The sequence below is a fragment of the Arthrobacter sp. PvP023 genome (assembly GCF_017832975.1).
GTDB lineage: Bacteria > Actinomycetota > Actinomycetes > Actinomycetales > Micrococcaceae > Arthrobacter.
In genome coordinates this window covers 3,084,420-3,142,090 of the sequence record NZ_JAFIBI010000001.1, presented here as the reverse complement: position 1 = coordinate 3,142,090, position 57,671 = coordinate 3,084,420, and the positions used below count along the sequence as shown (strand labels likewise).

General features: G+C 63.9%; 51 protein-coding genes and 1 tRNA gene (2 of these 52 cut by a window edge). 35 read left to right on the top strand and 17 right to left on the bottom strand.

Annotated elements, in window-relative coordinates:
• From ribD to hisF, 8 genes are all read left to right on the top strand, one after another.
• Positions 1–340, top strand: the final stretch of a protein-coding gene (ribD, locus tag JOE31_RS14435) for a bifunctional diaminohydroxyphosphoribosylaminopyrimidine deaminase/5-amino-6-(5-phosphoribosylamino)uracil reductase RibD (RefSeq protein ID WP_209748461.1). Its footprint begins 821 nt before the window's first position; the window shows 340 of its 1,161 coding nt (coding positions 822–1,161); its start codon lies beyond the left edge, outside the window; its stop codon occupies positions 338–340.
• Entirely contained in the window at positions 340–1,008 is a 669-nt protein-coding gene (locus JOE31_RS14430; protein ID WP_209745815.1) for a riboflavin synthase, read from the top strand. The genes ribD and JOE31_RS14430 overlap by 1 nt, the downstream gene beginning before the upstream one ends.
• A 71-nt stretch (positions 1,009–1,079) precedes the next feature.
• Entirely contained in the window at positions 1,080–1,760 is a 681-nt protein-coding gene (gene ribB / locus JOE31_RS14425; protein ID WP_209748460.1) for a 3,4-dihydroxy-2-butanone-4-phosphate synthase, read from the top strand.
• Positions 1,757–2,470: a GTP cyclohydrolase II gene (gene ribA / locus JOE31_RS14420; protein WP_209745812.1), complete on the top strand. Its 714-nt coding sequence runs from the start codon at positions 1,757–1,759 to the stop codon at positions 2,468–2,470. Before ribB ends, ribA begins: the two co-directional genes overlap by 4 nt.
• Before the next feature lie 48 nt (positions 2,471–2,518).
• A complete protein-coding gene (gene ribH, locus JOE31_RS14415; protein WP_209745809.1) occupies positions 2,519–3,004 on the top strand; it encodes a 6,7-dimethyl-8-ribityllumazine synthase in 486 nt (161 codons plus the stop codon).
• A 112-nt stretch (positions 3,005–3,116) separates the two neighbouring features.
• The gene (locus JOE31_RS14410; RefSeq protein ID WP_028270786.1) at positions 3,117–3,380 is read left to right on the top strand and encodes a phosphoribosyl-ATP diphosphatase; all 264 of its coding nucleotides are present in this window, start codon (positions 3,117–3,119) and stop codon (positions 3,378–3,380) included.
• Between the two features lie 58 nt (positions 3,381–3,438).
• Positions 3,439–4,299: an ATP phosphoribosyltransferase gene (gene hisG, locus JOE31_RS14405; RefSeq protein WP_011691540.1), complete on the top strand. Its 861-nt coding sequence runs from the start codon at positions 3,439–3,441 to the stop codon at positions 4,297–4,299.
• 75 nt (positions 4,300–4,374) lie between these two features.
• Complete coding sequence (gene hisF, locus JOE31_RS14400) at positions 4,375–5,151, top strand: imidazole glycerol phosphate synthase subunit HisF (RefSeq protein ID WP_209745806.1); 777 nt, start codon at positions 4,375–4,377, stop codon at positions 5,149–5,151.
• 85 nt (positions 5,152–5,236) lie between these two features.
• Here the strand turns inward: hisF and JOE31_RS14395 are convergent, their stop codons facing one another.
• Positions 5,237–5,881, bottom strand: a complete 645-nt coding sequence (locus JOE31_RS14395) for a TIGR03085 family metal-binding protein (RefSeq protein ID WP_209748458.1) — start codon at positions 5,879–5,881, stop codon at positions 5,237–5,239.
• A gap of 101 nt (positions 5,882–5,982) precedes the next feature.
• Here JOE31_RS14395 and hisI point away from each other — a divergent pair, with 101 nt between their 5' ends.
• The 11 genes from hisI (at position 5,983) to pyk (ending at position 21,244) form a co-directional block, all read left to right on the top strand.
• The gene (hisI, locus tag JOE31_RS14390) at positions 5,983–6,378 is read left to right on the top strand and encodes a phosphoribosyl-AMP cyclohydrolase (RefSeq protein ID WP_209745803.1); all 396 of its coding nucleotides are present in this window, start codon (positions 5,983–5,985) and stop codon (positions 6,376–6,378) included.
• Between the two features lie 75 nt (positions 6,379–6,453).
• Positions 6,454–8,040, top strand: coding sequence for an anthranilate synthase component I (locus JOE31_RS14385; protein ID WP_209745800.1), 1,587 nt, complete (start codon positions 6,454–6,456; stop codon positions 8,038–8,040).
• The gene (locus JOE31_RS14380; RefSeq protein WP_374100846.1) at positions 8,040–8,678 is read left to right on the top strand and encodes a Trp biosynthesis-associated membrane protein; all 639 of its coding nucleotides are present in this window, start codon (positions 8,040–8,042) and stop codon (positions 8,676–8,678) included. The genes JOE31_RS14385 and JOE31_RS14380 overlap by 1 nt, the downstream gene beginning before the upstream one ends.
• Positions 8,679–8,766: 88 nt before the next feature.
• Complete coding sequence (locus JOE31_RS14375; RefSeq protein WP_011691546.1) at positions 8,767–9,054, top strand: HGxxPAAW family protein; 288 nt, start codon at positions 8,767–8,769, stop codon at positions 9,052–9,054.
• Between the two features lie 2 nt (positions 9,055–9,056).
• The gene (gene trpC / locus JOE31_RS14370) at positions 9,057–9,875 is read left to right on the top strand and encodes an indole-3-glycerol phosphate synthase TrpC (RefSeq protein ID WP_209745795.1); all 819 of its coding nucleotides are present in this window, start codon (positions 9,057–9,059) and stop codon (positions 9,873–9,875) included.
• Positions 9,876–9,959: 84 nt separating this feature from the next.
• A complete protein-coding gene (trpB, locus tag JOE31_RS14365) occupies positions 9,960–11,291 on the top strand; it encodes a tryptophan synthase subunit beta (RefSeq protein WP_209745791.1) in 1,332 nt (443 codons plus the stop codon).
• Positions 11,288–12,106 carry a tryptophan synthase subunit alpha gene (gene trpA, locus JOE31_RS14360; protein WP_209745787.1) on the top strand — a complete coding sequence of 273 codons (819 nt, stop codon included), beginning with the start codon at positions 11,288–11,290 and terminating at the stop codon, positions 12,104–12,106. The genes trpB and trpA overlap by 4 nt, the downstream gene beginning before the upstream one ends.
• A 3-nt stretch (positions 12,107–12,109) precedes the next feature.
• The gene (gene lgt / locus JOE31_RS14355) at positions 12,110–13,336 is read left to right on the top strand and encodes a prolipoprotein diacylglyceryl transferase (RefSeq protein ID WP_209745784.1); all 1,227 of its coding nucleotides are present in this window, start codon (positions 12,110–12,112) and stop codon (positions 13,334–13,336) included.
• Positions 13,337–13,599: 263 nt separating this feature from the next.
• A complete protein-coding gene (gene gltB, locus JOE31_RS14350) occupies positions 13,600–18,216 on the top strand; it encodes a glutamate synthase large subunit (RefSeq protein WP_209745781.1) in 4,617 nt (1,538 codons plus the stop codon).
• Positions 18,209–19,666 carry a glutamate synthase subunit beta gene (locus tag JOE31_RS14345; protein WP_209745778.1) on the top strand — a complete coding sequence of 486 codons (1,458 nt, stop codon included), beginning with the start codon at positions 18,209–18,211 and terminating at the stop codon, positions 19,664–19,666. The genes gltB and JOE31_RS14345 overlap by 8 nt, the downstream gene beginning before the upstream one ends.
• 87 nt (positions 19,667–19,753) lie before the next feature.
• Complete coding sequence (pyk, locus tag JOE31_RS14340; RefSeq protein ID WP_209745775.1) at positions 19,754–21,244, top strand: pyruvate kinase; 1,491 nt, start codon at positions 19,754–19,756, stop codon at positions 21,242–21,244.
• 160 nt (positions 21,245–21,404) lie between these two features.
• Here the strand turns inward: pyk and JOE31_RS14335 are convergent, their stop codons facing one another.
• Complete coding sequence (locus JOE31_RS14335; protein ID WP_011691554.1) at positions 21,405–22,010, bottom strand: ANTAR domain-containing response regulator; 606 nt, start codon at positions 22,008–22,010, stop codon at positions 21,405–21,407.
• 206 nt (positions 22,011–22,216) lie between these two features.
• On the opposite strand from JOE31_RS14335, the gene JOE31_RS14330 reads away from it, so the two are divergent.
• Positions 22,217–22,298, top strand: a tRNA-Leu gene (locus JOE31_RS14330).
• Between the two features lie 753 nt (positions 22,299–23,051).
• Here the strand turns inward: JOE31_RS14330 and JOE31_RS14325 are convergent.
• Positions 23,052–23,546, bottom strand: coding sequence for a hypothetical protein (locus JOE31_RS14325; RefSeq protein ID WP_209745772.1), 495 nt, complete (start codon positions 23,544–23,546; stop codon positions 23,052–23,054).
• 506 nt (positions 23,547–24,052) lie between these two features.
• Here JOE31_RS14325 and JOE31_RS21860 point away from each other — a divergent pair.
• The 5 genes from JOE31_RS21860 to JOE31_RS14300 all read left to right on the top strand — a co-directional run bounded on the left by JOE31_RS21860 (position 24,053) and on the right by JOE31_RS14300 (position 28,203).
• On the top strand, positions 24,053–24,607 hold the full coding sequence (locus JOE31_RS21860) for a hypothetical protein (protein WP_209745770.1): 555 nt from the start codon (positions 24,053–24,055) through the stop codon (positions 24,605–24,607).
• Positions 24,608–24,701: 94 nt separating this feature from the next.
• The gene (locus tag JOE31_RS14315; RefSeq protein ID WP_245199708.1) at positions 24,702–26,006 is read left to right on the top strand and encodes an IS256 family transposase; all 1,305 of its coding nucleotides are present in this window, start codon (positions 24,702–24,704) and stop codon (positions 26,004–26,006) included.
• 248 nt (positions 26,007–26,254) lie between these two features.
• The gene (locus JOE31_RS14310; protein ID WP_209745766.1) at positions 26,255–27,112 is read left to right on the top strand and encodes an aldo/keto reductase; all 858 of its coding nucleotides are present in this window, start codon (positions 26,255–26,257) and stop codon (positions 27,110–27,112) included.
• A gap of 140 nt (positions 27,113–27,252) precedes the next feature.
• On the top strand, positions 27,253–27,834 hold the full coding sequence (locus JOE31_RS14305; protein WP_245199204.1) for a flavodoxin: 582 nt from the start codon (positions 27,253–27,255) through the stop codon (positions 27,832–27,834).
• A gap of 48 nt (positions 27,835–27,882) precedes the next feature.
• Positions 27,883–28,203, top strand: coding sequence for a carboxymuconolactone decarboxylase family protein (locus JOE31_RS14300; protein WP_209745762.1), 321 nt, complete (start codon positions 27,883–27,885; stop codon positions 28,201–28,203).
• 508 nt (positions 28,204–28,711) lie between these two features.
• Here JOE31_RS14300 and JOE31_RS21855 read toward each other — a convergent pair.
• Together JOE31_RS21855 and JOE31_RS14290 are read right to left on the bottom strand one after the other, a co-directional pair.
• Positions 28,712–30,529, bottom strand: coding sequence for an AAA family ATPase (locus JOE31_RS21855; protein ID WP_307864427.1), 1,818 nt, complete (start codon positions 30,527–30,529; stop codon positions 28,712–28,714).
• A 65-nt stretch (positions 30,530–30,594) separates the two neighbouring features.
• Positions 30,595–31,380: an ROK family protein gene (locus JOE31_RS14290; RefSeq protein ID WP_245199203.1), complete on the bottom strand. Its 786-nt coding sequence runs from the start codon at positions 31,378–31,380 to the stop codon at positions 30,595–30,597.
• Positions 31,381–31,817: 437 nt separating this feature from the next.
• On the opposite strand from JOE31_RS14290, the gene JOE31_RS14285 reads away from it, so the two are divergent.
• The gene (locus JOE31_RS14285; RefSeq protein ID WP_209745755.1) at positions 31,818–33,116 is read left to right on the top strand and encodes a DUF1479 domain-containing protein; all 1,299 of its coding nucleotides are present in this window, start codon (positions 31,818–31,820) and stop codon (positions 33,114–33,116) included.
• Between the two features lie 77 nt (positions 33,117–33,193).
• Here JOE31_RS14285 and JOE31_RS14280 read toward each other — a convergent pair whose 3' ends face one another.
• From JOE31_RS14280 to JOE31_RS14235, 10 genes are all read right to left on the bottom strand, one after another.
• The gene (locus JOE31_RS14280) at positions 33,194–33,754 is read right to left on the bottom strand and encodes a heme-degrading domain-containing protein (protein ID WP_209745752.1); all 561 of its coding nucleotides are present in this window, start codon (positions 33,752–33,754) and stop codon (positions 33,194–33,196) included.
• Positions 33,755–33,792: 38 nt separating this feature from the next.
• Positions 33,793–34,815: a LacI family DNA-binding transcriptional regulator gene (locus tag JOE31_RS14275; RefSeq protein ID WP_209745749.1), complete on the bottom strand. Its 1,023-nt coding sequence runs from the start codon at positions 34,813–34,815 to the stop codon at positions 33,793–33,795.
• Positions 34,816–34,894: 79 nt separating this feature from the next.
• On the bottom strand, positions 34,895–36,511 hold the full coding sequence (locus tag JOE31_RS14270) for a GMC oxidoreductase (protein ID WP_209745746.1): 1,617 nt from the start codon (positions 36,509–36,511) through the stop codon (positions 34,895–34,897).
• 4 nt (positions 36,512–36,515) lie between these two features.
• On the bottom strand, positions 36,516–37,730 hold the full coding sequence (locus JOE31_RS14265; RefSeq protein ID WP_209745743.1) for a glycoside hydrolase family 88 protein: 1,215 nt from the start codon (positions 37,728–37,730) through the stop codon (positions 36,516–36,518).
• A gap of 27 nt (positions 37,731–37,757) precedes the next feature.
• Positions 37,758–39,275, bottom strand: coding sequence for an aldehyde dehydrogenase family protein (locus JOE31_RS14260; RefSeq protein WP_209745740.1), 1,518 nt, complete (start codon positions 39,273–39,275; stop codon positions 37,758–37,760).
• Between the two features lie 45 nt (positions 39,276–39,320).
• Positions 39,321–40,133 carry an enoyl-CoA hydratase/isomerase family protein gene (locus JOE31_RS14255; protein WP_209745737.1) on the bottom strand — a complete coding sequence of 271 codons (813 nt, stop codon included), beginning with the start codon at positions 40,131–40,133 and terminating at the stop codon, positions 39,321–39,323.
• Positions 40,130–42,397, bottom strand: a complete 2,268-nt coding sequence (locus tag JOE31_RS14250; RefSeq protein ID WP_209745734.1) for a GMC family oxidoreductase — start codon at positions 42,395–42,397, stop codon at positions 40,130–40,132. Before JOE31_RS14250 ends, JOE31_RS14255 begins: the two co-directional genes overlap by 4 nt.
• Positions 42,398–42,430: 33 nt before the next feature.
• Positions 42,431–44,065, bottom strand: a complete 1,635-nt coding sequence (locus tag JOE31_RS14245; protein WP_209745731.1) for an acyl CoA:acetate/3-ketoacid CoA transferase — start codon at positions 44,063–44,065, stop codon at positions 42,431–42,433.
• Between the two features lie 17 nt (positions 44,066–44,082).
• On the bottom strand, positions 44,083–45,093 hold the full coding sequence (locus JOE31_RS14240) for a Gfo/Idh/MocA family protein (protein WP_209745728.1): 1,011 nt from the start codon (positions 45,091–45,093) through the stop codon (positions 44,083–44,085).
• An 11-nt stretch (positions 45,094–45,104) separates the two neighbouring features.
• On the bottom strand, positions 45,105–46,124 hold the full coding sequence (locus tag JOE31_RS14235) for a LacI family DNA-binding transcriptional regulator (protein WP_209745726.1): 1,020 nt from the start codon (positions 46,122–46,124) through the stop codon (positions 45,105–45,107).
• A gap of 271 nt (positions 46,125–46,395) precedes the next feature.
• Here JOE31_RS14235 and JOE31_RS14230 point away from each other — a divergent pair, with 271 nt between their 5' ends.
• The 9 genes from JOE31_RS14230 to JOE31_RS14185 all read left to right on the top strand — a co-directional run bounded on the left by JOE31_RS14230 (position 46,396) and on the right by JOE31_RS14185 (position 55,696).
• Positions 46,396–47,685, top strand: coding sequence for an ABC transporter substrate-binding protein (locus JOE31_RS14230; RefSeq protein WP_209745724.1), 1,290 nt, complete (start codon positions 46,396–46,398; stop codon positions 47,683–47,685).
• Positions 47,686–47,765: 80 nt separating this feature from the next.
• A complete protein-coding gene (locus JOE31_RS14225; protein WP_209745722.1) occupies positions 47,766–48,782 on the top strand; it encodes a carbohydrate ABC transporter permease in 1,017 nt (338 codons plus the stop codon).
• A gap of 2 nt (positions 48,783–48,784) precedes the next feature.
• Positions 48,785–49,693, top strand: a complete 909-nt coding sequence (locus JOE31_RS14220; protein ID WP_209745720.1) for a carbohydrate ABC transporter permease — start codon at positions 48,785–48,787, stop codon at positions 49,691–49,693.
• Positions 49,690–50,733, top strand: a complete 1,044-nt coding sequence (locus tag JOE31_RS14215; RefSeq protein ID WP_209745718.1) for a sugar kinase — start codon at positions 49,690–49,692, stop codon at positions 50,731–50,733. The genes JOE31_RS14220 and JOE31_RS14215 overlap by 4 nt, the downstream gene beginning before the upstream one ends.
• The gene (locus JOE31_RS14210; RefSeq protein WP_209745716.1) at positions 50,702–51,340 is read left to right on the top strand and encodes a bifunctional 4-hydroxy-2-oxoglutarate aldolase/2-dehydro-3-deoxy-phosphogluconate aldolase; all 639 of its coding nucleotides are present in this window, start codon (positions 50,702–50,704) and stop codon (positions 51,338–51,340) included. The genes JOE31_RS14215 and JOE31_RS14210 overlap by 32 nt, the downstream gene beginning before the upstream one ends.
• A gap of 131 nt (positions 51,341–51,471) precedes the next feature.
• On the top strand, positions 51,472–51,738 hold the full coding sequence (locus JOE31_RS14205) for a hypothetical protein (RefSeq protein ID WP_209745714.1): 267 nt from the start codon (positions 51,472–51,474) through the stop codon (positions 51,736–51,738).
• Between the two features lie 120 nt (positions 51,739–51,858).
• Positions 51,859–52,536, top strand: a complete 678-nt coding sequence (locus JOE31_RS14200; RefSeq protein WP_280872888.1) for an HAD family phosphatase — start codon at positions 51,859–51,861, stop codon at positions 52,534–52,536.
• Between the two features lie 353 nt (positions 52,537–52,889).
• A complete protein-coding gene (locus tag JOE31_RS21960; RefSeq protein ID WP_374100845.1) occupies positions 52,890–54,872 on the top strand; it encodes a glycerate kinase in 1,983 nt (660 codons plus the stop codon).
• Between the two features lie 14 nt (positions 54,873–54,886).
• Positions 54,887–55,696: an aldo/keto reductase gene (locus tag JOE31_RS14185; RefSeq protein WP_245199201.1), complete on the top strand. Its 810-nt coding sequence runs from the start codon at positions 54,887–54,889 to the stop codon at positions 55,694–55,696.
• A 99-nt stretch (positions 55,697–55,795) separates the two neighbouring features.
• Here the strand turns inward: JOE31_RS14185 and JOE31_RS14180 are convergent, their stop codons facing one another.
• Both JOE31_RS14180 and JOE31_RS14175 read right to left on the bottom strand, forming a co-directional pair.
• Positions 55,796–56,737 (bottom strand): alpha/beta hydrolase, encoded by a 942-nt coding sequence (locus JOE31_RS14180; protein WP_209745705.1) that lies wholly within the window; start codon positions 56,735–56,737, stop codon positions 55,796–55,798.
• On the bottom strand, positions 56,734–57,671 hold the 3' portion of the coding sequence (locus JOE31_RS14175; RefSeq protein ID WP_209745702.1) for an MFS transporter. It continues 289 nt past the right edge of the window; 938 of the gene's 1,227 nt are visible here — the last part of the coding sequence; its start codon lies beyond the right edge, outside the window; the stop codon is at positions 56,734–56,736. The genes JOE31_RS14180 and JOE31_RS14175 overlap by 4 nt, the downstream gene beginning before the upstream one ends.

The window sequence follows — 57,671 nt, the reverse complement described above, 5'->3', positions numbered from 1 at the left end:
CGGCCTCGTGGACGAACTGATCGTCTACCTGGCGCCCACCCTGCTCGGGTCCGGCACTCCCGCACTCGGCGACCTCGGCATCACGACCCTCGCCGACGCCCAGGCCTGGGACTGGGACCAGGCCTCCGGGGGAGCCGTGCAGAGCCTGGGCCGGGACCTCAGGCTCCACCTGTTTCCGGGGAGCGCCGAACCGGCCGCAAGAAGTGCCGGGCCCGCCGAATCGGCCGAGGCGCCCTTGCCGGCAGCACCGGCTGCCCCCGAACCCTCTTTATCCCTGACCAGCTCACCCGAATCCTTACCGCACCGCACCGGCGCGGGCACCGCCACAGGAGGCAACTGATGTTTACCGGAATTATTGCCGAACAGGGCAGGGTCCTGTCCGTCGAACGCAACGGCGACGTCAGCGCCACGGTGCGGCTCCATGCGCCCGGCAGCACCGAAGGACTGGCTCTGGGCGGCTCGGTGGCCGTCAACGGAGTATGCCTGACCGCCACCGCGATTGACGGCACGGACTTCAGCGTCGACGTCATGGGCGAGACCCTGGTCCGCAGCACCATCGGCGAGCTCGACGCGGGCGACACCGTGAACCTGGAGCGCTGTGTACCGGCCGGCGGACGCCTGGACGGACATGTTGTCCAGGGGCACGTGGACGGAGTCGGGGAACTCCTCGAGCGGGAGGCACTCGGCAACTGGGACCGCCTGCGGTTCGGAGTGCCCGTGCGGCTTGCCCGGTACATCGCTGAAAAGGGATCGATCGCCGTCGACGGCGTCTCCCTCACCGTGACCGCAGTCAGCGACGCGTCGGAACCGGCGCCGTGGTTCGAAGTGGGCCTCATTCCCACCACCCTGGCCGAAACCGGCCTGGGTGCGAAGAGCCTTGGCAGCAGGGTCAACCTCGAAGTTGACGTGCTGGCCAAGTACACCGAACGCCTGCTCGCCTTCGCCGGGGGCCGCGCCACCGGCGCTGGCACCGCGAATGTCACAACCGGAACGGGGGACTCCAAGTGAGCCAGCTCAAGAACACACCCAAGCTGCACACCAATGAACTGAGCCGCCATGAACTCAACGATGAACCCGGCATCCCTGTGGCAGTGACGACGGGCAGGGTACTGGACCCGATCGAAGACGCCGTCCGGGCCATGGCTGCCGGCCTCCCCGTCCTGGTGGTGGACAACGAGGACCGTGAAAACGAAGGCGACATCATTTTCGCCGCCCAGCACGCCACGCCCGAACTGATGGGCTGGACAGTCCGCTACAGCTCCGGGGTGATCTGCGTGCCGCTCGACGGAGCCCGGGCAGATGCCCTGTTGTTGCCGCCCATGGTCGAAGTCAACGAAGACTCCAAAGGCACCGCCTACACGGTTTCCTGCGATGCGGCCGTTGGCGTCAGCACGGGAATTTCGGCAACAGACCGGGCACTCACCGCCCGCGTGCTGGCGGATCCCGCGAGCCGCCCCGGATCGATCACCCGTCCCGGGCATGTTTTCCCGCTCCGGGCCGTTAACGGTGGAGTGCGTGAACGCCCGGGCCACACCGAAGCGGCCGTGGACCTGTGCCGGCTTGCCGGACTGGAGCCGGTGGGCGTGATCGCCGAGGTGGTGCACGACAACGGAGAAATGATGCGTCTGGACGGACTTCGCGGTTTCGCTGCAGAACATGGATGCCCGCTGATCTCGATCGAGGATCTGGTGGCGTACCTGGATGCAGGGCTGCGGGATGGACAGGCGCCGGTCCCGGCGGGGAATGAGGAGATGCGATGACGGCTTCAGAGGCACGAAAAGACGTTAAGGCCGGGCGCCGGCCGCACCCGGTCAGCGGCGGACCAGTTGTCCAGCTGCCCAGTGAATTCGGGGACTTCGTGGCCCAGGCCTGGACCGACCTGGTGACGGGTGCCGAGCACCTCGCCGTGAGTTCACCGATTCCGCCTGTGGATGGCAAGGCACCGCTGGTCCGGCTGCATTCGGAATGCCTCACCGGGGACGTTTTTGGTTCATACCGCTGCGATTGCGGAGAGCAGCTGGCCTACGCCCTCGAGAAGATCAACGAGGAAGGCGGCACGCTGCTGTACCTTCGCGGACAGGAAGGCCGCGGAATCGGCCTGGCCAACAAGATCAAGGCTTACGCCCTGCAGGAAGCCGGCTTCGATACGGTCGAAGCCAACGAACAGCTGGGCCTTCCCGTCGATGCACGCTGCTACAACGCCGCCGCGCAGATCCTGGCCGAGCTGGGACTGCACGAAGTGCGCCTGCTGAGCAACAACCCGGACAAGCAGAACCGGCTGGCGGATGCCGGCGTCACCGTCGTCGAGATGGTTCCCACTGAGGTCCCTTCACGCGAACAGAACATCCGGTACCTGCAGACCAAAAAAGACCGGATGGACCACCGGCTCGTCCTGGACACCCGGGGCGGTGAACCGGTGACGGCATTGCCGGCCGCCGGCCAGGGGCCTTACCAGCACGAACAAGACTGAACCAGCACGAATAAGACTGACGAAAAAGAACGAAGCAGGAGACTTTAGATGAGTGGACACGGCGCACCGGAGATTGACCTCACAACCCTCAACCCGGCGGAGACGTCCCAGCTGAAACTGGCCATTGTGGCCGCCAGCTGGCACACCCAGATTATGGACGGGCTGCTGGACGGCGCGCTGCGTGCCGCGAAGGACGCCGGAATCAGCGATCCGACCGTCCTGCGGGTTCCGGGCAGCTTTGAGCTGCCCGTGGCCGCCGCCCGGCTGGCCAAGCACTTCGACGCCGTTGTCGCGCTTGGTGTTGTGATCCGCGGCGGAACGCCGCACTTCGAGTACGTCTGCGAGGCGGCAACGATGGGGCTGACCGACGTCAGCGTCAACACCGGCGTTCCGGTGGGTTTCGGGGTGCTCACCTGCGACACCGAGCAGCAGGGCCTGGACCGCGCCGGCCTGCCCGGGTCCAAGGAGGACAAGGGGCACGAAGCCGTCACCGCCGCGCTGGCCACTGCGGTCATCCTGAAGCAGTACAGCTAGGCTTCGCCTTGCTTGCTCCGGTGCCGTGTTTGCTGTGCGTTGCCTCACATCGACGCCGTCATGGAACGGCCCGACAGGCGGCGTCAGGCCCGGAGCAAGTAGGCTGGAGGGCGTGAAGAATTTCGAGACGCTGTTTGCAGAACTGAGTGAGAAGGCAGCCACCCGTCCGGCAGGCTCCCGCACCGTCGCAGAATTGGAGTCCGGAGTCCACGGCATCGGCAAGAAGGTCGTTGAGGAAGCCGCCGAAGTGTGGATGGCTGCCGAATACGAATCCGATGAGGCCGCCGCCGAGGAAATCTCCCAGCTCCTGTACCACCTGCAGGTTCTGATGCTCGCCAAAGGCCTGACCCTGGAAGACGTCTACAAGCATCTGTAGCCATGCTGAGCGTGGCCGATTGCCCGTAACCAAGACTTCCTAACCCAGAAAGACCCCCATGCTGCGAGTTGCCGTCCCCAACAAGGGATCCCTGTCCGAAGCGGCTTCGGCCATGCTGTCCGAAGCCGGCTACCGCCAGCGCCGCGATACCCGCGAACTGGTCATGGTGGACCCGGACAACGACATTGAATTCTTCTTCCTCCGCCCGCGCGACATCGCCGTTTACGTCGGCAGGGGAACGCTCGACGTCGGCATCACCGGGCGTGACCTGCTCCTCGACGCCGAGGTGGAGGCTGAGGAACTGCTGCCGCTGGGCTTCGCGGCTTCGACTTTCCGCTTCGCCGGTCCCGTGGGTGACTTCACCAAAGTGGAAGAGCTCGAAGGCAAGCGCCTGGCCACAAGCTACGACGGCCTCTTGCGCGGCTACCTCGCCGAGCGAGGCATCAACGCCAAAGTGGTCCGCTTGGACGGTGCTGTGGAATCCTCGGTGCGGCTCGGCGTCGCGGACGCGATTGCCGACGTCGTCGAAACCGGGAACACCCTCAAGGCGGCCGGGATGGAAATCTTCGGCGAACCGATCCTCAAGTCCGAGGCGGTGCTGATCCGCCGCACCGGCCAGGAAGGCGCAGCGAACGGCACGGCCAAGGAGATCGAAGTCCTGATCCGCCGGCTGCAGGGTGTGCTCGTGGCCCGGCAGTACGTCCTGATGGACTACGACATCCGCAAGGAACTCGTGGAGCAGGCCGCGGCGCTGACACCCGGCCTGGAATCGCCCACGGTTTCCCCGCTGCGCGACTCCGACTGGGTGGCCGTGCGATCCATGGTGCCGAAGAAGGAAACCAACCGGATCATGGACGAGCTCTACGACCTGGGCGCCCGTGCCATCCTGGTCAGCAGCATCCACGCCTGCCGGATCTGAGCTTGACCGTTTAGGCCCTGCCCGTTTCTGCGGTCTCCACCGCATCTTCCACCAGCGAAATCCTCAGGAGACATCATGGCTGTAGCAGTGCGCGTTATTCCGTGCCTGGACGTTGACGCCGGCCGCGTAGTCAAGGGCATCAACTTTGAAGGTCTACGGGACGCCGGCGATCCAGTGGAACTGGCCCACCGCTATGACAACGGCGGGGCCGACGAGCTCACCTTCCTGGACGTCACCGCATCGTCGGGCAACCGCGAAACCACCTTCGACGTGGTCCGCCGGACTGCCGAGGAAGTCTTCATTCCGCTCACCGTCGGGGGCGGCGTCCGCGGCGTGGCCGAAGTGGACAAGCTCCTGCGTTACGGCGCGGACAAGGCGTCCATCAACACGGCGGCCGTGGCACGGCCGGATGTCATCGACGAAATCACCCGGCATTTCGGGTCCCAGGTCCTGGTCCTGTCCGTGGACGCCCGGCGCACCCGCCCCGGATCCGAGCCCACGGCGTCGGGCTTTGAAGTGACCACGCACGGCGGCCGGCAGGGGACCGGAATCGACGCCATCCAGTGGGCACGCGAAGCCGCGGACCGTGGCGTCGGGGAGATCCTGCTCAACTCCATTGATGCCGACGGTACCAAGGACGGCTTCGACATCGAGCTGATCCGGCTGGTCCGTGCCGCCGTCAAGGTGCCCATCATCGCGTCCGGCGGAGCGGGCAAACCCGAACACTTTCCGCCCGCCGTCGAGGCCGGAGCAGATGCGGTGCTGGCGGCGTCGATCTTCCATTTCGGGCCGCTGGACATGATCTCGCAGGTCAAGACGGCCATCCGCGAAGCGGGCTTCGAAGTCCGCTAGCGGAACTCTCAGGTGGTTGAGCCTGGAACTCTCCGGTCGTTGAGAACCCGGCGGGCATGGCCGAAGCTCAATCAACGGGCTGCTGTTACAGTCCGACTTCGGCTGACTGGAGGAGCGCCACGGCGTCCGGCTGGCCTTCGAAGGTCACCAGCGCGTGGCGGGTGCGCCCATGGGCGTGCATCAGGAGTTCGCCCGGTTCGCCCACTATGGCCACCGATACGGGAGCGCGTTTGGCGACGTGGCGCGGACCGGAAGGCCGCACCAGCACGATGCCCAGGTCCACGCCGCGGTACAGAATGGCTGCGCGTTTGATGAGTTCATCCCACAGGGCGTCGGAGTATGCCTCGTCCAGGGCACGCGGTGCCCAACGGTCTACGGCGCGGCGGACATCCTCGGTGTGCACAAAGTACTCGATGAGGTTGGAGCTCTCGGCCAGGGCCTTGATCCGCAGCGGCGACAACGCCGGGGGACCGGCGCGGAAGGTGTTGACCAGCCGGGTGTAGTCCTCGGTGGTCTTGAGTTTTGCGGCGAGCTTCGCGGTGGCCTCGTCGGAGGCTTTAGCCAGGCTCTTGATAATCAGGCCAAGCCCGACCCCTGCCTTGCGTTCGCGCAGGTAGAGGTGCGCGGCGAGGTCGCGCGTGCGCCAGCCCCTGCAGAGCGTGGGGGAGTCAGGACCGGCCGCCAACAGGGTTTCGGCCAGGACTTCTCGGGACGGATCGACGAAATGCATCACTTGTGAAACTAGCACGAGAGGCGGCGAGTTGCGCACTGGAAGCGCCGCCGTTTTTGACCCTGATCGTCACACTGCGGTGAGGCACTAGACTTGGTCTGATGTCTGAGCAGCCCGCCCCCGCCCCAGTACCTGTCCTGCCTGCCGAAGTGGCGGACGCCCTCAAGCGTGACGCCGCCGGGCTTGTAGCCGCCATCGTCCAGCAGTTCGACACCAATGAGGTGCTCATGCTCGGCTGGATGGACGACGAGGCACTGCGGCGCACCATGACCACCGGGAGGGTGACTTTCTACTCCCGGTCCCGCCAGGAGTACTGGCGCAAGGGTGACACCTCCGGCCACGTGCAATGGGTCAAATCCGTTGCCCTGGACTGCGACGGCGACGCCCTGCTGGTCCGCGTTGACCAGGTCGGAGCGGCCTGCCACACGGGCACGCGCACCTGCTTCGACGGCCGCGGGCTTACCGTGGTAGCCGGTGACGCCGGCATCGCCAGCTAGCACCGTTCAGGCAGGGTGCGGCGCACCCACCACACGATTCAGGCACCACTCAAGAACAGGCGGAAAACCATAGCCATGCAGGACCTTGGAATCATCAGCCCGGGCCTCGAGGAATTCCGGGAGCTCGCCAGCCACAGCCGTGTCATCCCCGTCCGGCTGAAGGTCCTGGCCGACGCCGAGACGCCCATCGGGCTCTACCGCAAGCTGGCGAACGGCCAGCCCGGCACCTTCCTGATGGAATCCGCGGCCGTGGGCGGCTCGTGGTCCCGCTATTCCTTCATTGGCGCGAAGTCACGCGCCACCCTGACCACGAAGGACGGGCAGGCGCACTGGCTGGGCGAGCCGCCGGCCGGAGTGCCGGTCGACGGGAACCCGGTTGACGCCATCCGGGACACCGTGGAAGCCCTGCGCACGGACCGCTTCGAGGGCCTGCCGCCGTTCACCTCGGGCCTGGTTGGTTTCCTCGGCTGGGAAACCGTACGGCACTGGGAAAAACTCACCAGCCCGCCTGAAGACGACCTGGAGCTGCCGGAGCTGGCGTTGAACCTGGTGACGGACATGGCAGTGCACGACAACATGGACGGCACCGTCCTGCTGATCGCGAACGCCATCAACTTCGACAACAGCTCAGAGCGTGTGGACGAGGCATGGCACGATGCCGTGGCCCGGGTCAAGGCACTCCTGGCCAAGGTCAGCACCCCTGTGGAACAGCCGATTTCCGTTCTGGAGCCGGCCGCACTGGACTTTGCTTCAAGCGTCCAGGAACGCTGGAACGAACCCGACTACCTTGCTGCCCTGGACCGCGGCAAGGAAGCGATCGTCGACGGTGAAGTTTTCCAGGTGGTCATTTCCCGCCGCTTCGAAATGGAGTGCGGCGCCGATCCGCTGGATGTGTACCGGGTGCTGAGGAACACCAATCCCAGCCCGTACATGTACATCTTCAGCCTTGAAGATGCCGCCGGCCGGCAGTACTCCATCGTGGGCTCATCCCCGGAGGCCCTCGTGACGGTCACCGGCGACGAAGTCATCACCCACCCCATCGCCGGATCCCGTCCCCGCGGCAAGACCGTAGAGGCGGACAAGGCTTTCGCCGAGGAGCTCCTGGCTGACCAGAAGGAACGCGCCGAGCACCTCATGCTGGTGGACCTGTCCCGCAATGATCTCTCCAAGGTGTGCGTAGCCGGCACAGTGGATGTCACGCAGTTCATGGAAGTGGAGCGCTTCAGCCACATCATGCACCTGGTGTCCACGGTGGTGGGCAAACTCGCCCCGGCAGCCAAGGCCTACGACGTCCTCAAGGCAACCTTCCCCGCCGGGACGCTCTCCGGTGCCCCGAAGCCCCGCGCCCTGAGGCTCCTCGACGAGCTGGAACCGCATCGCCGCGGTATCTACGGCGGCGTGGTGGGCTACCTGGACTTTGCCGGCGACATGGATATGGCCATCGCCATCCGTTCCGCGCTGCTCCGTGAAGGCCGTGCCTACGTCCAGGCCGGCGGCGGCATCGTTGCCGACTCGGTGAACCCGACGGAGGCACTGGAAACCGTCAACAAGGCCGCCGCGCCGCTGCGCGCCGTCCACACGGCAGGGTCACTGCACAACATCACAGCCGACTCCGTTCCGGAGCCGGGCGATGCTGCCGGCACAGACACAGCCGGCCGTTGATGGGCGTCATGGAAGATAAGGCAAGCCAACCGGCCAGGAAACGGGCCGGTGCCCCGGTGTGGGCGCGGAAGTCCACGCTGGTCCTCGTCATAGCCGCGATGGCCCTGGCCGCCTTCGGCACCACAACCCAGACATGGCTGACCGTCCACCTGGACCCGGCCCAGCTGGGCCAGGCCGTCAACAGCCAGGACGGCCTGCAGGTACAGGGGAGCAAAGCGGCCACCACCGTGACCGCGCTGGCACTCGTGGCGCTGGCCGGCGGCCTCGCCGCCTCGATCGCAGGCCGGATTGCCCGCTGGATCATCACGGCGATCATCGTCATGGCATCGGTAGGGATCGTGGCCGCAGCCGTGACAGTGATGGCGGACCCCCTCGCAGCGGCCCAAGGGTCCATCGCCGCCGCCACCGGCATCACCGGCAGCAGCGTCCAGGTGAGCGTCTCAGCCTTCCCGGCACTCGCCGTCGTCGCCGGCGTCCTGCTGGGGCTGGGTGCCCTGCTGATCATTCCGGCGGGCCGGCACTGGAAAGCGCGGACCAAATATGACGCCGCAGCGGCCGGCGCGGCCGGTGCATCCGATGGCCCCGCGGACGAGATCGACAGCTGGGACAGGCTGTCGCGGGGCGACGATCCCACGTAAGCCGGGACCGCCGATGTCCCCGGCCGATGTCCAAGGTGCCGCCAAAAAATGGCAGAATGTAAGCAGTATTCATCCTGAGGAGATTTCCATGAGCAAAGCCACTGTTTCCGCATCCAAATCCGCTGCTGCCCAGAACGTCAACACCGGCGTCGACCACAGCGCAGACCTCGGCCACGGCAACAGCCCGGCCGCCTGGACGTGCGTGATCGTTATGCTGGTGGGTGCTCTCATTGCGTCCATCGCCTTTGTCATCGCCAGCACCCCGATCTTCATTGCCGGCGCGGCAGTCATGGTGATCGGCCTGCTGCTCGGCTGGATCATGCGGAAGGCCGGCTACGGCGTGGACGGCAGCAAGCTGAAGAACTCCGGCCACTAGCAGTGACTGTTCTCGATGACATCAATGCCGGTGCACGGGAGGACATGGAGGCCCGCCGGCGCCTGGTGTCCCTCGCCGAACTGAAGGACCGCGCCGCAGCGGCGGCGCCCGCGCGTGACGCCTGGGCAGCCCTCGGCGGGGATGCCTCGCCGCGGAAGCAGCTGAAGGTCATAGCGGAAATCAAGCGGCGCAGCCCCTCTAAGGGCGATCTGGCGAGCATCGCCGACCCGGCCGACCTGGCCGCCCAATATGCCGACGGCGGTGCGTCCGTTATTAGCGTTCTCACCGAGCAGCGCCGGTTCAGCGGGTCCCTCGCCGATTTCGACGCCGTCCGGAAAGCCGTGGACGTTCCGCTGCTGCGCAAGGACTTCACCGTCGACGAATACCAGATCTGGGAAGCGCGGGCGCACGGTGCGGACCTGGTCCTGCTGATCGTCGCTTCGCTGACCGATGCCGAACTTCGCGACTTCAGCCAGCTCACCCGTGAACTGGGCATGAACGCTCTGGTGGAGACGCACACGGCAGAAGAAATCGAACGCGCCGTAGCGGCGGACGCCCGGATCATCGGCGTCAACGTCCGCAACCTCAAGACGCTCGACGTCGACCGTTCCGTTTTTGCCTCCCTTTCCGGCGGCATCCCTCCGGAGGCGGTCATCGTTGCCGAGTCCGGTGTCCGCGGCGTGGACGACGTCCGGCATTACGCCGCGAGCGGGGCCAACGCCGTCCTCGTGGGTGAAGCGCTCGTGAGCGACGCAACCCCGCGTGAGCGGATTGCCGAATTTACCGCTGCCGGGGCGGAAGCCATCGCAGCACGGGTCTGACGACCGGGGCGCCCGGCATCAGTCTGCTGACGCCGGGTGCCACCCGATTTTTCTTATGAACAGTGGAACAGGATGGTGAGACCGATGGTCGACGCGCCAACAACCGGCTCTGATGAGGGCACCGCGGACGCATTTCTGCAAGGAGACCGGTCCCTGCGCCACGCGCCGGGTCCGTACTTCGGCTCCTACGGCGGGCGCTGGATGCCCGAATCCCTTATCGCGGCCCTGGATGAGCTGGAAGATACTTTCGAAAAGGCCAAGGCCGACCCGGAATTCGTCGCCCAGATCAAGGACCTGAACAAGAACTACTCCGGCCGTCCGTCCCTGCTTACCGAGGCCAAGCGCTTCGCGGAGCACGCCGGGGGAGTCCGCATCTTCCTCAAGCGCGAGGACCTGAACCACACCGGTTCGCACAAGATCAACAACGTCCTGGGCCAGGCACTGCTGGCCAAGCGCATGGGCAAGACCCGCGTGATCGCCGAAACCGGAGCGGGCCAGCACGGCGTGGCCAGCGCAACGGCCGCCGCCCTGCTGGGCCTCGAGTGCGTGGTGTACATGGGCGCCGAGGACTGCCGGCGCCAGGCCCTGAACGTGGCCCGCATGGAGCTCCTGGGTGCCACGGTCATCCCGGTAACCAGCGGATCGCAGACACTCAAGGACGCCATCAACGAGGCGCTCCGCGACTGGGTGGCGAACGTGGACCACACCCACTACCTGCTCGGCACGGCCGCCGGAGCCCACCCGTTCCCGGCGATGGTGCGGTACTTCCACGAGGTCATCGGCGAAGAAGCCCGCGCCCAGATCCTGGAACAGGCCGGCCGGCTGCCGGACGCCGTCTGCGCCTGCATCGGCGGCGGCTCCAACGCGATCGGCATCTTCCACGGTTTCCTGGACGATCCCTCGGTTCGGATTTACGGTTTCGAGGCCGGCGGCGACGGCGTGGAAACCGGAAGGCACGCCGCCACCATCAGCCTGGGCAAGCCTGGCGTGCTCCACGGTGCGCGCTCGTACCTGATGCAGGACGACGACGGACAGACCATCGAGTCGCACTCCATCTCGGCGGGCCTGGACTATCCCGGCGTCGGCCCGGAGCATGCCTACCTTTCGGACATCGGCCGCGTCAGCTACGAACCCATCACGGACGCCGAAGCCATGGACGCCTTCCGGGTCCTGTGCCGGACCGAAGGCATCATCCCGGCCATCGAATCGGCCCACGCCCTGGCGGGTGCCATCAAGGTGGGTCAGCGCCTCGCAGCCGAGGCTGCCGCCGAAGGCAAGCCCGCGGACAGCAAGATCGTGATCGTTAACCTCTCCGGCCGCGGGGACAAGGACGTGGCCACGGCCGCCGAATGGTTCGACCTGCTGGACAAGGATTCCGTTGAGGCCGAGATCGGCAAAGAAGGGGAACAGCTGTGACCGGCGTTCAGGACATCACCAGCACCAGCAAATCGGCAGCCGCCATCGACAAGGCACGCGCTGAAGGACGGGCCGCCCTCATCGGCTACCTGCCCGCCGGCTACCCGAGCGTGGAGGACACCATCGCAGCCGGCATCGCGCTGGCCGAGAACGGTGCCGACCTGATTGAGATCGGGATCCCCTACTCGGACCCCGTCATGGACGGACAGGTCATCCAGGCTGCCACCACCGAGGCCCTCGCCAAGGGTTTCCACGTCCGCCAGGTGTTCGACGTGGTCCGCGGCATCACCAGCAAGACCGACGCCGCCGTCCTGGTCATGACTTACTGGAACCCTGTAGTCCGGATGGGCGTGGATGAGTTCTCCCGCCAGCTGGCCGAAGCCGGGGGAGCCGGGCTCATCACCCCCGACCTGATTCCCGACGAAGCCTCTGAATGGATGGCTGCCTCGGACAAGTACGGACTGGACCGGGTCTTCCTTGTGGCACCGTCCTCCTCCCCGGAGCGCATGAAGCGCACGGTGGATGCCAGCCGCGGCTTCGTCTACGCAGTGTCCATCATGGGCGTCACCGGTGCCCGGACCTCCGTCAGCAGCGCAGCGGAAGGCGTCGTGGCCGCCGCGCATGCGGCAGGTGCCGAACGTGTATGCGTGGGCCTCGGAGTCTCCAATGCCGGCCAGGTCCGCGAGATCGCAGCCTACGCAGACGGCGTGATCGTTGGCACGGCACTGGTCGCCGCCATCCGCGACGGCGGCGTGGACGCTGTCGCCGCCCTGACAAAAGACCTCAGCACCGGCCTGACCAGGGAAGAAGCCTAAACAATGCAGACAGTCCTCCACGCGGCGGCCATGCTCCCCGCCAGCATTCCGAGCCCGGACTGGTCCGGGTTCGATATCCCGCTGCCGTGGGGGTCCCTGCGCATCCACGCCTACGCGCTGTGCATCCTTGCCGGAATCGTTGTTGGCCTGTGGCTGACGTCGGTCCGCTGGACCAAGAGGGGCACGCCGGAGGGCAGTCTGTGGGACATCGCCATCTGGGCGATTCCGTTCGGCATCATCGGCGGCCGCCTCTACCACGTGTTCTCATCCCCGGACGCCTACTTCGGCCCCGGCTTCGACGGCACCGGCGACCTGTCCCTGATTCCGCAGATCCAGCGCGGCGGACTGGGGATCTGGGGGGCCGTACTGCTCGGCGCCGTGGGCGCATGGATCGGCTGCCGCCGTGCAGGCGTCAAGCTGACCGCGTTCCTGGATGCCGCCGCTCCCGGGCTGCTGCTGGCCCAGGCATTGGGGCGCTGGGGCAACTACTTCAACCAGGAGCTCTTCGGCGGTCCCACCACCCTTCCCTGGGGCCTGCAGATCGACGCCGACAATGCTAACTTCCCGGCTGGCATGCCGGCCGACACGCTCTTCCACCCGACATTCCTCTACGAGTCCCTCTGGAACATCGCGGGCGTGCTGATCCTGCTGGCCCTCGACCGGAAGTTCAACTTCCGCCGCGGGCGTTTGTTCTGGCTCTACGCCATGTACTACACCCTGGGCCGGGTCTGGATCGAAGCCATGCGGATCGACGATGCCGAACAGATCAGCCTGTTCGGTATCACCACCCGGCTCAACGTCTGGACCAGCATCTTCGTATTCCTTGCCGCGCTGATCGTGTTCATTGCACTGGGGCTCCGCAAACGCGATGAACCGGACACCCCGTACCTTGCCGGACACGTTCCGGCCGCAAAGGACGGCGACACCGATAGCGAGGGCGGTGCTGCGGCTGACAGCGACGGTGCCCCGGCCGGGGACCGCGAAGACGGCGAACTGGCAGCTGTTCCGGCGGACGGCAAAAGCATCCGGCATTCGGACAAGAGTGTCTCAGATAGTGGGTCCCGTGATAATCTCCCTGATAACCAAAGCGGTCCGGGGCACACTTCCGCCCCAACTGAAGCGGTGACGGATCCAGCCGTCGGCACCAGGCCCGCCCAGGGCCCGCCGGCAGCCGGCAACTCCGCTCACCAGGACTCCGGATCCGCGCCGGACACTGACCGCACCAAGTAGTCAGGGCCGGCAAACCGGGCAGCAGGGCTACCGCCCGCAGCGCCCGTTCCCACAGCGTCGTGGCACCAGGGCCCCGTTCCCGTCAGCACAGAGCTGCCGACGGGTCAAGCCCGGGTCAGGGCCTGCGTAACTGTTAGTTCAGCAGGCCGGGCTGACCTACAATTTCCAGTAAGTAACACTTTGTTGTGCCCATCACACAGGCACCGCGAGTGGGGCCAACGTTGTCCCTTCCATACGCTCGATCAGGAGGAAGGACGTCTCCCATGACCCAAACTCTTCACAGCCCCAGTTGGTCCGAACCGAACCAGCCTGCAGCCGCCATGTCGCCGTTCAAGCGGTTCGCGGCGCTGCCGGAGGCCGGTGGGCTCTACAACCCGGAGCAGGAGAAGGACGCCTGCGGCCTGGCCATCATTGCCACGCTCCGCGGGGAGCCCGGCTATGACATCGTCGACGCCGCCCTGACCGCCCTGCGCAACCTTGAGCACCGCGGTGCCGTAGGTGCCGACGAAGGAACGGGCGACGGCGCCGGACTGTTGATGCAGATCCCGGACGAGTTTTTCCGCGCCGTCACCGAGTTTGAGCTTCCGGCGCCCGGACAGTACGTAGCGGGTACGGCATTCCTGCCGGCCGAGCAGCGCGAAGCCGATGCCGCCAAAGCCGGCATCGAAGGACTCGCAGCCGATGAAGGCCTCACGGTCCTCGGCTGGCGCGAGGTCCCGATCGTGGCCGACCTGGTCGGTGCCATGGCGCGTGCATGCATGCCCTATTTCTCGCAGCCGTTCTTTGCCTCCAGCACCGGGGAAGTGCTGGAGCGGAACGAACTCGATTCCCGGGCCTGGCGCATCCGCAAGCGCGCGCAGAACAAGTTCGGCGTGTACTTCCCGTCGCTGTCCTCCCGGACCATCGTCTACAAGGGCATGCTGACCACCGCCCAGCTTGAGCCGTTCTACCCGGACCTCTCGGACAAGCGCTTCAAGACCAAACTCGCGATCGTCCACTCGCGCTTCTCCACCAACACGTTCCCGTCCTGGCCGCTTGCCCAGCCGTTCCGCACCATCGCCCACAACGGTGAAATCAACACCGTCAAGGGCAACCGGAACTGGATGCGCGCGCGCCAGTCCCAGCTGGCCAACCCGCTCCTGGGTGATTCCCCCGAGGAGCTGTACCCCATCTGCACCCCGGGTGCCTCCGACTCGGCGTCGTTCGATGAAGTGGCAGAGCTGCTCTGGCTGTCCGGGCGTCCCATCACGCACTCGATCATGATGATGATCCCGGAGGCCTGGGAAAACCACGCCACGATGGATCCTGCCCGCAAGGCGTTCTACGAATACCACTCCCTGCTGATGGAACCGTGGGACGGCCCTGCTGCCGTTTCCTTCACCGACGGCAGCCTGGTGGGCGCAACGCTTGACCGCAACGGCCTGCGCCCCGGCCGTTACTGGATCACCGAAGACGGACTGGTGGTGTTCGCCTCCGAGGTGGGCGTCATCGACGTCGAACCTTCCAAGGTGGTCAAAAAGGGCCGGGTTTCCCCGGGCAAGATGTTCCTGGTGGACACCGAAGCCGGCCGGATCATCGACGACGAGGAGGTCAAGGCCGAAGTCGCTGCCGCCAACCCGTGGGCGGAGTGGGTCAAGGACAACCTGATCGACCTCAACGACCTGCCGGAACGCGAACACGTGGTGCACACCGCCGCGTCCGTGAACATCCGCCAGCGGACCTTCGGCTACACCACTGAAGAACTGAAGATCCTGCTGGGCCCGATGGCCCGCACCGGTGCCGAGCCCCTCGGCGCCATGGGGTCGGACACTCCCGTGGCCGTGCTGTCCAAGCGCCCGCGGCTCCTCTTTGACTACTTCGTGCAGTCCTTCGCGCAGGTCACCAACCCGCCGCTGGACGCCATCCGCGAAGAGCTGGTCACGTCCCTGATGTGCGCCATCGGCCCGAACGGCAACCTGCTGGACACCAAGCAGGTCCGGCAGCCGCAGGTCTCGCTGCCGTTCCCGGTAATCAACAACGACCAGCTCGCCAAGATCGCCAACATCGAAACGCCCGACGGCGACAGGATCGCCATGAAGGTCCGCGGCCTGTACCGCCCCGAAGGCGGCGAAAACGCCCTGCGTGCCCGCCTCACGGAAATCTGCGAGCAGGTGTCCGGTGCCATCAACCGCGGCGTGCAGTACGTGGTGCTCTCGGACCGCGACTCAAACGCCCAGTGGGCACCCATCCCGTCGCTGCTGCTGGTCAGCGCCGTGCACCACCACCTGCTGCGCAGCGCCAACCGCACCAAGACCGCCCTGGTGGTCGAAGCCGGCGACGTCCGCGAGACCCACCATGTGGCAGTCCTGATCGGCTACGGCGCCTCCGCCGTGAACCCGTACCTGGCCATGGAATCCGTGGAACAGCTCATCAGCAGCGGCGACGTTGTTGGCGTGACCCCGCAGGACGGCGTCTACAACCTGATCAAAGGCCTCGGCAAGGGCGTCCTGAAGATCATGTCCAAGATGGGCATCTCCACGGTTGCCTCCTACACCGGTGCTCAGACGTTCGAAGCCCTTGGCCTCGGCCAGGAACTGGTGGACGAATTCTTCGCCGGCACCCACTCCCAGCTCGGCGGCGTCGGACTCGACGTCATCGCCGCTGAAGTGTCCGCGCGGCACCAGATGGCCTACCCGGAGGGCGGCATCGAGCAGCCGCACCGCCCGCTGCTCGGCGGCGGCGAGTACCAGTGGCGCCGCGACGGCGAGCCGCACCTGTTCAACCCTGAGACGGTCTTCCGGCTGCAGCACGCCACGCGTGAACGCCGCTACGACATCTTCAAGCAGTACACCCGCGGCGTGGACGACCAGTCCGAAAACCTCATGACCCTCCGCGGCCTGCTGAAGTTCAAGACCGGTGCCCGTCCCGTGGTGCCGCTCGAGGAAGTGGAGCCCGTCTCCAGCATCGTCAAGCGTTTCTCCACCGGCGCCATGAGCTACGGGTCCATCTCCAAGGAGGCCCACGAGACCCTGGCGATCGCCATGAACCGGCTGGGCGGCAAGTCCAACACCGGTGAGGGCGGCGAGGACGTGGACCGCCTGCTGGATCCCGAGCGCCGTTCGGCGGTCAAACAGATTGCCTCCGGCCGTTTTGGTGTCACGAGCCTGTACCTGAGCAACGCCGACGACATCCAGATCAAGATGGCGCAGGGTGCCAAGCCCGGCGAAGGCGGCCAGCTGATGGCGCAGAAGGTGTACCCCTGGGTTGCCCGGACGCGCCACTCGACCCCCGGCGTCGGACTTATTTCCCCGCCCCCGCACCACGACATCTACTCGATCGAGGACCTCGCCCAGCTGATTTATGACGCGAAGCGTGCCAATCCTTCGGCCCGGGTGCACGTCAAGCTCGTCTCCGAGGTGGGAATCGGCACAGTTGCCGCCGGTGTCACCAAGGCCAAGGCCGACGTCGTACTGGTTTCCGGTCACGACGGCGGTACCGGCGCCTCGCCGCTGAACTCGCTCAAGCATGCCGGTGTCCCGTGGGAGCTGGGGCTCGCAGAGACCCAGCAGACCCTGATGCTCAACGGCCTGCGCGACCGCGTGGTGGTGCAGGTGGATGGGCAGCTGAAGACCGGCCGCGACGTCGTGATCGCCGCGCTGCTCGGCGGCGAGGAGTTTGGCTTCGCCACGGCCCCGCTGGTGGTTGAAGGCTGCATCATGATGCGCGTCTGCCACCTGGACACTTGCCCGGTGGGCGTGGCCACGCAGAACCCCGAGCTGCGCGCCCGTTTCAGCGGCAAGCCGGAGTTCGTGGTCAACTTCTTCGAGTTCCTGGCTGAAGAGGTCCGTGAGATCCTCTCGGAGCTTGGCTTCCGGAGCATCGAAGAGGCCATCGGACACGCCGAAATGCTGGACACCCGTGAGGCGATCAATCACTGGAAGGCCGAAGGGCTGGACCTGGACCCGATCCTGCACGGACTCGAGTTCGACGACGACGCCCCGTTGCGGAACCTGACCGGCCAGAACCACGAGCTGGACAAGCACTTCGACCAGCGGCTCATCACCATGGCCGCCGAGGCGCTGACCGACCGCACCCCGGTGAAGATCGCCGTGGACGTCATCAACACGGACCGCTCCGTGGGCACCATGCTGGGCCACGTCGTCACCAAGACGTTCAGCACGGACGTGCTGGCCACGGACACGATCGACATCACGCTGACCGGCACTGCGGGCCAGTCGCTGGGCGCCTTCCTGCCTGCCGGCATCACCCTGCGCATGTTCGGCGACTCGAACGACTACGTGGGCAAGGGCCTCTCCGGCGGCCGCATCATCGTCCGGCCGGACCGCACCAACGTGTTCCAGGCCGAGAGCAACGTGATCGCCGGCAACGTGATCGGTTACGGTGCCACCAGCGGCGAGATGTTCCTGCGCGGCCAGGTGGGCGAACGATTCCTGGTCCGCAACTCCGGCGCCACGGCAGTTGTCGAAGGCATCGGCGACCACGGCTGCGAGTACATGACCGGCGGCCAGACGCTCATCATCGGCCGCACGGGCCGCAACTTCGGTGCGGGCATGTCCGGCGGAACGGCCTACGTGCTGGACCTGCGGACCACCCGCGTCAACAAGCAGGCGCTGGAGTCCGGCGAACTGCAGCTGCGCGAACTGGATGCCGAGGACCGCGACATCGTGCACGGTCTCCTGGTCAAGCATGTCGAAGAGACGGAATCGCTGCACGCGCAGCGTCTGCTCGAAAACTTCGACGACACCGCAGCCCGCATTACCAAAGTCCTGCCGCGCGACTACGCGGCCGTATTGCAGACCCGTCTTGACGCGATCGAAGAGGGCCTGGACCCCGATGGCGAAGAAGTATGGTCTCGAATCCTGGAGGTGACCGGTGGCTGATCCACGCGGATTTCTGAAAGTACGTCAGCGTGAAACCCAGCCGCGCCGTCCCGTTCCCGTCCGCATCATGGACTGGAAGGAAGTCTACGAGGCCCAGGAAAAGGGTGTCCTGAAGAGCCAGGCCGGCCGCTGCATGGACTGCGGCGTACCGTTCTGCCACCAGGGCTGCCCGCTGGGCAACCTGATTCCCGAGTGGAACGACCTCGTGTGGCGGGACAAGGGCGAGGAAGCTATTGAGCGGCTGCATGCCACCAACAACTTCCCGGAATTCACCGGCCGCCTGTGCCCGGCACCCTGCGAGGCGTCCTGCGTGCTGGGGATCAACCAGCCCGCGGTGACCATCAAGCAGGTTGAAGTTTCCATCATCGATCAAGCCTTCGACAACGGCTGGGTCAACCCGCTGCCGCCGACCCGCCTGACGGGCAAGACCGTGGCAGTGGTGGGCTCCGGCCCAGCCGGCCTGGCAGTTGCCCAGCAGCTGACGCGCGTGGGTCACACCGTTGCCGTGTACGAACGCGACGACAAGATCGGCGGCCTCCTGCGCTACGGCATCCCCGACTTCAAGATGGAGAAGGAGCAGGTTGACCGCCGCCTTGAGCAGATGAAGGCCGAAGGCACCCGTTTCCGCACCGGAGTGGCCGTGGGCAGCGACGTGACCTGGGAGCAGCTCCGCCGGCGTTACGACGCCGTGGTGGTTGCCACCGGTGCCACCGTGCCGCGCGACCTGCCGATTCCGGGACGCGAACTCGAGGGCGTCCACTTCGCCATGGATTACCTCGTTCCCGCCAACCGTGTGGTGGCGGGGGAGCAGGTGGAGAACCAGATCCACGCCAAGGGCAAGCATGTGGTGATCCTGGGCGGCGGTGACACCGGCGCGGACTGCCTCGGCACCGCGCACCGTCACGGCGCCGCGTCCGTGACCACGCTGGCGATCGGCAAGCAGCCGTCCGTGGAACGCACCCCGAACCAGCCCTGGCCCACGTTCCCCACGCTTTTCGAGGTGGCGAGTGCGCATGAAGAAGGCGGCGAGCGGACGTATCTGGCCTCCACCGTCGAGTTCGTCGGCGAAAACGGCAAGCTCACCGGCGTGAAGGTTGCCGAGACCGAATTCGTGGACGGCAAGCGACTCCCCAAGGCGGGCACCGAGCGGATCATTCCCGCGGACCTGGTGTTCCTGTCCTTGGGATTCACCGGTGCGGAGCCTGCTGGCATCACTGATCAGGTCCACGCCGACTTCGACGGCCGCGGCAACGTGGCGCGTGACGGCTACTACATGACGAACACCGAGGGTGTGTTCGTTGCCGGTGACGCCGGCCGCGGACAGTCGCTCATCGTGTGGGCCATCGCCGAAGGCCGCGCCTGTGCTGCGGCGGTAGACAAATTCCTGATGGGAACTACGATCCTGCCTGCCCCGGTTGCCCCAACCGACCGGGCGATCGCCGTTCTCTAGTCGCGACTCTGCAGTCACAATCGGGGGACCACGGAAGTTCACCAGCGGTACAACTTCAATCCAGAAACAGACCAATAGGGTAGGTATATGAGACGCGCAAAAATCGTGGCAACGTTCGGACCGGCTATTTCCAGCTTCGAGAACACCCTCGCAGTTGTTGAAGCCGGCGTGGATGTTGCCCGCATGAACATGAGCCACGGCGACTACTCGGTGCACGACGTGACGTACGAGAACGTCCGCAGGGCATCGAAGCAGCTCGGCAAGCCCGTGGCCATCATGGCTGACCTCCAGGGCCCCAAGATCCGCCTGGGCCGCTTTGTTGACGGCCCGCACGAGCTGGCCGTCGGCGACATCTTCACCATCACCACCGAAGACGTCCCCGGCACCAAGGACATCTGCTCCACCACTCTCAAGAGCCTGACCGACGACGTCAACGTCGGCGACGCGCTGCTGATCGACGACGGCAAGGTCGCCCTGCGGGCCCTTGAGGTCGACGACGTCAAGGTGGTCGCCCAGGTGACTGTCGGCGGCATGGTCTCCAACAACAAGGGCATCAACCTGCCCGGTGTTGCCGTCAACGTCCCCGCGCTGAGCGAAAAGGACGAGGACGATCTGCGCTGGGCCATGCGCCGCGGCGTGGACATGGTTGCCCTGTCATTCGTGCGTGACGCTTCGGACATCAAGCGCGTCCACGAAATCATGGACGAAGAGGGACGCCGCGTGCCGGTGATCGCCAAGATCGAGAAGCCGCAGGCCGTTGAGCAGCTGCACGAGATCATCGACGCCTTCGACGCCATCATGGTGGCCCGTGGCGACCTCGGTGTGGAGCTGCCGCTCGAAGAGGTGCCGATCGTCCAGAAGCGCGCCATTGAACTGGCCCGCCGCTGGGCCAAGCCGGTCATCGTCGCCACCCAGGTGCTTGAGTCCATGATCGACAACCCGCGCCCCACCCGTGCAGAGGCTTCGGACTGCGCCAACGCCGTGCTCGACGGCGCCGACGCAGTTATGCTTTCCGGCGAGACGAGCGTGGGCAAGTACCCGATCGAGACCGTCAAGGTCATGGCACGGATCATCGAATCCACCGAGGTCCACGGCTTGGAGCGCGTACCCCCGCTGGGCACCAAGCCCAAGACCCGTGGCGGCGCCATCACCCGTGCCGCCGTCGAAATCGCCGACCAGCTGGACGCCAAGTACATCTGTGCGTTCACCCAGTCCGGTGACTCGGCCCGCCGCCTCTCCCGCCTGCGTCCGGTCCGTCCGGTCTTCGCGTTCACTCCGGTGGAGCAGGTGTGGAACCAGCTCGCACTGACCTGGGGCATCCAGCCGGTCCTGGTCCCCATGGTGGACCACACCGACGAGATGACCGCGCAGGTGGACCGCAGCCTGCTGGAACTGAACCTGGTGGAAGACGGCGACCTGGTGGTTATCGCTGCCGGTTCGCCTCCCGGAAAGGCCGGTTCGACCAACTCGCTGAAGGTGCACAAGGTGGGCGACCTTACCGACACCGGCCGCTCCGGCGAAGGTGTTAGCAACAAGGAAAAGCTCGGACCCTGGCCGGAAAAGAAGAAGAAGGCCTAGTACGTCCCCTGCGTGCGGCGCGAGCCGCACGCAGAACAAAAGGGAGGCTCCCCGCCGATTGGCGGGGAGCCTCCCTTTTTGTCTTGCTGCTAACCCGGTAGTGCCGGGTGGCAGGCCCCCGGCAGGCCGTCGTCGTACGTGGCCGGCCGGGGCCGTGAGCTTAGTTGACCTGGTTGATGATGGTTTCGGCGACCTCGCGCATGCTGAGGCGGCGGTCCATAGAGGTCTTCTGGATCCAGCGGAAGGCCTCGGGTTCGGTAAGGCCCATCTTGGTGGTGAGCAGGCTCTTGGCGCGCTCTACGAGCTTGCGGGTGGCGAACTGCTCCTGGAGGTCCGAGACCTCGTTTTCCAGGGCCTTGATCTCCTCATGGCGGGAGAGCGCGATTTCCAGGGCGGGGATCAGGTCCGCGGGGGTGAACGGCTTGACCACGTAGGCCATGGCACCGGCGTCCCGGGCGCGCTCCACGAGTTCCTTCTGGCTGAAGGCGGTAAGGAGGACTACGGGGGCGATGCGGGCCTTGACGATCTTCTCGGCGGCGGAGATGCCGTCCATGACCGGCATCTTGACGTCCATCAGGACGAGGTCAGGCTTGAGTTCCTCGGCGAGCTGGACGGCCTTCTCGCCGTTGTCCGCTTCGCCGATGACATCATAGCCCTCGCCCCGGAGGATTTCGATGATGTCCAGGCGGATAAGGGTCTCGTCCTCGGCGACAATAACGCGGCGCGCCGGCTGGGTGTTGGGGTTTGACTCCGTCTGTTCTGACACGGGAACTCCTTGAAAGGTACGGCGGGAACTAGTCCATCTTAGTTGTGCCCGCCGCTGTACTTGGAACTGCTTGGGTTCGTTGCGGCTTCACTGGCGCGATTCTGGAATTCAGCCTATCTGCATGTAGAGTAATTTCGCGCACTGGAAGCGATCGCGTTGCTCACAACGTAGCTGTGAGCCTAAGATTGTTACTCCGTGTAATCCGCGCCCGAGTGGCGGAATTGGCAGACGCGCCGCACTCAAAATGCGGTATCGAAAGGTGTGTGGGTTCGAGTCCCACCTCGGGCACAGTGTTTTCCCTGTTCAGGGGCCTGTTGGCCTCTGAGTGTGCACAAACTGTTCACTTATAGGCCCCTTCGGGGGCCTTTTTTGTTGGTGGCCGGCTTGCTCCTTGCATCGCTGGTCGGTGCTTGTTACTTCTTCATTGTCGTCCGCGGGGCAGGCGACATGACCGGTCCTGGCTGTGGAAATCTTCGCTGCTTTGCAGTTGCTTTCCCCGTGGGCTTCCATGACGTGGCCAGGTCCTGCTCGCGTCCAACGGGCCGCCCCAGTGACGCTGGCTTCTGCTGCCGTCGTAGACGGATTCGGCGTTGATTTGGCTGGATTGGTGGCACTCGGCGGGAGCCGGACGCGCTGCTGAGGGTCGTGCCGCGCTTCGTGCCCGGGATGTTCCTGACGACCTTCTCCTCGTACATGTGCCGACCAACCGTTTTGTGGTCGTGGAACTAAAGTCTGGCAAATTCAGACCCGAGCACCTTGGTTATGCGCAGCAGGATGTTATGCAACGGTCGTCGTTCGCGCTGGCTTGTTGAAGGCACTCGCAGGGTTTCTTGGCATAACGCCCGGCTGTCTTGGCGGTGAGCGTCCGAGGTTTGTTAGCCAGGTGAGCATGTCTTTGTCCTGGTGCCAGTGGGGCATGGCATCGGGCGGGGTGAGGTTGGTGAAGGCGCCTTGGAGCGGTTGTCGTTTCATCTCTCCGTCGATGCGGGCATAGATCTCGGTGGTTTTCAGGTCTGACGCGCCGAAGGCCGGCGGACAACGCTACTCATGGCGATCGCTCCAAGCCGTTCCCAGCGCCGCCGGGGGGCTGTACGATACGGCGGCTTCCCGCGACCCGATCACAAGAAGCGTGTCGGGCATGTAGGTCGGCTGGCCGTCCAGCAGTTCGCCCAGCGCTATGACCAGGTTCGCACCGGAGGCGAATCGGAGATTGATCGCCCATGGAAGGTCACTGGGCGGATCCGAATGAGAGAACGTGCAAGCGGTGAGGCGCTCCCCGATAAGGCCGCCCCACCGCTCGGAGACGTCGGTGATCGTTAGCTCCGGACTGGGGTCGGCTTCGCTGGGCCCGCCCTGGACGAGGCCTTCGTTCTCCGCGTCGGTAGACCAATGGATCCGCGTCATTGGTGACGTCCGCCAATGCAGTGTTACCGCCATGGCGACCTCATCAATGTGCGCGGTGGCCTCCTCCCAACCCAACAGCTCGTAGTCCACGCTCGACAGTACGTCACCGAGAGGCAGGATGAGATCGGTCATGGCCTGAAAACCCCGAAGTATTGGAACACACCGTCTGCATCGAACGCAGCACCGCGGCCGTCTGGAGCAATGTAATAGCGCCCTCCGGAGAAGTTGCCACCAGTAATCCCTCGCGTGACCGTTCCCAGGGTGGTCAGGATGTCATCCGGCCGCGTCAAAGAGCTGCCGACCTGCCCAGACAGCCTCCTGAGGGTCGTCGGTGAGCCAGGCGCCAAGCGCATAGGCAGCAGCTGGCGGCCGCGAACGCCCTCTTTGCCGAGCGGTCAAGTGGCTCGAGCCGCAGCTTCAGCAACTTTTCATCGTATTTGAGCATGTCTGATCCCCTGAGCACGATCGTTTACCGGTGGTCGAAGCTTATGGGCCTGGCTCGACGACGGCTAGAGGTGTGACGCCCATGTGCAGGATCGGTGGTTCCGTGGGGGTGGCTCCGGTGGTGAAGCTTTGCATAACGTTCCAGCCTTGAAGAGTGACGCATAAGCGCCACCACTCAAGGCTGGAGGGATGCAATGGAGGACCAGATTGTCACCGTCGCCGATCTCGTGGGGGCGATCATCGTGGAGATGGAGCGACGTAATTACAAGCCGTCTGTCATCACGCAGTACCGCATCGTGTGGGACAAGTTGTGCAGGCATTCAGGCGCGATGCCGGCAGATGCTTTCAGCGTCGAGCACGGCATGGACTTCTTGGAAGACGTGCTCCACATCCGCTCGCACCCGCTGAGCGAGGCGACCTCGTATCGGTGGATGAAGGCGATCTACTTGCTGAGCGACTTCAAGCGGACCGGCGTCCTGACGCTCCGCAAGCCTGGACGGGAGTTCGTGTTCAGCGGCGCAGCCGCCGCCCCGTTCCAGGCGTACGTGGCCAGCGCGGGGGACTCACCATCGCGGCTCATTGCCGCGCTGGTGCACTTCACTCCGGGAGCGCGGACCAACTGGCATTCCCATCCGCTCGGGCAAACTCTGCACTGCACTGAGGGTGCCGGGATCGTGGCAACACGTGATGGCACCGTCATCCTCATGCGGCCGGGAGGGTGTCAGATTGATTGTGTAGGAGGGATGTAGCCGGTGGGGTGATTGGAGAATCATTGTGGCTATGACTGAACCCCGTGAAGTGCTTCCGGAGGAGCTGGCACGCAGGGCTGCGGCGGCCGGGAGCATGGATGCTTTGAAGGCCTCCGGCGCCTTTGATGAGCTGATGGCGCAGATCGATTCCGGCAGGCTCGAGCTCGATGGCAAGGACGGTTTTGTCCAGCAGCTGATCAAGGCCTCTCTCGAACGCGGGCTGCAAGCCGAGCTGACCGGGCACCTGGGCTATGACAAGGGTGATCCGGTCGGACGGTTCCTGCCCAATTCGCGCAACGGGTCGTATCCGAAGACGCTGGGGACTTCTGCCGGGGACGTGGACCTGGCTGTGCCGCGGGACCGTGACGGGTCGTTCAGCCCGCATCTGGTTCCCAAGGGTGCGCGCCGGACCGCCGGCCTGGATGACATGATCATCAGCCTTTACGCCGGCGGGATGACGGTCCGCGACATTGCCCATCATCTGGAGTCCACGCTCGGAACCGAGCTGTCCCAGGAGACCATCTCGAAGATCACCGATTCGGTCCTCGATGAAGTGCTGGAGTGGCAGAAACGCCCACTGGATCCGATCTATCCGATCCTCTATCTGGACGCGATCGTCATCAAGGTCCGTGACGGGCACCAGGTCCAGAACCGTGCCGCGCACATCGCCGTGGGCGTGGACATGGAGGGCATCAAGCACGTCCTGGGCATCTGGGTCGAGGCCAGCGAAGGCGCGAAATCCTGGGCCGGCGTCTGCGCGGAACTCGCCAACCGCGGCATCAAAGACGTCCTCATTGTCTGCTGCGACGGGCTCACCGGGTTCCCCGAGGCTGTCGCCGGGACGTGGCCGGCGGCGACGGTCCAGACCTGTGTGGTGCACCTGATCCGCGCCTCGATGCGGTTCATCAGCTATCAGGACCGGAAAAGGGTCGCAGCGGCTCTCAGGCCGATTTACACCGCCCCGACCGCCGACGCCGCGCAGGACGAACTCGATTCCTTCGAGGCCTCCGAGCTCGGACGGAAATACCCGGCAACGGTGCGGACCTGGCGCAACGGCTGGGAGAAGTTCACCCCGTTCCTGGCTTTCCCGCCGCCGGTGCGACGGATCATCTACACAACCAACGCCATCGAGTCGCTCAACTACCAACTGCGGAAGATCATCAAGAACCGCGGACACTTCCCCAACGACCAGGCCGCCGTGAAACTGCTCTGGCTCGCCATCTGCAACATCGAAGACAAACGCGCCAGGGAACGGTCCAAACTGGACTCAAGGACCCGCAGCAACCGGAAGAGTGTAGAAAAACTCGTTGAAGGAACCTTCACGCAAGGTTGGAGTGAAGCCCTCGGCGTCCTCGTTCTGAACTATCCCGACCGGCTCGGACCTTACCTGAACCGATGAGCCAGCACCTCACTTACACAAAGAACTTGACAGGCTCGCGGCCCGGGGGACACCGTCCACACTCCTGCCGGAGAAGAACACTGGCACGGTGCTGCGCCCGAGAGCCTGATGACACATCTGGCCATGGTCGAACACGAAAACGGACAAAGCGCCAGATGGCTTGAACCCGTCAGTGACACCGACTACGCAGCAGCCCACCAACAAGCAACCCGATAGATCCCGAACCTCCATCCACCCGAAGCAAAACCATGCAAACCGTGACCCTGAACAACGGCGTCGAAATGCCTATCCTGGGCTTTGGCGTCTTCCAAATCCCCGACGAGGAAACCCAGGCCGCCGTCGAAGCCGCCCTCGAAGCCGGCTACCGGCACCTGGACACGGCGGCCTCGTACCTCAACGAAGCAGCCGTGGGCGCAGCGATCAAGGCCAGCGGCATCTCCCGCGACGAACTGTTCGTCACCACCAAACTATGGATCCAGCACGCCCCCACCGGCAGCGTTGAAGAGGACACAAAACGTGCCTTCGAGAACTCCCTGAACCGGCTCGGCCTCGACTACGTCGACCTGTACCTGATCCACCAGCCCCTGGGCGACTACTACAGCGAATGGCGGGCCTTGCAGGAGATCAACAAGGAAGGCCGCGCCCGCGCCATCGGTGTCTCGAACTTCCACCCCGACCGGCTCGTGGACCTCATCGATCACAACGAGATCATCCCCGCCGTCAACCAGATCGAAACCCACCCGTTCCACCAGCGCGAAACCGACCAGGCGCTGATGCGCGAACGCGGCGTCCAGATTGAATCCTGGGGTCCCTTCGCCGAAGGAAAGAACAACCTGTTCACCGACCCGGTTCTGAGAGCCATCGCCCAGGCCCACGGCAGATCAGTCGCCCAGGTTGTCCTGCGCTGGCTCATCCAGCGCAGCATCGTAGTCATCCCCAAGTCCGTCCGGCCGGAGCGCATGGCCCAGAACCTGGACGTCTTCGACTTCACACTGACCGACACGCAGATGCAGCAGATCGCCGCCCTGGACACAGGAGCCAGCCTCTTCTTCGACCACCGCGACCCCGCCATGGTCAGCTGGCTCGGCGGACGACGGATCGACTGATCCCAGCCCCCATGACCACACTGCACGTCGTTGGCCGACGCTCGATGCTCAAAATTGGGGCCGGAGCGCTGGTCAGCACACTTGCCGGCGCCGCCATATCGGGATGCGCCCCACCAAGAACTGACCCGGAAACCACAACCATGCCTAAGCCAGATGCCCGCTCCGCACCGAATACCCTCGTTCCCCCGGGAAACAGCAGCCGAATCCTGCTGGTCTACTTTTCACGTGCAGGGGAGAACTACTACAACGGCGGCCGCACCAACCTCACCGTCGGTAACACCGAAGTCCTCGCCGGCATGATCCGGGACCGGACAGGCTGCGACGTTCACCGGATCGAGGCGGCTGATCCCTACCCGGACAGTTACGACGCCACGGTGGCACAGAACGTCCGCGAGCAGAACAACGACGCCCGCCCCGGCATCGCCAACCCGCTGTCCTCCATAGGAGGATACGACACCGTGCTCCTTGCCAGCGGAATCTGGAACGTCAGGGCACCGATGATCATGACCACGTTCGCCGAAAGCCACGACTTCACAGGCAAGACCATCCATCCCGTCACCACCCACGCCATGAGCGCGCTGGGAACCACGGAACGTGACTACGCCCGATCCTGCCCAGGCGCCGTCATCGCCGAAGGGCTCGCCGTACGGGGCGAAGAAGTCCAAAACGCAGGGGCGGACGTCGACTCGTGGCTTCGCCGCACCGGCCTCCTTCAAACCTGACCGCACGCCACATCATCAAGCCGCCATTCACCCGGAAGGACCATCCTCATGACCGACACGAACCAGACCCGCGCCCAACAGCTCATCGGCGACTTCGCCCCCAAACTCGTCGAACTCACCGACGGCGTACTCTTCGGAGACATCTGGGAGCGCACCGAACTCTCCCCACGGGAACGCAGCCTCATCACGGTTGCCAGCCTCGTCACCAGCGCAAGCACCGACCAGCTCCGCGGACACCTCGCCCGGGCCCAGGTCAACGGACTGACAGAAACCGAACTCAAAGAAGCCATCATCCACCTGGCCTTCTACGCCGGCTGGCCCAAGGCCATGCAGGCAATCATGGTCGCCAAGGAAGTCTTCAAAAACTAATCGACGGCCCACATCCGGAGGACCTCCCGGTGTGGGAACCGTGCGGGACTGTCTGAATAGCGGTGGATCCGGGGCTGGCCTGACACGCCGGGTGTTGCCTGGCGGAGGCCTGATCATGAGCGGAACCATGAGATCCCATGGCGACTGATGTGGATCAGCAAGATTTAGCGAAGCGCCTCCTGGCCCAGGCCTGCGTTGAACGCCGATATTGAACCTTCCGTCACAATGGCGAAGCCCGCGTGATACCCGGTTAAGAGTGGGAATGTGGCAAAACGAGAGTGTGGACAATGTCCACTCTTGGCTTCGTACTCGGTCGTACATCGGTCGGACCGGTGGGGGAGCAGGGCGGCATGACGCTAAGAGATTCTGTGGCATGCCGCAACACGGCTCTGCGCCCGGCGGGAGCGGCTCGGTGTGCCGGGACGCTCGACCTTGGTTGCTGCCAAGTGGGTAAACCGCCTCGACACCGACTGAGGGATGCACGCCCCCATCTGTGTCCCGTCCAGGATTAGAAGTGCTTGGATGTAAATGGCTGGTTGTCGTCGCTGCTGGTGAGCCTCAGTTCCCAGGACGACTCGAGTCGAGTCAGCTGGCTGGCCGCCAGCGCTTGCGCAGATTTTTCTGCCGATATGAGCGCTCGGGTGAGCGGGTTGACGAAGAGTGTTTCAACTATTGAGCCGACGCCACGGCCGCCGAAGGCGAGGTTCTCGACGGCATTTTCTTCGATGGTGTTTGAAACGTCCGGGAGTATCCGCAGGGTGATGCCATGGCGTGTTTGCACGCGCCGGATGACGGCGGAGAGGTATTTTCGGACGAGCTCGCGTGCGACCGCTTCGGAGATGAAGTCGAAGACGACGATGTTGTCTCCGATGCGGCTTAGTAGCTCGGGGCGCTGGAGTTGTTCAGTGAAGTGCACTTCAATGGCACGTCGGACCTTCGCTTCGGTGTCGCGGTAGGGGTCGCCCCAGCGGGCGAAGTTATCGGACGCGCCAGCTTCGCTGGATGACCGGTAAGTGCCGAGATTGGAGGTGAAAACGATGACAGTCTCACTGAAGTAGACGGTTTCGCCAGATCCGTCGGTCAAACGGCCGTCTTCCAGAATCTGCAGGAATTTATCGAGGATCCGCGGGTGCGCCTTTTCAATTTCATCGAACAGGAGGATGGAGAAAGGTCGATCACGCACAGCGTTTGTCAGCTCGCCTCCGGCGGAGTGGCCAACGTATCCCGGAGGTGCGCCGATCAGCCGCGCTTCGCTGTGCTCAGCCGAAAATTCACTCATATCAAAGCGGATATAGGCGTCCTCGGCTCCGAACAGTGTCTCGGCGAGGGCTTTCGCGAGCTCGGTTTTGCCCACACCGGTGGGACCCGCGAAAAACAATATTCCTTGCGGCCGCCCGGAGGCGTTTCCGACGTGCGCCCCGGTCAAACCCATCGCTGACCGGGTGAGAACGGTGAGGGCTTGTTGGATCGCCCTTGGCTGCCCGAGAACGCGCCGGCCGATGCTGTCGGTTCCCCGTTTGAGGCGCTGAAGGAGCAGTGGATCTCCCCACGGGCTCTCCAGGACGCCGAGCCGGTAGCTTCTGAGCGCCTCATCGATTCGTGTGATGTCTATTCCCTGCTCGATGGCCAGTGTGACGACGCTGTCGATCTCGCGGAGGGTCATGCCTTGCGAGAGATCTGCCAGGACGGTCTCTGCGGCACTTGCCGCCGCGGCGTCCGTCCTTGCCGGGTCATCCATGCGGCGAAGAAAGAGCCCGGCGCCTGACTTGCGTAGCCCGAGGGAGGGCAACGGAATATGCACTAGACGCACGCCGGATGCGCGAGACAGCCATTGTGGTGCGTCCTGGGCCTCGTCGGCGAGCCAAAAAATGCCGCAGTCGAACCGCCCCGGGTTGTTCCTGAGCTGGTCTTCGCCGTCATTGCTGTTGGCACGTTTTTCTGCGGCGGCAAACAACCCCCGGAGGTCCGGGCCGGCGTGTGGTTCCTCTGCCCACAGACGGGACGCATAAGCGATGACCACCGCGACCCGGGGAGCTCCCGGCGCGCGAGCATTTCTGATCAGGTCTGCCAGCCGGCCTGTTGTTGAGGCTGTGGCACGCCCGAGATGTGTTGAGGAGAAGAATGACTCCGGATCCACTTCGGTTCCGTGGTACTCCAACCGGATACCGTCCACTGGATCATACGAGTAGACGAGGTCGTAGCGACGACGGATCAACAGACCGACGATCACCTCGGATGTGGTCAGCACATGAGCCGCAGAGTCCGCAGACTTGCGAACGAGGTGAATGTCCCGGATGTTTCCGGCAACGATGAACTGGGATGTCACGGGAAATGCAAGGTCGATTTCGCGGACCCATGCGGGTAGCCCAGGTTGATGCACCAACGAGTCCATCAGAAACCCAGCCTCGCGCGGGCCATGCGATGGGCCTCGTGGGTCGCTCCATCCAGCGGCGTGCGGGTTCCGACGACAACGTCGACGCGGTCGAGGCTTAGGCCGGGGACGGTGACGGAGAGGTATTTCACCAACGGTTTCAGGCCGGCGAGAGGGCCACCCAGAACGACGGCGCTTGGATTCAGTAGCGTCACCATGTTCGCGATGGCTACAGCCAGATTGTCCAAGGCTTCACGAGTGCTCGGCGCGGGCCCGGGTCCGGAGAATAGTTCCTTGGACGCTTCCAGGTCGAGACCGTAAGCCCTGGCCGAGTTTCCGAATCCGAGACGCGTCAGGGTTCGGGTGAGATCTTCGCCACCGGGTGCCCGCAGGTGACCAATTTCCCCTGCGAGGCCCCGCGCGCCGCGCTGGAGGTTTCCGCCGAGAAATAGTCCGGCTCCGAGGCCCGCACCTAGATAGACGAACAGGAAATCGTCCACGTCCATCATTTCGCCGACGGAATGCTCGGCCAGGGTCGCCCAGTTCACGTCGTTGTCAACCTTGGTTTCTGCGGCTTGGATGTTCAGGTCACGGACCGGATTGAAATGACCGGCCGGAAAAACCGAATCGGCCATCGGAATGATGTCGCCGGTCCTGCGGTCCACGGGATCCGCAACAGAGATAGCGACCGCGAGCAACGGTGTGGGTGTGGCCTTCACAATGGATTCCAGCAGGCGGCTGGCGACGGCGATCACGTAGTCACTGCTGGCATCGTGCGGCAGCGGTTCGGTCTTGTCGAAGGCCATTGTTCCGTCCAGCCGGACGGAACGCGCAGCGACGAAGGCCGAATCCAATGCCAGGGAAACTGAGTGGCCTCGGTCCGGGTTGATCCCATACAGGGCCGCGACGCCTCCACGCTTTCCTTCCCGGACACCCGTTGAAACAATGACTCCAGCGTCCTCCAGCCGCCGTGCAGCGTCCGAGATCGCGGGCTTTGAGATCCCGGACAATACCGCGATATCCGACCGGGACAAGGGAACGTCCGACTCACTCAAGAGCGCCAGGAACCGGTTTTCAGTGATGGTGGCGAGCAATCCCGGCCGCGGCGATGCTTCTGTTGAGGAAGACATAATTCCCTTTCAGTAAGGAGTCTTTACTCAATCATAGGCGTTGCGCTATTATCGATTCAAGCAGTTCAGTAATGAGTGATTACTGAATCTGAGGAACTACGAGGAGACCACACATGAATGCACCGGAGCAGACAAGCTGGGAGACCCAGCCCGAGGATGTGCCGGCGGCGATCCGGGCAGTGAAGAAAAAACTGCGCGCGCAAATCGGTGACGTTAACGCGCTCTTTGCGACAATCGAAGCCGCCGTCGCGGAAGAAGTTGCCGACATCAAGGCAGCGAAGGCCCGCGGCGAGAACGTATGGCCCATCGTCAACTACACGGACATTGAAGATGGAACCGTGCCACAGCAGACCCTTGACCTGATCCGGCGGCGCGGTTGCGCCGTGGTGCGCGGACAGATCCCGGCACAGACAGCCACGGACTGGGACCAGTCTTTGGTCGACTACGTCGACAGCAACAACTTCGAAGAGAAGTACCGTGGCCCGGCAGACAACTTCTTCGGCAAATTGAAGGCATCAAAACCCGAGATCTATCCGATCTACTGGTCGCCGGCACAGATGGAAGCGCGCCAGCACGAACACACCGCCAAGGTGCAGAGTTTCCTGAACCGGCAGTGGAAGAGCGAGTCCCAGGGAGTGACCTGGTTCGACCCGGACCAGGACACGATGTACCCGGACCGGATCCGCCGCCGTCCGCCGGGAGCGTCCTCGAACGGACTTGGCGCGCACACCGACTCGGGCTCGGTCGAGCGCTGGCTCACCCCGGCCTACCAGAAAGTGTTCTCCTCCCTCTTCCATGGCGACTTCGCCTCCTACGACCCGTGGGACGCTGCCTATAGGACGGAGGTCGATGAATATCCGTCATCGACGATGTGCAGCGTCTTCCGCAGCTTCCAAGGCTGGCTCGCAATGTCCCAGATGCAACACGACCAGGGTGTACTCCACGTAGTGCCCATTCCAGCGGCCATGGCCTACATGCTCATCCGGCCGCTCCTCGACGACGTGCCGGAAGACTCTCTCTGCGGGGCTGAGGCCGGTATGGCCCTGGCAGCAGATGAGCAGTGGCATCCGCTGCTCATGGAGGCAGTCTCCGGCATCCCGGACGTCGAACCCGGGGACTCCGTCTGGTGGCACTCCGACCTCATCCACAGTGTGGAGCCGGTTGAGAACCAGAAGGGCTGGGGTAACGTGATCTACATCCCTGCCGCGCCGATGTGCGCGAAAAACGCCGCTTATGCCGAGAACGTCGCCGAACGCTTCCGCCTCGGCGAAAGCCCCACGGACTTCCCCAAAGAAGACTACGAAACCGACTGGGAAAACCGCTTCAAAGAGGACGACCTCAACGAAATCGGAGCCAGGGGACTCGGGATCACGAGACGCGCGAAGCCGGCGGACAGGGCCGCATCAATCTGACGCGCACCGAATCCGCCATGCACTAGCAGAAGCCCGGACCGCACTGGTCCGGGCTTCTGCTGTGGACGTGAGAAGTCTTAGCGGGGCAATTGTCTGTCATGGAATAGGGTCAGTGCCTCAACCACCAAGTCGTGGTCCGCTTTCTGCGGGAGACCGGAAACCGTCGCCGTTGCCACTGGTCCCGTTCCCTTTACGTAAACGGGGAACGCTCCGCCGTGGGACGCATAACGCGACTGATCAAACCAGTCGTTGTCTTCCATCCTTCCGCCGCTCAGCCGGCCCCGGAGTCCGATGAGGAAGGACGGTACTTCATATCGTTCCGCTGTTCGGCTCTTTCGTTCGATCCAAAGTCCGTTGTCCCGGGTCGCCCCCGGCAATGAAACATGGAAAAGAATATGCTCACCCCTGCGGATGTCGATGGCTATCGGGAGGTTGCGCATGGTTCCCAGCTCCACGAGCAGCATTCCAAGGTCGAGGGCATCGCCGGAACTAAATCCTGGGAACTGAAGTGCCGTTATCTCATTTTCGATCCGGCTTATCAGCGACCGCAGCGACGCTTCTGGTTGGGCGCCCCGACAGTCAGGGTCGAATTCGTCCGTTTCCACGGGTAGATCGGGCCTAGGTTGTTGGTGAACCATTAGCGCAACTTTCTGTTTTGAAGGAGGCCGTCCCGGAATCATGTCCTGGGACGCCATGTCACTGTGGACGAGCGGATTTTGAGTTGTGGCTGGATGAGGCTTAGTTGTGCGGGAATGTCGGCATTGCCGTCAGTGAGGCGCTTCAGGAGCAGCTCGGTGCCTTTCGCTCCAACCTGCTGCGGGAAGCCCGCGACCGATGTCATAGGGGGGACCTGCCCTGCGGCAATGCGGGTGTCGTCGAAGGAAGCGACAGCAATATCCCGCCCGGGTTCGAGTCCCCGTCGGCGCAATTCCTCGTAGACACCCTGAGAAATAATGTCGCTATAAGCGACAACCGCATCAGGCAACCGGCCCTGGTCAAAGAGCCTGCCAAGTGCCGCGGCACCACCTTCAGGGCTGATCGCCCCGCGAAGCTCTTCCGTGCTCCATACTTGGCAGTCCTTGGCCTCCAAAGATGCACGAAGGCCTTTCTCCCGTTCCGCCAGTGAAGGTGCTGGCCGGCCGCCGACCAGGGCCACGGTCCTGCAACCCAGGGTGGCGAGATGGTCTCCGAGCAGCGATGCGCCGTTGATGTTATCGCTGCCCACGTAGTCGAATCCGGGAAAACGGCGTGCGAGCAACACCAGTGGGACGCGGGCTGCCCCAACCTGTTTCGCGAGCTTTTCAGGGTCGGTGTCCGGTGCAGGCAGGAGCAAGAGCCCGTCGACCTGGCGTTCGATCATGGAGGCGATGATTTCAGTCTGGCGGTCCGCAAGGTCGCGGCTGTAGCCGATGAAAATGGTGTATCCGGCTTCGTGGGTGATCTGGTCGACAGCCATTGCCAGCTCGGCGAAGTACGGGTTGATGATTTCGGTGACGATTAGCCCGATAGTCATGGAACGGCTCTGCCGGAGGTTGGCGGCCTGCCGGTTGTACACGTAGCCCAGCTCGTTCATGGCTTCCCGTACCTTGACCGCGGTGGACTCCGGGATGCGGGAGCTACCACGAACGACGAGGGAAGCCGTTGAACGGGAGACGCCGGCAGCCTTGCTCACGTCTTCGAGGGTGATTCGCGGGGCCATGCTGTATATTCCTGCCGATGGGGGGGATGGACGGGGAGCTGCACGCTCCCCGCCTGCCGACTTTACCAATGTGAACGGCTTAACTCTCGCTCCCATCCCTGTCAGCGGAGTGGGCCTGGGCCGGCGTCTTCCCCCCGGCCAGGATGGCGTCTGCCACCCGTAGGGCGTTGGCTGCGATGGTCAGCGCCGGATTGAGGGCGGCCGAGGACGGGAAGAAGGACCCATCTACGACCCAAAGATTGTTTAGGTCGTGGGCGCGGCAGTCCGGGGTGAGGACGCTGGTTCCCGGATCGTGTCCTGCCACGGCTGTTCCACATTGGTGGGAGTTGGTTTCGATGCCCATGCGCTCGGTAAAGATGACCGGATACCCTGCCCTCCGCACGGTCCGGCTGATCCGGCGGACCAGTTCCTTGTGGGGCTCGAGATTATTTGGCTCCCACCAGACGTGGATTTTGCCGTTGACGACGCTGACGCCATTGCTCTGCCGCGGCAAGTCTTCTGTGGTGAGGTAGATGTCGATACTGCGGTCCGACATCGCTTTCAGGATGGGGTTCGGCGCCCAGCTGCGCGCCATCTTGAGCATGCTGGTGCGCAGCTTGCCCAGCATCTGCAGGTTTCCGAGCGGGTATTGGTTGGTTGGTCCGGCTTCGTACCAGTCGTTCAGTCCGAGAGTCTTCTGCCACAGCGTCCTGTTGACCTTGAACGGGTTGATTCCGATGAAGAAGGTGCTGTTATGGACCATATAGTTCCGGCCGACGAGTCCGGAGGAGTTTGCCAGGCCGCGGGGAAACTCCGGAGTGGCCGAACTCAGCAACAGCGCTGCCGAGTTCACTGCACCGGCGGCAAGGATGAACTTGTCAGCTTCGATGCGGATGATCCGGTCATCTCTTTCGGCCAGAACCGCCACGATGCTGCGCCCATCCGGTCCCGGAATGAGTCGGGTCACTTTAGTGTCCGTCATCAGTGTGGCGTTGGCTTCGAGAGCCGGGTTGATGGCGACCTTTTCGGCGTCGGACTTCAGCCCGGCTTCGTTCGGGGCGCCGTCGCTGGTGGCACAGAGGGCTCGCTTCTCGGGTGTGTCTGCATCCAGGCCGTTGGCCATCCGGAACGGGTGCAGCCCCTGCCTTCGGAAGGAGTCGGCGAGGTCCTGGATGGCCGGTTCATGGTCCAACGCCGGGAAGGGGTAGGCCTTGGAATGGAACGGCTCGGTGGGGTCTTCGCCGATCTGTCCGTGCACCTGAAACAGCTCTTCGGCACGCGTGTAGTACGGTTCGAGGTCCTCGTAGCTGAAAGGCCACGCCGGCGACGTTCCGTCGTGGTGCTGCGTTTCCTGGAAGTCGCTGGCGCGAAAGCGCGGCAGGCAGGCGCCATAGACCTTGGTGCAGCCACCTACCCAGTAGTAAACGCCGGGTTTGAACGCCTTGCCGCTGCGGCCGTTGATCCACGTGTCGGCATTCTTGTACCGGCCCTTGAGGTAGACCTCGTCCAGGTCCGAATTCTGTGGTTCCGCCGGGAGGCGGTGGCCGCGTTCGATGACTAGGACCTTGGCAGTGGAGTCCTTGAGTGCATACGCCATGGTGCCGCCGCCCATGCCTGATCCGATGATGGCGATGTCGGTCCGGATCACCTCATCCGTGACAGCGACCTTTACAGGGGCACCCGGCAGAGGCGCTTCGTCGATGGTTTCCCAGGACATGAGGTCACCGGGCCCGCTGGACTTCGGCGTACTGCTGGATCTGGTCCACTGTGTCCAGGAACCAGTAGTCGCCCCACATGACCGATTCATCCACGCCCAGGTCCTTGCCTTCGTGGTAGCTCCCGTGCTTCAGCACACCTTCCCAGTCCTCATCCGGCCCGGCCAGGAAGTCGTCCTCGGTCAGGCGCCGCAGGATGTTCACCGCGTAATCTGCGTAGGTCTGGGCTTTGGTGCGGTCCTGGACCAGGCCGGCGAGCTGCCAGAAGCCGCCTGCTGCCGCGGCAGCTGCGGATGTTTCGTGGGGGCGGACGGGGTTTGGTTCTTCCCAGTCGTTGGGCGGAACGAGGCGGTCGCCGGTCTTTTCGAGGTAGAAGTCGGCGGCGGCGATGGCGGTTTCGAGGAACCGCCGCTCGCCGGTGAACCGGTAGACGGTGCCGAAACCGTAGAGGGCCCATGCCTGTCCTCGTGCCCAGGAACCGTCGTCGGAGAAGCCTTGCTGCGTGGTCTGCTTGAGGAAGGCGCCGGTTTCGAGGTCGAACATGCCTTCGTGGGAGGCCGAGCCGTCGCCGCGCATGAGGAACCGGCGGGTGGTCAGGCAGTGGTCCACGGCTTTGCGGGCCATGTCGTTGTCGCCGGTCTGCTGCGCGGCGTAGAGGGCCATGTGGATGTTCATCATGATGTCGATGAACAGGCTGTCGGGCTGCCGGAAGCTGGGCATGTAGCGGCCGGCTTCCCGGTAGCGGCTCGCGGTGGTCCGTCCGGCCTCGATGACGACGTCGCGCTTGGTTGTATCGCCCGTTGCTTCGAACCAGCGCCGGTAGGTGGACCAGAACAGGAAGCCCAGGTCGTGGACCGTGTCGTCGCTCTTGCGTTCTTCGATAAGCTCGGAGTAATGCTCGGCCGCGCTGCGGAAGCGGGCGCGATCAGCCTCGTCGGCCCGGCGGGAAAGCATCCAGAGCTGACCCCCAAGGAAGCCTTCGCACCAGTTGGTCCAGGCTTCGCCGTCGACCACCCATTTGCCTTCTTCGGTGTAGAGCGGGAACCGGTCCGGGTGTCTGGTGATCAGTCCGTTTAGTTTCGTCGAGGCGGTTTTCCATGCCTTGGCGGCGGCCTCGGTGAACTCTGCGGGGACTTCGTAGCCTGTTGGCAGCGTAAGCGGCAGCATCGTGGGCAGCACGGCGCGTGCGTGTGTCGGGGCGGAGGTTGCGGTGGCAGTCATGTTGGTTCCTTCAAGGGTTTTGGGGTCTTAGCGGCGGGATGCGTCGGGGGCGTCGACCCAGCGGTTTTCGCGGACGCCGACCTGAAGCTGGATGGTCTTGAGTTCGCTGAACTCTGCCAGGGCCTGGCGGCCGAGTTCGCGGCCGATGCCGCTGTGGCCGTACCCGCCGAACGGAACTTCGGGGTACCCGTCCATCCAGCGGTTAACCCAGACGGTCCCGGCGCGCAGGTCGCGGGCGGCGGTGAGGGCTTCGTTGATGTCGTTGCTCCAGATCCCGGCGGACAGGCCGAAGGAAGTGGAGTTGGCTATCCCGATGGCCTCCTCCAGCGTGTCGAAGGGCAACACGGACAGGACCGGTCCGAAGATCTCGTCCGTGGCGATGGACATACCTGCCGTGACGTCGGTGAAGACGGTGGGCTGGAAGAACCGCCCGTTCAGCCCGGTATCGAGCCGGCCGCCGCCGGTGAGCAGGTGCGCACCTGCCTCGCGGCCTTCGGCCACGTAGCGTTCGACGACGGCGAGCTGGGCGTCGTTGACAAGGGACCCGACGAGGGTATCGGCCTTGAGCGGGTCACCGACGCGCATGTGCTTGGCCCGCTCGACGACGGCGGAGGCGAATTCGTCGGCGATGGAGCGGTGCACGATGAGGCGGCTGCCGGAGTTGCAGCACTGCCCGACGTTGAAGTATCCGCCGAAGACGCCGGCGTCGACCGCGGCAGTGAAGTCGGCGTGTGCGGTGATGATTTGCGGGTTTTTCCCGCCGAGTTCGAGTTCGACCTTTTTCAGGTCCCGGCCGGCGGCGGAGGCGATGCCCTTGCCCACGCCGGTGGAGCCGGTGAAGCTGATCATGTCGATGCCCGGGTGCTCCGCGATGGCGGCGCCAACGACCCGGTCGCCGGTGACGATGTTGACGACGCCGGCGGGGAAGCCCGCTTCGCGGATGAGCTGGCCCAGCATGACAGTGGTCGCTGATGTGCTTTCACTGGGTTTGATCACGGCGCTGTTGCCTGCGGCCAAGGCGAACGGCAGCTTCTGGCTGATGATCAGCAGTGGGAAGTTCCAGGGCGTGATCATGCCGATGACGCCGATGGGTTCGTGGATCACCATGGCCAGGGTGTCGCGTCCGAGGGCGTTGTGGGCGTCGCCCTGGGTGTTGCGGGCCAGGCTGGCCGCGTATTCCCATAGCTCGGCGGTGCCGGCGACTTCGTTGCGGGACTGGGTGATGGGTTTGCCGGTTTCGAGGGTTTCGGCCAGTGCCAGTGCCTCGCCGTCGCGGCGGACGAGGTCGGCGACTTTCAGGAGCAGCTTGGACCGTTCGGATCCCGTGGACTGGCGCCACCCGCGGTCGAGGGCGTTTCGGGCGGCGGTGACGGCACGGTCCACGTCCTCCTGGCCGCCGTGCGGGAAGGAGGTGACCTCCACTTCGTGGGCCGGGCTGAGCCGGGTGAAGGTTTGGCCGCTTTGCGCCTGGGTGTCCTCGCCGTCGATGATCATCGGGCGGTAGGTGGGCTCGACGTCGTCGAGCGTGTAGCTCTTGGTTTCCATGTCAGGTGTCCTTAAAAAAATATGTGTGAGGCCGGCTGGTCGGTGTCAGTTGTCCGTGAAGAGCGCGGGGCGCTTTTCGCGGAAGGCGGCGACGCCCTCGGTAAGGTCGTCGGTGGCGGCGGCGAGGCCGCCGGCCAGGGCTTCGAGTACCCGGGACGGCGCGCCGTCGGCGGCTGCGTCGATGAGCTGCTTGCCCAGCTGGACCGCCAGCGGCGCCCCCGCCAGCAGGTCGGCGCTGAGCCGTGCCACCGCGTCTTCCAGTTCGTCCTTGGGGGCGACGGCCGTGGCCAGCCCCCAGGCGAGGGCTTCCTCGCCGGTGAGCTGCCGCCGGGTCAGGACGAGTTCCTTGGCCCGCGCCCGTCCGACGAGTTCGGTGGCCCGTTCGGTGCCGCCCCAGCCGGGAACGGTGCCGAGGCCGGTTTCGGGCAGGGCCACCCTGGCTTCGGAGGCGATGACACGGAAGTCGCAGGCCAGGGCGAGTTCCAGCCCGCCACCGAAAGCAAGTCCGTCGACGACGGCGATGCTGGGCTGGCGCAGGCCGGCGAGGGCATCGAACGCACGGTGGCCCGTGGCGATCCAGTCCCGCCACATCCCGGCAGCGGACAGGTCGGCGAAATGGTTGATGTCGGCTCCGACGCAGAAAACCTTCACGCCTCCGGTGCGGATGACGACCAGCCGGGCCGCCGAGGCGGCAACTTCCCGGGCTGCCGCGGCCAGGTTCTCGAGGAGTCCAAGGGTCAGGGCGTTTAGTTTGGCTGACCTGTCGATCAGGATGGTCGCGGTGTGGCCGTCGGCGGAGTAGTCGACAGTGACCTGTCCGGTGGCTTCCGTGACGACGGGTGTCGTTTCGGTGCTCATGGCTGTTCCTTCCTCAGACCGCCGAGCTCGCCGGCGAGGTGTTCGGCGGCGCGCATGACGATCGCCCAGATGGTCAGGGTGGGATTGATACCGGGGCAGCTGGGGAATGCGGCGCCCGAGTACATGTACAGGTTGCGGGTGTCGTGGACCGCGAGGTGTTCGTCGAGAACAGCGCCGGCCGGGTCGTGGCCGAAGCGTGCCCCGCCGAGGTCGTGGCTGGAACCTACGCCGGTGAAGTACGGGCCCTGCCAGGTCTTTGTGGCGCCCATGTCTTTCAGCAGGCCTGTTGCCTTGTCCGCCATCCACGACGCCAGGCGCCGCTCGTTGTCCCGAAGCCGGTAGGTCACCCGGACCAGCGGCATGCCCAGGCCCGAGGAGTCGCGGTGCCGGGGGTCGATCTCGAGCCGGTGCGAGGCGTAGGGCAGGGCGTCGGGCTGGATCCGGATGACGCCCTGCTGGGACCAGAGCTTCAAGTGGTCGCGGTAGCCGGCGCCCCAGCGGCGGACGTCCCCGGGCAGCGTTTCGCGGGCGATCTGCAGCGGCAGTGCCTGCTGTTCCGCGCCGAGGGTCGCGCCGCCGATAAAGCCGTGGTCCAGCGACCGGAACTCCGGGGAGAGGAAGTCATCGAGAACGACGCCCTGCGCTGCGGGGCCGGTGTGCCGGTTGAATTCGGTGCCGGGGAACAGCGCGTCGACGTGCCCGAACATCTTGGTCATGTAGTGCAGGCCCAGCTGGCCGGTGTTGTTGCCCAGACCGTTCTCGTGCCTTGAGTCTGACGAGAGGTACATCAGGCGCAGGTTCTCATACGTATAGGCCGACAGGATGACGGCGCGGGCGTACTGGCGCCGGACCCGGCCCAGGGGATCGATCCATTCAACGCCACGGGCGGCGCCGGCGTCATCCATGATGATCCGGGTGACGCGGGAGTGGGTGCGCAGTTCAAACTTCCCGGTTTCGATGGCCGCGGGAACGGGGCCCAGGCCCGGGTGCCAGCGGTCTCCCCGGAAGGAGCCGAGGCCGTTGTTCCAGGCGCTGTAGCCGGTGGCGGGACGGCCGCCATAGGACTCTGTGGTAAATCCGACGGGAACGGGATGTGGGTGCAGCCCGGCGGCCTTGGCCGTCTCGGTGAATTTGTTGCCCAGGATGAACGGACGGGTGGCCGGCAGCGGCAGCGGCTTGCTGCGTGTGACGAACGGGTTGGACTCATCGCCGGCGATGCCGATCAGGTGCTCGAGCTTGGTGTAAAACGGCTCGAGGTCCTCGTAGGTGACGGGCCAGTCCGCCAGCGTGCAGTCCTCCGGCAGTGCACCGGTGCCGTAGAGGCCGTCGTAGTGGCTCTTGGGGGCGAACTGCCAGGGGTGGAAGCGGCGGAGCCAGGAGCCGTAGTGTCCAGCGGAACCACCAACGCCATTGACCATGCGGCCCAGCGAAAATGTTGCCTCGCGGCTGTCCTCTTCGTCCGCGGTTTCGCGCCAGCGCGGGGTTTCCTGTTGGAATTTCGGACCCAGGCCGCCGCGGGTGTAGTAAGCGTGCTCGAGTTCGTCGGGGAGGAACTCATCGAGCGGCCGGAAGGGGCCAGCTTCGATGCCGACGACGCTCAGGCCGGCTTCGGCGAAGACCTGGGCGCTGAGTCCCCCCATGGCGCCCACGCCGACGAGCAGGACGTCCACTTCATCGGTCATTCGGGGGTTGACGGCGTTTTCGTAGCCGAGCTGCTTGAGCCGGTGGCCCTCGGTGTCGCGCGGGATTTCCCGCATCGCGTCAGCAAGGGTCTTGATGACCCCGTCCTTGTTGACGTGGTCGATGCTGAGGTTTTCCTCCGCTGAGTTTTCCAGCCAAACGCCGGGGTGCTTGAGGAACTTCCAGCCAACGGCATCCTTGTTGCCGCCGTGGGCCGGGTCCGCGAAGAGACCCTCCTGCAGGTGCGCGATGACCAGACCGAAGAGATCCCGCTGTTCCTTCACCGGCAGCTGGTCGGTCAGTTCGCCCTGTTCGAGCAGGACCAGTACATCGGTGCGTTCGTCCAGGGTGAGGGCGGCGAAGTTCCTGCCGTGCTTGTCCTCCGCGTAGCGGTCCAGGGCGCCGAAGAGCCACTGGTAGCGGGGGAGGTCCTTGCGCCCGTAGCCTTCCAGCGTCAGGTCCAGGTAATCGGTGACACCGGCTTCGCGGACGTCGGGGCTGTCGCCGTCAGAGGGGAACATCGCCTCGAACAATGCATCGGCGAGTTCGGTCTCGTAGGGCGTCAGGATGCGGTGGCTTCTCATTGCAGGGGTCCTTTCAGGCGTTTCGGCCGCGCTTCAGTGCGCGGCCAGTGAAGGGTTGCGCTGTTCTATCCGCTCGTGCAGCGGCAGCGTCGGAAGGTGCAGGCCGACGGGGGCGTCGGCGAACAGGGCGAGGTCCATGGTGCGGAGGTCCTCGGAGACGATCAGCGGGAATTCGCAGCGGTCCAGGATGTCTTTTTGCAGGTCGACCCCGGGGGCAACTTCGGTGACGACGAGGCCCTCAACCGTCAATTCCAGCACCGCGCGTTCGGTGATGTACTTGACCTTTTGTCCGTTGGCGAGGGCCCTCGGTCCGGAGAAGGTGACCGCTGAAACATCGTTGACGAGCTTGGTGAAGGGACCGTCGGAGCGGATGTCGAGCCCGTTCCCGCCGGCAGCTATGTCCCGGCGTCCGGCGGTGAAGGCGCCCATGAAGATGATCTCCGGGGCGGAGGAGGTGATGTCGGCGAATCCGCCGACGCCCGCGGTCACGTGGCGCTTTTTGGGCAGGTGGTGGACGTTGACGTTGCCGTGCCGGTCGATTTCCAGGAAGGAAAGCAGAGATCGGTTGAATCCGCCGCCCTGCAGGAGGGTGAACTGGTCAATGCTGGGCATGATGGCGTCGGGGTTCTGGGCGCAGCCGAACGCGAAGTCCAGCAGGGGGATGCCGCCGACGGCGCCCTGTTCGATGACCCAGCTGACTTCTCGTCCTTGGTTTTCTTCGACCAGTACGTGGGGGACGAGGGCCGAGACCCCGAAGCCGAGGTTGACGATTTCGCCGGCTTTGAGTTCCTGGGCGGCGCGGCGGGCGGTGATTTTCTCCAAAGAGAAGCCGATGTGGGGGAGCGAGCTAAGGGGGCGGCGCAGCTGACCGGAGATTGCGGGGTCGTTGGGGGTCAGGGTGGTTTGCAGCTGGTCTTCGGCGATGACGATGGCGTCGACGAGGATGCCGGGGACCTTCACGTGCTGCGGGTGGAGGCTTCCGGCCTCGGCCAGGCGCTTGACTTGGGCGATGACGATGCCGCCGTTGTTGTGCGCGGCGTAGGCCAGGTCCAGGGCTCCGAGGGGGGATCCTTCGTCCTCGAAGGTCAGGTTGCCGTATTCGTCGGCGGTGGTCGCCCGGATGATGGCGACATTGGGGATCACTGAGGGAAAGAACAGCCATTCATTGCCGGCCAGGGTGGCCGTTTCCACGTGGCTTGCGGGGGTGCTGGCGTTCATCCGCCCGCCCTGGAGGCGGGGATCGATGAAAGTGTCCAGGCCCACCTTGGTGAAGACGCCCGGCTGCTTCGCCGCCGCGGTGCGGTGCATCTGGTAGATGACGCCAGACGGGAAGTTGTAGGCCTCCACTTCGTCGCGCTCGATCATCTGCCAGATCAGCGGCGGCTCCGCGCTGGAGGGGCCGGAGGGGTAGGACCCTGCGATGACCTTGCGCAGCAGCCCCGGCCGGGCGATGTGGTCGATGCCCTTGACTCCGTACATGTCGCCGGCGGCGATCGGGTGCACGGACGTCAGGTTGACCGGGTGCGAGGTTTCTTCGAACCGTTGGCCGATGCCGGCCAGGACGCTGTCGGGGCAGCCCAGGGCGCTGGAGGAGCTGACGGTGATGACGTCGTCGTCATTGATGAGGTCCGCTGCTTCGCGGGCCGTAAGGATCTGTACCTTCTGCATGATGTTCTTTCTGCCTGTTAATTGATCTGGACGGTGTGTCCGGAGTTTGCGGATTCCTGTGCGGCGAGGGCGACTTTGAGGGCCATCAGGCCGTCCCGTCCTGTCGCCGTGGGGACCCCCGTGCCGTCGACGGCGGCGGTGAAGGCGCGCAGGCCGATGACGTAGAGGTCTTCTGAGCAGTCGACGTCGACCGTCTGGCTGCCCGAGGCGGTGGTGAGGATGACCTGGCCCTCCGTGTCCTGGGTCATGGCGTCGGTGACCCGGATAGTGCCTTCTGTGCCATGAACTTCCAAGGAGGTCTGTGCGTAGCCGACCGTGAAGGAATCATGGGTCTGTGCAAGGACCGGCGGTGCACCGTTCCTCTCGTAGCGGATGACTGTCATGGCCGCGTCCGCCTGGCCCCCGGTGTTCCATTCGGCCTGCCGGACCGCCATGGCGGTGACTGCCACAGGGGTGCCCAGCAGCGGGTTCAGGACCGACGCGTCGTGGCAAGTGATGTCCAGGACCACTCCGCTTCCAGGGGTGCTTTGGCCAAGCCGCCAGCCGCGGAGCCTTTCCGGCAGGAGCACTGCGTGGGCGACTTTCGCGGAAAGGACCGTTCCGATGAGGCCGTCGTTGACGAGTTCCCGGACTTTGGCGTGCAGGGGACTGCCGGGAAGGTGATGGTTCGCGGCGAGAACCAGTCCCTGCTGGTCTGCGAGCTCCACCATCGCTGCCGCCTCTCCTGCGTCCAAGGCAAGTGGCTTTTCGCAAAGGACGTGCTTGCCGGCTTTGAGGGCACGGCATGCCTGGTCAAAGTGCAGGGCGTTCGTGGAGGAGATGTAGACGGCGTCGATGTCCCAGCCCAGCAGCTCGTCAAGGTCCGTGGTGAAGCGAGCCAGTCCGTGGCTCGCGGCGAATTCACTGGCCCGATCCGACGATCCGCTGAAGACGCCGGTGACAGTACCCCCGCTGTTGCGAATGGCCTCGATCACGCGGGTTGCTGCGATGTCGCTGGCGCCTATCAGGCCCCATTTCAGTGATGGCATTGGTTCTACTCCTAGGTTCTGGGCCGCCAGTGGGCGGTGGATGCTCGGACTTTCAGGGTCGGCTCGATGAGATAGCGCTGAGGAGCCGACGCGGAGTCGCGGATGCGGTTCAGCAGGATCTCTCCTGCCTTTTTGCCGATGAGTTCCGGGTAGGTCGATACCGAGGTCAGCGGCGGCAGCAGCAGCTCGGCCATGGCAATGTCGTCGAAGCTGGCGACGGAGACATCGCGGCCAGGTTCCAGGTTCCGCCGACGCAATTCGGCGTAGATGCCAAGGGCGACCGCATCACTGTAGGCGATGATGGCGTCCGGCCAGATCCCCTGGTCGAGGATGCGGGCCACGCCTTCGGATCCGCCGGCTGCATTATTCGTCGTCGCGGCCGACTGGGAAGTATCGAAGGTCACCCCGCTTCCCGTAAACCCGGTTTCCAGACCCTTGATCCGTTCAGTCCGGGCCGAAGAATATTCCGGGCCTCCGACGAGTACAGCGGATGTTGCCCCGAGAGAAGACAGGTGGCGGGCCAGCTTCAGACCAGCCGCGATATTGTTCGGTCCGACGTAATCGAGCTCGTTTGAGAAGTATCGGGCCAGCTGCACAACGGGGACGGAGGAACGGTCAACGATGCCGCAAATCGGTTTCAATTCAGACCCTGTGGCCGGCAGCAGAAAAATACCGTCGACTTGTTGCTGCACCATGGTCTCCAGCTGTAGGTATTGCCGCTCCACATCGTCCCTGCTGTACCCGACGAAGAGGGTGTAGCCGGCGTCGTGCGCCGCCTCCTCAATGGTCATGGTCAGGCCCGCGAAATAGGGGTTACGGATGTCCGTCACGATCAATCCCAGAGTCATCGATTCACTGCCCCGCATGTTCGCGGCATGTCGGTTGTAGACATAGCCGAGCTCAGCCATGGCCAGCCGGACACGGTCCGACGTTGCCTCCGGAATCCGCGAACTTCCCCTTAGGACGAGTGAAGCGGTAGATCGCGAGACTCCAGCTACGCGGCTGACGTCATCCAAGGTCACTTTTTTCACGATTCTGCTCCACCTCCTTCGGGAACGATGAACTATTTCTATCATGTTTCGTGTCAGCAAGGTAGAGCGATCTACAAGAATTTTCCCTTTAGAAACCTCCGATTTTCGGCTATTCCGGAGCCCCGGCCGCAATGTGGGGTTATTTCAAAGTAGACCGACACCTCAAGTGGAAAAAAGTATTGCATCGATCTACTTAACTATGTAATCTGAACCACAACGCAGGCTTCAGCCGGGCCTTATCCGGCGTCTGACAACCCGAAGGAGAGTAGTCATGCGTGCATCAAATAAGCTCAGGACTTCATTGGCCATCACGGCAGCAGCAAGCCTCATCGCAGTGACCGGATGTTCCGCCAACCAGCCCGCTGGAAGCTCCACTGGCGGCACCGACAAACTGGAAATCACATCGTGGTGGACCTCCGGTTCGGAAGCCGACGCACTCAACGTGCTGATCGACGGCGTCAAGCAGTCCAAGGCAGGACTGTCTGTTGACAACGCCGCGGTCTCCGGCGGCGGCGGAGCAAACGCCCGCCAAGCCCTGGCTGCCAGGCTTCAAGCGGGCAGCCCCCCGGATTCCTGGCAGCTGCACCCGGCAGGACAGCTGAAAAGCTACGTGGATGGCGGCCAGGTCGCCGACCTGACCGAGCTGTGGACCCAGAACGACTGGGCATCCAAGCTCCCTAAAGACGTGGCCGAAGCCCAGCAGGTCGACGGCAAGTACTACACCGTTCCCATCGGCGTCCACCGCGGCAACGTCCTGTGGACCAACCCCGCCGTACTCTCCAAGGCCAACGTCAAAATCAACCCCACGGGCACGGTAGATGAACTGATCGCCAGCCTGAAGCAGGTCCAGGCGACGGGGACCACCCCGGTATGCCTCGGTGACAAGGACATCTTCGCCTCAGCAGAGCTGCTGGAATCAATCATCATGTCCAGGACCGGCGCCGATAACTGGAAGAAGCTGTTCACCAACGAATACTCCTTCGACGCCCCCGAGGTGAAGCAGGCCCTGGAGGATTACAAGACCATCCTCTCCCTCTCCAACAAGGACCACTCAGCCATTACGTGGGATGAGGCGGTGAAGAAAATGGCAAACGGCACTTGCGCAGTAAGCCTGATGGGGGACTGGGCCTACGGCGAGCTGCTCAATGCCAAAAAGACACCGGGCACAGACTTTGCCTGGGTGACGTTCCCCGGCAAAGAGGACATCTTTGACTACGTCGGCGACGGCTTCTCCATCCCGGCAAAGAACATTCCGCATGCCGATGCGGCCAATGCCTGGCTGAAGACCCTGATGGACCCGAAGATCCAGACGGAATTCGCCGCGAAGAAGGGTTCCATTCCGGCAGTCACCAACGCGGACATCTCCAGCCTCTCGGAATACCAGCAGGAGGCTGCCAAGAGCTTCGCCTCCGCCAAGGTTGTTTCGTCCCTCGCCCACGGCCAGGTCACGACAGCCGAATTCGCCCAGACTTACGCCGACGCCGTTTCTACCTTCAACGGCAGCGGCAACGTGGCCGCCTTCACCGCCAGCATGACGCAGGCGCAGAAGACCCAGCTGTAGCAGCCGGTCAGCCAACCAAGTCGCAACGGGTGTGGCTGCAGGTCTCTGCAGCCACACCCCCGGACAGGATCAGTTCACTCATGACAACCTCAACAGCACTGCCCCCGGCACCCGTCCCACCCGTTAGTCCCGGCCAGCGGTCCAAGAAACAAGTCCCCCATAACGTCAGGACATCCCGCCGGGCCGCCTGGATCTTCGCACCCAGCTTGCTCGTCAGCTTCGTCTTCGTCTACGTCTTCATCGGCATCACCGTCTACATCTCCCTGTCGAACTGGAAGATCGGAACCAGCCCGGATCTGACACTGCGTCAGCCATTCGGAGGAACCTACGGCGAAATCATCCAGGAACAGCGCTTCCAGGCCGATATCCGAAACGTCGTGATCTTCACGATCATCTTCCTGGTCCTGGCCATCTTCGGCGGACTCATTGCGGCCCTCTTCATCCATCACGTATCGGTCGGCAAGGGCTTGTTCCGGACAGTTTTCCTGCTGCCGTACGCGCTGTCCTTCATCGTTACCGGTGTTGCGTGGCGCTGGATCTTCTCGCCATCCACCGGCGTCAACGAAATCCTTCGGAGCATCGGCATCGAGAACCCTCCGGGCTGGACGACGGATACGACCATTCTGGGGGCTCTGAACGACCCCTCGGGAACCGACTTCCTTAAAGTCCAGTTCGGCATCCCCGTGGCGCTGCTGCCCATCATCTTCGCAGCAGCCTGGCAGCTCGTCGGTTTCGCCATGGCCATGTACCTTGCCGGCTTAGCTTCCATTCCCGAAGAGCACCTCGAGGCTGCCAGTGTCGATGGCGCCAACACCTGGCAGCGACTCCGCCACATCGTGCTTCCCCAGCTGTGGCCCTCCACCATCACCTGCTTTGTGCTACTGCTGCATGTGGCCCTGAAAATCTTCGATCTCGTCGTCGCCATGTCAGGCTCCGGCCCGGGATTTGTGACCGACGTGCCCGGTATATACATCTACAACTACCTCACCAGCCGTTACGACAAAGCCTCGGCAATGGCGATCATCCTGCTCCTGCTGACCCTCGCGGTAATCGTCCCTTACCTCATCCGCGGATACAGGAAAGAGCGAAAGGCATAGCAATGGCTGTCGAAACCCTCGAAGCGTCCCCGTCCCAGCCCACCCCGGCCACGCGCCGCCGCCCCGGCGGACTAGCCAGAAAACCCCGGTCCTGGAGCCTGCCCAAGTCCCTCGGAGGCTGGATCGTCTTGGCAGTATGCGCCATTGCCACCCTTGGCATGCTCGTGCCGGTGTACGTCATCATCACCACGGCACTCTCGGGAAGCACCGGGGCGCCCAACTTCTTCCTCGCCTTCCCCGATGCTCCCAGCCTGGATGCCTTTAAGGGGGCCTGGACGAAACTCCACGGCTCCCTGATCAACTCATTGCAGATCACGATCCCGGCAGCCCTGATCTCCTGCCTTCTCGGGTCGATCAACGGCTACGTCCTAGCCAAGTTCCCCTTCCGGGGATCCAACGCGCTGTTCACAGTGCTGCTGGTGGGCATGTTCATCCCCTTCCAGGCCGTCATCATCCCGGTTTTCCAATTCCTCAACATGCTCCACCTCCAGGGAAGCATCTTTGGTTTGATCGTCGTACACGTCATCTATGGCATCCCGATCACCACGCTGATCTTCCGCAACTACTACGAGGGCATTCCCAGCGCCATCGTTGAAGCTGCCTCGATCGACGGTGCCGGGATCTGGAAAACCTACCTCCGCGTGATGATCCCCCTATCAGCTCCAGGCTTCGTCGTCGCCGGAATCTTCCAGTGCACCAACATCTGGAACGACTTCCTCTTCGGCTTCATCCTGGCCTCCCCCGCCGCCTGGCCGGCCACCGTGACACTGAACAACCTCATCGGAACCACCACCGTTGACTACTCCGAACTGATGGCCGGTGCCGTCCTCGTCGCCTTGCCCACCGTCGTGCTCTACCTCGTCCTGGGTAAGTTCTTTGTCGGCGGTCTCACTGCCGGAGCCGTCAAATGATCCTGGACGTGCTGTGCGTGGGCGAAACCATGGCCGTGGTCACCCCTGCGAAGGCCGAGTCACTCAGCGAGGCGGAAGAATGCCTGCTCGGCTTCGGCGGAGCGGAATCCAATGTTGCGGCGCATCTGGCCGAATTCGGCTACCGGACTGGCTGGGCCAGCCGCGTCGGCAACGATCCGTTCGGCCACCGCATCATCGACGGCCTGGCCGCCCGTGGAGTGGACGTCACCCTGGTCACCCGCGATAGCACATGCCCCACGGGGGTGTACTTCAAGGATCCCGACCTCGGCCAAGGCGCCAAGACGCTCTACTACCGGGCCGGGTCCGCCGCCTCACGCATGGCGCCGGCCGATTCCGCCGCGTGGCCACTCGAACAAACTGGATGGATCCACACCACCGGCATCAATGCCGCGCTCTCTGAGAGCTGTTCAGCATTGACCGAGCGCCTCCTGAAAGGGGCAGGTCCGGCGGGCTACAAGGTCTCCTTCGACGTCAACTACCGCCCCGCTCTGTGGAATGTCGACGTCGCGGGCCCACGCCTGCTTGAACTGGCCCGTCTAGCCACCGTTGTCCTTGTCGGCCTCGACGAAGCAGAAACATTATGGGGCTGCAATAGCGCAGAAGAGGTATCGGAGCTCCTACAGGGACCGCTGCATGTCGTTATCAAAGACTCCGCCTCAGAGGCTGTCGAATTTGTCAGGGACCACAACCGGGAAGAACGCGTCTTCCGCGTCCCCGCCAATCTCGTCGAAGTCGTCGAACCCGTCGGAGCTGGCGACGCTTTTGCCGCGGGTTATCTTGCCGGCTTGCTCCGCGGCGACAATCCCGAGGATCGGCTGGCCATGGGCCACTCCTTCGCAGCCTGGACGTTGGGTACCCGCGCTGACTTCCGCCCCGGCCACGGAACCAAACCGAGGAGCTACGAACCAGCCCGGAACAATGCCGGGCTGGTCGGCGCCCCCACAGCAGACGAGAACCCACCTCGCAGAACCACTGAAAGTGATCAAAATGGCACCCACCTTGCCCACCCACTGGTTTGACGACGCCTTTTTCCGCGTTCCCGTCATCGCTGTGCTCCGCGGTCTAACGCCGGCCGAAGCTGTCCGGTACGCCACACGGGCGTGGGACGCCGGCGTCGAACATGTCGAAGTCACGATCGAAACACCGGAAGCCGTCCCCACGCTCGCTGCTGTGGCCAGCGCCGCAGCCGAACGCGGCGTGGCCGTGGGCGCAGGCACTATCATCAGCGGCGATCAACTGGACGCCGCGCATTCCGCCAACGCATCATTCACAGTCTCTCCCGGCCTTGACGAAGGCATCATCAAGGAAAGCATCCGACGCAACATGCCCCACTTGCCGGGAGTGGCCACGGCCAGTGAGATCCTGCGGGCGAAAGCGCTCGGCCTCACATGGCTCAAAGCGTTCCCGGCATCGGTCCTGGGGCCCGATTGGGTGAAAGCCATGAAAGGCCCTTTTCCCGACGTCCGTTTTGTCGCCACTGGCGGAATGAAATCGGCGACAGCACGTAGCTACCTCAACGCCGGTGTCAGCGTCGTCGGTTTGAGTTCAGACTTCTCCTCCGACGACGGGGCAGCTGCAGTCCGCGAACTTCTTGCTTCGCTCCACAGCGGCACCACGGCGATGTAGGTCCTGGTCGTAGGGATCCATCAGACTTGTACGGCTCATCAGCGCAAACGGACCCAGTCGAACAAACCACCCCACACGCGACCGGCCGCAGAAAACAACGGTCAGCCCGACCCATTGACGGAGTTATGGACATGACGATATTCAGCCCCGCCCAGGACCCGTTCACCAGCGCGGCAACAGCTCATCTTGGACAAGCCCGCAGGACAGGAACGGGGGAGTGGGTGGCCGTGGATAACTACGGCCAACCTGTGGCTACCATTTGGAGGCCATACCTGAGCAGCCCCGACACCTTCAGGTGCGACCCGCTGCCCCATGCATGCTACGTCGACGCCGTGGAAGCAAACGACTTCTCCAGCGTCCTCGACTACGCACTGAACAACTTCACCAGGGCGCACTGACAGTCTGGAGACTCGCCCTGCGACTGAGCAAATGGTAGCTGGCGAACGCCCACCATCCACGCCTCGTTTCATGACATCAACCGGCCCACACCGTGTGAAGAATTAGGACAGACTTTAGCCATGGAGTTATGCAACCGCGGAAACCTTCAAGCCGTTCTCTGGGACATGGACGGCACCCTGGTCGACACAGAGCCGTTCTGGATGGCGGCCCAGCATGGGCTTGCTCTCAAGCATGGTGTGAACTGGACCAACGCTGACGCCCGCTCGACAGTCGGGCAGGCCATGGACGTGTCGGCAGCCCTGCTACAGGACCGTGGGGTCGACCTATCGGTGGACGAAATTATCGACAGTCTGCTGAATCGTGTCGTGGAAAGGCTGGAAAACGGCATCCCGTGGCTCCCCGGAGCGCAAAGGATCCTAGCTGAGCTGGCCGCGGCACAGATACCATGCGCGCTAGTCACTATGGCGCACAGCCCCGTTGCCACCCGCGTAGCCTCTGCGACACCAGTCGGGGTCTTCCACACTATCGTGGCCGGTGATAACGTCTCCCGCGGAAAACCCCATCCGGCACCGTATCTGGCCGCCGCGGAGCTTTTAGGCGTTGAAGCCGCCAACTGCGTTGCCGTGGAAGACTCGGTCAGTGGAACCGCCAGCGCCCGGTCCGCGGGCATGCAGGTCATCGTCGTCCCGGGACCAACCCAGCCTCCGGCTGCAGCCGGTCTTCACTTCATTCCTTCACTGGAAGCCGTATCCGTGGACATGTTCCGAAACGTGCTCCGTATGCCCACGAACCATTAACCACCCAGCCGACTTTCCTTCCGGAGCACCCCTCCGTCCGCATAAGGTTGGATGGCGACAGTAAACGATCACGATGCTAGACACGCTGCTCACGCTACGCCGCGGCAAGAGAGCACGATTTCGCCTTCGATAGCCGGAATCAGCCCGCCCCCGGCTGCGGCGATGTATCCGATGAGTTCCAATGGCAGGCGTACTGTCGACAGCGCCGGACTGACGTCACGCAGTAATTCAGTGCCATCGAAACCCGCGATGGACGCAACCAGCACAGCGGAACATGGGTCTCGATCCCGTGGCCACACGCGAATTGATCAAGCGCAGCGCGGCAGGAAGCACGAAGCGTCAACGGCGCTCTAGTGGTGGGTGTCAACACAGACCACGTCGAAGATGAGGTCATCAGCCTGGACGCCGTAATCGATGCATACACCAGCCAGCTGCACTTTGCCGAAGAACAGGGAGCCGGCGTCGTGCTGATGGCCAGCCGTCACCTGGCGAGGGCGGCGGCTAATGTCGATGACTACCGCCGTGCCTATGCAGAAGCAACTTCCCGAGCCTCCCGTCCCGTCATCCTGCACTGGCTTGGGGCCGCCTTTGACCCACTTCTGGAGGGCTACTTCGGGTCCACGGACTTCGAAAAAGCTGCAACAACGGCCCTTGACATCATTTCCGACAACGCCGGGGTTGTCTCGGGAATCAAGATGAGCCTGCTAGACGCCCACAAGGAAATCCATGTCCGAGAACACCTGCCTGCAACGGCAACGATGTTTACCGGCGATGACTTCAACTACGTTGACCTTATCGCCGGTAGCGCAGACGGCCATTCGGACGCCTTGCTCGGAGCCTTCGCAGCCCTTGGCCCGTCCGCGTCGCCGGCACTACAGGCACTGGACGCCGGAGACCGTGACTCCTACGTCCAAATCCTGGGACCGACGGAAGAACTGTCGCGGAAGATCTTCGAGTCCCCGACGTACCACTACAAGACCGGTGTCGCATTCTTGAGCTGGATTAATGGTCACCAGGCAGCGTTCAGCATGATCGGGGGATTGCACGCAGCCAGAAGCCTGCCCCACCTCTGCGGCGCGGTGCTGGCTTCCCTTCTCTGCCCAATAATCCCGAGAGGACTCCCCGTGCGTGTACTGATCGCCTCGGACAAATTCAAACATTCTCTGGCCTCCTACGAGGTCGCCCGGCATCTCACGATTGGCCTCATGGCCGGGCGACCAGACCTAACGGTGGATTCCATAGCGATTGCCGATGGGGGCGAGGGAACAGTCGCTGCGGCAGTCTCAGCCGGATTCAGTGCCCATCTCGTTACCGTGAGCGGACCGACGGGTGCGCCGGTGAAGGCAACGATGGCCATCCGTGACCGCGAGGCGGTCATAGAGGTCGCCGCAGCGTCAGGATTGGATTCCCCTCCCGGTGGGCAACACAACGCGTTAGAAGCGTCCAGTCTCGGGACCGGGCAGCTGATGCGTGAGGCACTTAACCACGGCTGCGCGCTCATATACATCGGCGCGGGCGGCAGCGCATGCACGGACGGGGGAGCGGGGCTCCTCGCTGGCCTGGGAGCGAAATTCCTGGACTCCCGCGGGCAACACCTGAGCCTCGGCGGCGGCGCGCTGGCGGATCTGGCGTCTGTAGATCTGAGCAGCCTGGATCCACGATTGAGGAAAGCGCGGTTCGTTCTGGCCAGCGACGTGGACAACCCACTGCTCGGGCAAAACGGGGCAGCGGCCATTTTCGGTCCCCAAAAGGGGGCGGTTCCCGGCGATGTGGAGCTCCTCGACCGCGCGCTGACGCGCCTCGTAGATGTTCTCGGGAATGAGATCGGCCCACGCGCAACAGCCGCGGCGAGACAGGCGGGTGCCGGCGCAGCGGGTGGTATCGGGTATGCGGCCATTGCTGTTCTTGCCGCCCGCGTCGAGCCCGGCGTCGAAGTTGTAGGACGGATGATTGATCTGGATAACAGGATTCGAGGCTCGGCCCTTGTCATCACCGGAGAGGGCAGTCTGAACCACCAGAGCATGGGAGGTAAAGCACCGTTCGGCGTCAGCCAGGCAGCCGCAAGGGCGGGTGTCCCGGTCGTCGCTGTGTGCGGACAAACCACCCTCGATGGACGGACACTCAGGGCAGCCGGATTCATCCGAACCTTTGCGCTTGCAGACATCGAACCGGATATCGCACGTTGCGTGTCAAATGCGGGTGCGCTCCTCGAGACCATAGGCACAACCGTCGGCGCAGAAATGCTGCCACTTGATCCACCAGAGGACAGGCGGGACGGACACCTCAGACCCGCCCCCTTTCCGATCCGCTGTTCGACATCGGGGGTGACGGCATGACATTGTCTCCAACAATGGAACTTGCCAACGGGGTCCGGATGCCTCTGCTGGGTCTGGGCACTTGGCCGATGGACAACGACGCCACAGCGTCAGCGGTGGAAACCGCGGTCTCCACCGGGTACCGCCTCTTCGACACCGCCGAGAGCTACGGCAACGAAGCGGGGGTCGGCGAAGGCCTGCGGCGCAGCGGCATCCGGCGCGACGAAGTTTTCATCACTTCAAAATTCAACAAGGAATGGCACGGCGGGGACGGCGTAGCACGGGCATTCGAAGCCAGTGCCAAACGGCTTGGCGTTGAGTACATCGACCTGTTCCTCATTCACTGGCCGGCCCCTGCGCAAGACCTCTTCGTCGATGCCTTCGTTGGCCTCGAAGCACTGCTCCGGGAGGGTAAAGTCCGCTCGATCGGCACGTCTAACTTCAAACCGACACACTTGCGACGCCTCTTTGAGGCCGGCCTGACTCCTCACGTCAATCAGATCCAACTCGACCCTGAACATGTGCGCGCGGACGTTCAGACTCTCCACAGGGAAAAACGAATCATCACGGCGTCCTATAGCCCTCTCGGCAGGGGTGGAGCGTTCCTCAGTCACCCCGCCGTCACCGAAGCTGCCGTCACGCATTCCAAAACCCCCAGCCAAGTCGTCCTCAGATGGCATACCCAGCAAGGCATAGCCACAGCATCGAAGTCCGCAGACCCGCGACGGCAGCTGGAGAACCTCGACACATTCGACTTCGAGTTGGCCCCCGAAGAAATTCGCCGCATAAATGCCCTCGACACGAGAGGGCCGGCCCGGCTTGATCCGGATGAATACGCACACTGATCCCGGCCACGAGTGCTGAGTCCCAGGGCCCGCAGTAGCGGGCCCTGGGATTCGCTTCGGCTGGCCGAACCGGAATTGTCCCGTAATCCTTGTGGAGGATCAGATATTCACGCGGATGAAGTTGTCAACAAGGCTCAGGACTTCTTCCTTCCAAAACGGTGGACCGCCGTGATCAGCGCCCTTTAGTTGGAAGAAAGTAGCCGGCTGGCCCGCTTTCCGGAGTGCATCGTGCAGGAGGACGCTCTGTCCGAACGGGACCAGCCGGTCCTTGTCGCCGTGGACGATGAGGAGGGGTCGCCGTCCGGGGGTTGGGGAAATATGGTTCATTGCCACTGTTGGAGCGACGAGATTCGGATGTTCCAGGACGTCGGCGCCGCCGATGAGCATGCCCTCGGGGCTCCCAGGCTCGATGTGGTTCTGAGTGGAAGGTTCTTCATTCATGCGTGAGATGTCTGTCGGACCGTAGTAGTCGATGAAACAGCGGATGTTGAGTGGCCCTTCGTCGAGTGGTTCGTCGCTGAAAAAGGGATCACCCTCAGTGAGGCACGTCAGCACTGTCGTATGGCCGCCCGACGAGTCACCCCAGAGGACAACGCGGTTAGGGTCGACGTGGAAGTCGGTTGCATTCCGGCGCAGGAAGCGGATCGCCGATCCTGTGTCGCGGATCTGGGCAGGGAAGGTCGCGACGGGGGAGGGGCGGTACTCAACGATCGCCACGACATAACCCCTTCTGGCGAAGTGCGCCAGCGGCGGCAGGCTTTGGCCAAGGTTCTGCTCGAACCAGGCCGATCCCTGAACGAAGACGACCAGGGGGAAGACGGCCGTGCTCTCCAGGTCCATTGGCGGGAGCAGGACCTGCAGATGCAGGGGAATTCCATCTTTGCGGGCGTACTCCACTCCGAGGATGGCGGTTCCATGCTCGGGTTTCAGGTCCGCGTGCAGGACTTGCATGCCTTCGCTGACCAGGGTGCTCGCGGGGAAATCGGCGTAGTCGACGTCTCGCGGTTCGATGAACATCAGCGGCGATGAAACGGGAATCATACTTGCTCCAGGGTCTTGACTTCAGTGTGTGCCGCGTGGCGCAATGCGCCGTACCGGAAACCGGTGAGGATCGCCACAACGAGTACGGTGACGGCACCGAGAATGAGCTGTACTGTCGCGCTTCCGTCGCCGATGAACGATCCAAACGCTTCGAAGTAATAGGGCGTTACGGCTGTTCCGACGGCTGCCCCGGTGAACAATACGGCTGTTGCCATGGCGGAAGTTTCAGGCGTGGCCCTGTTGTTGGTCGTCGTAATAAAGAAGGGCATGAAGGTGCCGAAGCCGAGGCCGGCAACGATCGCTGCGGTATACCCAAACGGTGCGCTGGTCGCGTTCGCGCAAACGATGAGTGCAGCGGCGACCGTTCCCGCCGCCACGGCCCCAGTCCAGTTACGGAGCCGGCGCATAACGAACCCGAAGACGATGCCCGCGGCAACCGATGCAACCCCAAAGGACGTCATGATCAAAGAAACCGCGGGCGGCTCGATGAGGTGTTTCTCAGCTACAAAGGCCAGGGGCATGGCGACGAAGAGCGTCTGGAATCCGATGTTGAACACGAGCATGAGAATGGCGGCAATCCAAACATCGGCCGACAGGCGGTACCATCGCGGAGCCTTGATCACAGGCGTCTCGGGGGCGTCCGGCAGGGCGTGCTTCGGGGGCTCCGGAACATAGAGGGCGAACAGGACCAGGCTTACCAGTCCAAAGGCGTACACGAAGAAGGCCGCCTTCCAGTCCCATAACATGAATGCTCCCACGATGAGAGTCCATACAACACTTCCCGCACCTACCGCTGAGCTCTGCCAACCCAACATGTTCTCGCGGTCTCTACCATGGAAGAAGTCGGCGATAACACTCGAACTAAGCGGCTGAAGAAGACCCATGCCCGCACCCACGACAAGCCTCGAGAGCAGGAGGGCGCTGAAATTTCCCA

Coding starts and splice junctions, on each gene's coding strand:
- JOE31_RS14280 (WP_209745752.1), bottom strand. CDS start 33,754: ATGGTTCACCAACAACCTAGGCCCGATCTACCCGTGGAAACGGACGAA.
- JOE31_RS14225 (WP_209745722.1), top strand. CDS start 47,766: ATGACAACCTCAACAGCACTGCCCCCGGCACCCGTCCCACCCGTTAGT.
- JOE31_RS14205 (WP_209745714.1), top strand. CDS start 51,472: ATGACGATATTCAGCCCCGCCCAGGACCCGTTCACCAGCGCGGCAACA.
- JOE31_RS14290 (WP_245199203.1), bottom strand. CDS start 31,380: ATGGCCTTCGACAAGACCGAACCGCTGCCGCACGATGCCAGCAGTGAC.
- JOE31_RS14285 (WP_209745755.1), top strand. CDS start 31,818: ATGAATGCACCGGAGCAGACAAGCTGGGAGACCCAGCCCGAGGATGTG.
- lgt (WP_209745784.1), top strand. CDS start 12,110: ATGCAGACAGTCCTCCACGCGGCGGCCATGCTCCCCGCCAGCATTCCG.
- JOE31_RS14265 (WP_209745743.1), bottom strand. CDS start 37,730: ATGACTGCCACCGCAACCTCCGCCCCGACACACGCACGCGCCGTGCTG.
- JOE31_RS14230 (WP_209745724.1), top strand. CDS start 46,396: ATGCGTGCATCAAATAAGCTCAGGACTTCATTGGCCATCACGGCAGCA.
- ribA (WP_209745812.1), top strand. CDS start 1,757: ATGACGGCTTCAGAGGCACGAAAAGACGTTAAGGCCGGGCGCCGGCCG.
- gltB (WP_209745781.1), top strand. CDS start 13,600: ATGACCCAAACTCTTCACAGCCCCAGTTGGTCCGAACCGAACCAGCCT.
- JOE31_RS14240 (WP_209745728.1), bottom strand. CDS start 45,093: ATGCCATCACTGAAATGGGGCCTGATAGGCGCCAGCGACATCGCAGCA.
- JOE31_RS14220 (WP_209745720.1), top strand. CDS start 48,785: ATGGCTGTCGAAACCCTCGAAGCGTCCCCGTCCCAGCCCACCCCGGCC.
- JOE31_RS14375 (WP_011691546.1), top strand. CDS start 8,767: ATGAGCAAAGCCACTGTTTCCGCATCCAAATCCGCTGCTGCCCAGAAC.
- JOE31_RS14215 (WP_209745718.1), top strand. CDS start 49,690: ATGATCCTGGACGTGCTGTGCGTGGGCGAAACCATGGCCGTGGTCACC.
- JOE31_RS14200 (WP_280872888.1), top strand. CDS start 51,859: ATGGAGTTATGCAACCGCGGAAACCTTCAAGCCGTTCTCTGGGACATG.
- JOE31_RS14305 (WP_245199204.1), top strand. CDS start 27,253: ATGCCTAAGCCAGATGCCCGCTCCGCACCGAATACCCTCGTTCCCCCG.
- JOE31_RS14260 (WP_209745740.1), bottom strand. CDS start 39,275: ATGGAAACCAAGAGCTACACGCTCGACGACGTCGAGCCCACCTACCGC.
- JOE31_RS14250 (WP_209745734.1), bottom strand. CDS start 42,397: ATGAGAAGCCACCGCATCCTGACGCCCTACGAGACCGAACTCGCCGAT.
- JOE31_RS14245 (WP_209745731.1), bottom strand. CDS start 44,065: ATGCAGAAGGTACAGATCCTTACGGCCCGCGAAGCAGCGGACCTCATC.
- JOE31_RS14310 (WP_209745766.1), top strand. CDS start 26,255: ATGCAAACCGTGACCCTGAACAACGGCGTCGAAATGCCTATCCTGGGC.
- hisF (WP_209745806.1), top strand. CDS start 4,375: ATGGCTGTAGCAGTGCGCGTTATTCCGTGCCTGGACGTTGACGCCGGC.
- hisG (WP_011691540.1), top strand. CDS start 3,439: ATGCTGCGAGTTGCCGTCCCCAACAAGGGATCCCTGTCCGAAGCGGCT.
- JOE31_RS14430 (WP_209745815.1), top strand. CDS start 340: ATGTTTACCGGAATTATTGCCGAACAGGGCAGGGTCCTGTCCGTCGAA.
- ribH (WP_209745809.1), top strand. CDS start 2,519: ATGAGTGGACACGGCGCACCGGAGATTGACCTCACAACCCTCAACCCG.
- JOE31_RS14275 (WP_209745749.1), bottom strand. CDS start 34,815: ATGGCCCCGCGAATCACCCTCGAAGACGTGAGCAAGGCTGCCGGCGTC.
- JOE31_RS14270 (WP_209745746.1), bottom strand. CDS start 36,511: ATGTCCTGGGAAACCATCGACGAAGCGCCTCTGCCGGGTGCCCCTGTA.
- JOE31_RS14325 (WP_209745772.1), bottom strand. CDS start 23,546: ATGACCGATCTCATCCTGCCTCTCGGTGACGTACTGTCGAGCGTGGAC.
- JOE31_RS14300 (WP_209745762.1), top strand. CDS start 27,883: ATGACCGACACGAACCAGACCCGCGCCCAACAGCTCATCGGCGACTTC.
- pyk (WP_209745775.1), top strand. CDS start 19,754: ATGAGACGCGCAAAAATCGTGGCAACGTTCGGACCGGCTATTTCCAGC.
- JOE31_RS14385 (WP_209745800.1), top strand. CDS start 6,454: ATGCAGGACCTTGGAATCATCAGCCCGGGCCTCGAGGAATTCCGGGAG.
- JOE31_RS14180 (WP_209745705.1), bottom strand. CDS start 56,737: ATGATTCCCGTTTCATCGCCGCTGATGTTCATCGAACCGCGAGACGTC.
- trpB (WP_209745791.1), top strand. CDS start 9,960: ATGGTCGACGCGCCAACAACCGGCTCTGATGAGGGCACCGCGGACGCA.
- JOE31_RS21860 (WP_209745770.1), top strand. CDS start 24,053: ATGGAGGACCAGATTGTCACCGTCGCCGATCTCGTGGGGGCGATCATC.
- JOE31_RS14395 (WP_209748458.1), bottom strand. CDS start 5,881: ATGCATTTCGTCGATCCGTCCCGAGAAGTCCTGGCCGAAACCCTGTTG.
- JOE31_RS14380 (WP_374100846.1), top strand. CDS start 8,040: ATGGGCGTCATGGAAGATAAGGCAAGCCAACCGGCCAGGAAACGGGCC.
- JOE31_RS14210 (WP_209745716.1), top strand. CDS start 50,702: ATGGCACCCACCTTGCCCACCCACTGGTTTGACGACGCCTTTTTCCGC.
- JOE31_RS14255 (WP_209745737.1), bottom strand. CDS start 40,133: ATGAGCACCGAAACGACACCCGTCGTCACGGAAGCCACCGGACAGGTC.
- JOE31_RS14185 (WP_245199201.1), top strand. CDS start 54,887: ATGGAACTTGCCAACGGGGTCCGGATGCCTCTGCTGGGTCTGGGCACT.
- JOE31_RS14315 (WP_245199708.1), top strand. CDS start 24,702: ATGGATGCTTTGAAGGCCTCCGGCGCCTTTGATGAGCTGATGGCGCAG.
- hisI (WP_209745803.1), top strand. CDS start 5,983: ATGTCTGAGCAGCCCGCCCCCGCCCCAGTACCTGTCCTGCCTGCCGAA.